Raw genomic sequence first — 41,581 nt, forward strand, 5'->3', positions numbered from 1 at the left:
TGTTACGGGTGGCGTTGATGTTGATCGCCGCCTGCGTGGTGGTGCTGCAACCCTCCGCCGGGGCTCAGGTCGGGGTCATGGTGGTCGCAGGCGTGGCTGGCCTGCTGTTGTTCAAGCCCGAGAGCAGTGCCGAGCCCGACGCCCTGCCCATCGCCATCAGCCGCCGCGCCGGAGCCCTGTGGTTGATGCTGTTTTTGTTGTTGCTGGTGGGTTTGCCACTCCTCGCCACATGGGCGCTCAACCCCACACTGGCGCTGGTGGACGCCTTCTACCGCACCGGTGCGCTGGTATTCGGCGGCGGCCACGTGGTGCTGCCGTTGCTGCAAGCCGAAGTGGTGCCCAGCCAATGGGTCAGCAACGATGTGTTCCTTGCTGGCTACGGCGCCACCCAGGCCGTGCCCGGCCCGCTGTTCACCTTCGCCGCCTTCCTCGGCGCCTCCATGACCCACGCCCCGAGCGGTTGGCTTGGCGGGGTGATCGCGCTGCTGGCGATCTTCGCCCCGTCGTTCCTGCTGATCTTCGGCGCCTTGCCCTTCTGGGCCAACCTGCGCAGGAGCCCGCGCACCCAGGCCGCGCTCGTCGGGGTGAACGCGGCAGTGGTTGGCCTGTTATTGGCGGCGCTGTACCAGCCGGTGTGGACCAGCGCGATTTTCAACGGCTACGACCTCGCCCTGGCGTTGCTGGCACTGGTCGCGTTGATGGTGTGGAAACTGCCGCCATGGCTGGTAGTGATAAGTTGCGGCCTACTCGGCACGTTACTGTAGAAGCGAGCTTGCTCGCGAAAAACTCACAGGCGCCGCGTTTAATCTGAAGGCACGCGTTATCGTTAACGATTTTCGCGAGCAAGCTCGCTCCTACAGCATTGGGGCTCAGCCCGGCTCGACTATCTTGAGCCACGGCCAACGCGCCTGATAACTCCTGGCCTTGTGCAAAAACAGCTCCGGCTCCGGATGCAAAGGGTTGATACGCAACACCCCCTGCTCCACATCTTCCAATCCATAAGGCGCATACACCTCACCGCAAGCGATATCCAGCGCAATGCACGTGCCCGCCACCAGGTAACGGTTAACGCCCTGCCGAGCCGAATGCAACTGCGGGTAAGGCCGGCCAAACCGCTGACCATACCAAAGGTGCACCCGCGCCTGATTCCTGACCTCCACATTCACCCCCAGGTCTTGGAACAGCCCCTGCGCCGCACGAATTACCGCGTCTTCCGCCTCGTAGGACAGGTCCTCGTCAAAGTAAAAAACGTCGTAGTCCTTCACGCCCTGAGCCGCCGGCAGATTCGCCTGATGGTTCCACACGGCCTGGAACAAACAGCCCGCCGTGAGCATGCACTGCTGCACACCAAGATCCGGCAAGCGCGCGGTGAGTTGCGCATTGATAGGGTTGGCCATGGCCAATTCGAGCAGGGTGTCGACCGTCAATGTCATGTTCAGTCCTCCATAATCTGGCGCAACAATACCACCCCAACATGTCACTTCTGTAGGCGCGGGCTTTAACACCGAAACGAATCAGGAGTTTGACGAAATCACCTCGCGCCCTGCGTACAACTCAACGCGAAGCCGAACAAATGAAACCAACATGAAGAATGCCCCCACTTGCTTGTAAAGCAACTTTACGCAGCACTACCCTTACACGCCTTATCTCAGCTGCCCCCGCTGAAATTGATCAGGACACCGGCTAAATGGAGTTCGCCCCTTGCACGCTCCCAAAGGTGCGTATCGCGATACCTGCAACGCCTTCTCACGCCAAAAGTATGAAGGCCGAGAGCGCTGCATAAATGTGTCTAACTTTAACGCCGAGCATCTAAACCCACACCGTTGATGACACCGGCGTAGTGCCGTCATCGTTTTCGGCGCAGATAGAGCGTAAAGGTCAATTCAAGGAGAATGACAGTGAAGTGGATGGATGATGTGCTGGACACGATCGACAATGCCCGAACCGAAGCTGAATTGTTGGCTCGGATCGTCAGCACGGCAAAACACCTGGGGTTCGACTATTGCGCATATGGAATCCGAATCCCTATCCCCGTCACCCGCCCTAAAATCGTGATGAGCAATAATTTTTTGCCTTCATGGCGACAACGCTACGCCCACTGCAAATACATCGCCGTGGACCCGACGGTACAGCACTGCACGAAATCGACGATACCGATTGTCTGGGACGAGCAAATGACCCGGCAAAACCCGCAGATGTGGGAAGAAGCCCGCGGCGCCGGGTTGGCCCATGGTTGGGCGCAATCCTGCCTGGACGGCCGCGGCAGCGGCGGCATGCTGACACTGGCGCGCTCCAATGACCCTATTACGGCCCAAGAGCTTGCCGCCAATCAAAAATACATGCGGTTTTTGGTGCACGTCGCTCATCAGGGGTTCTTGCGCGTGCTGACGCCGCACTGGCAGTTACCGCAGGAAAAAACCCTGTCGCAGCGTGAATGTGAAGTGCTCAAGTGGGCAGCCGACGGCAAGACCGCCCACGAGATCGGTTTGATCCTCTCGCTATCGCGGGAAACCATCAAATTTCACCTGCGCAATGCAGGCTCGAAACTGGGCGTGCATAACTGCACCGCTACCGTCGTGCGCGCCACTTCACTGGGCTTGCTCGTCTGACACATACCTGATTGGCGCACCCCTGATGCGTTAATGTCGCTCAGTGTGAACAACAACAATAATACGCGCACCCTCACGACACACCTGCCCAAAAGAGCAGTACCTAAGTGCTCGATTATTCTGCCGAATGGCCCCTCGTTTTTTTGCCGAGGGTTCCTCATGTATATAACCACGGGTACGCGCCTGACATTACCGACCGAACTGTGGCAGGCCCTGTTGCTGTATCGCTATCGCGTATTTGTCGAAAAACTTGGGTGGCATCTGGACTGTGCGGTCGGTGAGGAACTGGATCAATTTGACCGCGACGACACGGTGTACGTAATCGCCCGTCAAGGCCCGCACATCGTCGGTGTGGCGCGGCTGCTGCCCACGCACAAGCCCTATCTGCTCAAGGAAGTGTTCCCCCAGGTGCTGGGTGGCCAGGCACTCCCTCATTCTGCGCACATCTGGGAAATCTCCCGGTTTGCCGCCGTCGACCTGCAACAACAGACCTTCACGGGCCACTCCCTGTCATCGCCCAACGCCGTGGCGCTGCTGCATGAAGTGCTCAAGGTCGCCGCTTGCCACAAGGTTCGCCAATTGATCACGGTATCGCCGCCGGGAATTACCCGCTTGTTGCGCAACGCGGGTTTCGACGCTCATTGCGAGGGCAAGCTGACCGTGATCGACGGGCACAAGATCATGGCCAACTGGATCAGTGTGCCGCCCTGCCTGGCTGATCGAGAAGTGGCCTGAAGCAGCGCAAATGGCCTGCCGCTGCGGGCAAGTCGGCCGAGCCGACTCCCCAAAAGGTTAGGTTACAACCTCAGGCGCCTGCTCTTAAATAACGCTGCATCGGCATTCCAACCGACTATAAATGGGACACACGATCTACATGAAAAAAGTCATTGTCATTTCTGGCCATCCTGATCTTTCGGTTTCCCGCGTCAATACCGCGATCATGGGCGAGATCAGCCAGCGTGGCGTCAAGGTCCATAGTCTGGCCAGCGCGGTGACGCCCACCGGGTTCGATATGGGTGCAGAGCAGGCATTGCTCAATGCCCATGACCGCATCGTGTTGCTGTTTCCGTTGTACTGGTATTCCTGCCCGGCAATCATGAAACAGTGGATCGATGAAGTCTTCACCCCCGGCTATGCCTACGCACGCGGCGGCGACAAGCTCAAAGACAAGGAATTCATGATCATCACCACGGTGGGTGCGCCCTCCACCGGCTACCGCGCTGGCGGGTTCAACCGTTACACCCTGGATGAATTGCTCAGGCCTTTGCAGCAGACGGTGGCGTACGTCAAAGGCATCTACCTGCCTGTAGTCGGGATTTACGAATCGGTGTTCATCGATGACGAATCAATCGACGTCACTGCTCGGAATGTCGCCGCACAAGTGATTGAGGACCAGGCCAGCGCCGACCAACTCTACGAGAACATGCTGTTGCAGGCCGAGCAGGCACAAATCGCGCTGCTGCAATAAGGTGCCCTCACGCATGAAGACGTCAAATAACCAGATCCCACCGTGCGCCAGCCTGGTGGCCGCGCGCAACGAGCTGGGTTTTCTGCACTCTGCCAGCGCACTCATCGACACCCAAGCCACACCACTGGAACTGTACTGCCAGATGACCGCCGCGACGCCCGCCTGGCTCAAAGGCGCGTTCAGGTTGCGCGACAGCATCTCACAGCATTTTCACGTCGAGCGGATCGGCGGGTTCTCGGGTGTCACCCCCCAGTGCGCCCCGGGGGTCGGCGAAAAGCTCGATTTCTTTACCATCGAAGCCATCAGCGCACAGAAGCTGGTACTGACCTCACGCGATACCCACCTGGCGGTCATGGTCTCGATCGATACACCTCTCACGCAACCGCGTTGCCTGCATATCACCACCTCCGTCAAGACCTTCAACACGTTCGGCCGCCTGTACATGCTGCCGGTGGCGCCGGTGCATGGGCTCATCATCAAGCGTTTGCTGTCCCGTCTCCCCCTACATTCCCCAACTCGCTCACTTGGAGATCGCAACTCATGAACAGCGCAGACTCAATTGACCCTCATCTGTTGCACAAAGACACACCCAGGGATGTATTGATCGGTCGACCCAGGCTGATTCTGCCCAGCTTTCTCAATGCTTCGATCGGCGCCGACCTACTGGCTGGCAACCCCCAGGATCAGGACCTGTTCAAACAGCTGTACCGTGCCCAAGACGGCCGGTATGTGCTGCGCCATCTGCCCCTGACCCTCAGTGCGGAACAGGCCGGCACTCTCTCCACCTTCGAGATCCGCCTGGCTGACTTTTATACCGAGTGCGACGACCACTTCATCCTCACGGCTGAATTCATCCCCCACCAGGCCCAACGCTACCTGGCCCAGCATTTTCAAGGCGGTGATGCCCACATACCGCCCGACCAGGTAATGCGCATGATCGAATGCCTTGAGTCGCTCGCGCAGTGGGACAAGGCCAGGCAGGGCTCTTACCTGTTGATCAACGACACCAAGAATTACTACTTCTACAACAAACAGCACGAACATGTACCGGGCCTGATGTTGATCGAAGTGGCCAGGCAAGCCATGTACCACTACGTCTACAACTACTTGGGCCATCAGCGCGGTGCGGTTTCCATTTCCATCGAAGACTTGCGCATTTCCTTCAACGCCTACACCGAATCGGCTTACGAGGTCGAAGTCGTGGTGCAACAGACCCACGGCCTGAAGCGATCGCAACCCAAGTCCATCGACAAGTGCGCAAACTTCTATCAGAACGGCCGGCTGGTATCGCGTCTCTGGCTGCAAGGCGCAGTGATCAAATTACCGCTGTTCAAACGCATGCGTTCGTTGAACTACCCTCAGGATCACTGGTTCACCCCTTCCGATCGCTTGCCCAAGAACATCCTCGTGCATCACGCCGACAGTGCGCTGCAAGCCAGGCTGAGCCTGCTCTCGGTACTGGGCGTGCTGGTGACTCACCAGGCCGAAGGCATCAATTGGAGCACGGTCACGACCGTATCGCTGTATATCGAACGGGGCGGCTTCCTCAGCCTGCCCGTTGCTTCGACTTGCTCCACCGGCGAACCCGACCAGCGCGTGCTGGTGTTCGACAAGCTGTCCAAGAGCCAGGCCAGCGAACTGCGTGAAACGATCAAGTGCCACTGCTTCTTTGCCGGGCAGATGCAATGGAACGCTGGCTCTTCAACTGACCCTCTGGCCCCCGAGCAAATCGTGGCATGAGGATCCTGCGCCCATGAGCTATGAGTTATCACAACGCCCACTGATGATCGGTCAGGGCGTTTCGCTGAAAAACCGCGTGTACTTCGCGCCGATGGGCATCGACCTGGCCACCTCGGACGGTTCTCTGTCCGAGGAAATGCTCAGTTTCTATCACCATGTGATCGACGGTGGCTGCGCCATGGTGGTGCTGGGTAACTCCTCCATAGCGCCCTCCACGCGCCTGCATGCGCGTGGCCTGTGCCTGCACAGCCATGCCAACGTGGAAAAGCTCGCGCCGCTGGTGGAGTACGGTCGCCAGCGGGACTGTCCAGTGGTGGTGCAACTTCAGCATTACGGCGCCCAAGGTGGCACACAGATCAGCGGCCAACCGCTGCTTTGCCCGAGCCGCAGTGCGTTATCCGGCAGCCGTGGTGCCGAGGCATTGGAGATGAGTGTCGAGGACATCGACGTCGTTTGCGATCAGTTTGCTCAAGCGGCTCTGCGTGCCAGACAGGCCGGCGCCAGGATGGTCCAGCTTCAGGCCTCCAATGGCTACCTGCTGAGCAGTTTTCTATCGCCCTGGACCAACCATCGCCATGACGCTTACGGCGGCAGCCCGCTCAAGCGAGCGCGGTTTCTGTTGGAAGTCATCGACCGCATTCACAGGGTTACCGCAGGAGAGCTGGATGTTTCCGTGCGCCTGGGCATTGATGATTGCGTAGGCGCCAACGGGCAGCAACCGGAACTGCTCCAGGATGTGGTGGCTGCCCTGGAAAACGCCGGGACCTCGGCAATCATGTGCTCGATCACCATCAAGGAAACCTTCCGCTACATGCTGTCTGCCCATCCGACGATTCAGCAACAGTTCGTCGAAGGGGTACGCCTGATCAAGTCATTCACCTCGCTGCCGGTCGGCTATGCCGGTTTCATTGGCTCCCTGCAGGAAGCAGAAAATCAACTGCGGCTGGGTCACTGTGACCTGATCGGTATGAGCCGAGCCCTCTTCGCCGATAACGACCTGATCAGCAAGTCGCTCGCCGGCCATGAAGACAAGGTTCAGCAATGCCGGTTTGACGGTAACTGCTTTCGGGACAAGAGCAACCCGCAACTCGACCGGGTGTATTGCTGCGTGAATGAGCACTACAAGCGTCCCGCTCACATCCACTACGGGAATCAATAACATGGAATTTCAAGACAAGAACATCGTCATTACCGGCGGTGCCAGCGGCATCGGCCTGGCGGTGGCAAAACAACTGGCCAAAGCGGGCGCACGCCTGTTCCTGATGAGCAGGAACCAGCAAAAGGCCGACGCCGCTCTAGAGATACTGGGGGCTTCGGCGCAGTTCATCTTTTGCGATGTGGCGTCGCACACCTCGGTCGCCGAGGCATTCGCTACGGTGGCTGGCGAGGTGGATCAGTTGCACTTTGCAATCAACAACGCAGGCATTACCGCCCCCTACGCGCCGATCGCGACCAGCGCACCGCAGGATTGGGACAGGGTCATCCACACCAACCTGAACGGCCCTTTTTACTGCCTGCAAAGAGAACTGGAAGTGATCAGCCGGTACCCCGATGGTGCGATCGTCAATGTGTCTTCGTGCGCGGGCGTGATGCCTATGGCCAATCAGGCCGCCTACGTCGCCAGCAAGACCGCGCTCAATGCCTTGACGCAGGTCGCCGCGATGGAGAATGCCTGCGACAGCGAATCCGGTTTTGCCGTACGCGTCAACGCCGTAGCGCCCGGGCCGACACTGGGCGGTATGAACTCTGCGGAACGGCTGGCGGCCCATCCGGAGAACACCCAGCGCAAGCGTGACGTGACCGCCATGAAACGCTTTGCCCACCCAGAGGAAATCGCCGACGCGATCGTGTTTTTGTTGAGCCGCAGATCCAGCTACATCACCGGCTCGGTGCTCAGTGCCGATGGCGGCTATCACATCGGCAAATTCTAGGGGCAATCATGGCTAGCATATTGATCACCGGTGTGAGCACCGGTATCGGCAACGCTCTGGCGCGTTATCACTTGGCCAGGGGCGACGAGGTGCTCGCGGTATCACGCAATCCTGCGGCCAACATCCCGTCACAGGAGCGCTTTCACTTCCTCAGGTGCGATTTGACCGATATCGACCGCGCCCCGGCAATCTTGCAGGCGTTGCTGTCGCGCTCCCCTGCTCCGGTAGACACCGTCTACCTGAATGCGGGTCGGTTCGGCAGCCCTCCACAACTGGCCACGCAAACCTCGATGCAGGAGTTCAACAGCGTCCTGGCACTTAACCTGGGCGCGGTAAAAATGGTCCTGGATATCCTGTTGAGTACGACGCAGCCTCCCAGCACCGTGGTGTTTTCATCATCGATTTCGGCCGTGCGCCAACGTGCCGGGATGCTCTCATATTCGGTTTCCAAGGCGGCGTTGAACGCTCTGGCAAAGATCTATCACCTGGAAAACCCACACACATTCTTTGCCGTGCTGGGGCTCTGCAACGTCCAGACGGCGGTGGCGAAGACCATCATGGCGGCGGATGAACGCTTCAGTGATCTTGTCGCACTCCGCCAACGGGCGGCAGTGCCCGGCTACATCGTCGACGCAGAATCCCGCGCTGCGCATATCGTTCAGGTCTTGGCCGAGCGCCATCATCTTGGACTGAAATCGGGTGAGTTCCAGGAAATCCGCGACTTGTTGACCCAGCCACTCCAGGAGGAGACCCGCAATGACCCAATCCACCCATGAAAAAATCGTACGTGTCGGCGCTGCATACGACATTCTCGCGATGGCTCCCTTCGCCTTGCCGATCGTGTCCGTCTGGGCCTATGCACTGATCCAATGGGTTGATCTGCAACTGGGCTTCGACAGCCACTTCTCGGCGCTCGACCCCACCGCCATGTTCCTGCTCAACATCGGCGCCTGGGCATACCTCGTGTGGGGCGTTGTACGTTGGCGAGCCCCTACCCGCGAACATGCCCGTCTCAGCGCTCTGCTACGCGTGATTGTAGTGGTAGTGCAGGTAGTGGCCGTCAGCAGTGGCGCTTCACCTTTCCTGCTGGTGCTGGGTGCCGTTCAATTGTTGCTGGCGATGCTGGAGTTTTCGCATAGGTTATTCGAGCGCAACGCTGCCCCATCCAGCCGAGAAGAGGCACGCACTTACTGATGCCGCCGGGGGCCAACCTGGCGCTTGATTAAGGTCCCGCCTTTGTCTTCTCGACATCGCCCGAACCGTCCACCCACTGAGCGTTCCTGCTTACCCCTAGCTTTTTCGGGGGGTTCAAGCGCGACGGCTAACAACCCCACAATGCCGCGGTAGTGTGGGGTTGTTCTCTGTCGGCAAGTTGGCTTTGGATGATGTTGGACGCGTGGTTACCGTGCGGTTGCCGGCAGCTCCTGGCACCACTTGATAGAACGCAGCGCTTCCTCGGCAGGCACAAGCGCGTAGCGCGAGTAAAACATTGTTCCGCTGAAACGACGGCCGTCGACTTCACCCAAGGTCTGCCCATCCTTGTAGTCAGAAGTGCTGAGTTGATCGGCGATGTAATACACCTTGCCATTCTCGACGGTGATATCGAAACGCTGGTTAACCATACCGCTGATGATCGGTGGCGAGGTGGAGGCAACGCTGTGCTTGCCGGCGGGAATGCCGGCCTTGAAAAAACTACCGGAAGGCAAGCTGCCGATAGTGCGGCCATCGACCTGAATAGTCGGGGCGACCCCGCCACCGATGCTCGCCGCCGTGCGATAAAAGTAAACCGTCGCCTCATCCGCACGAGGTTCAGCCGGTGACGTGAAGAACGGTTGGCCTTTGAGGTCCGGACCGCTGATGCAACCGGTCAGTGAGACCATGCCTGCGAACAGGCTGGCCCAGAGTAGCGTAGAGCGCTTCATGTATGAATTCCTTGAACGTGGATCAATGGGCGTCGGGGTCGATGACTGTCACCGGTACCAGCTTCAAATCGTGCACAGCCCTTTACCGAAGTCAGTGGCATCAGAACTCGGCCAAGGCGCAAAACCACTCTTCGGCGTCAGATTCACGATGTTCCGGTCCTTGAGCATCGGGTACTTGCGCTTGAGCGCCTGCACCGTGTCATCGGCATTGTTCACGTTGGACAGGCAAAAGCGCAGGGCATCGACGCGCAGATCACCGATATAGAGAGTTTCCCCGGCCTTCACCGAGAAAACCGCAGGCACCGGCCGCGGCATCGACTTACCCGCGTAATACACGTAATGCCACTGCGTGTACTCATACTCACCAGGCGGCACTTCATACATGAAGTAATGGCCCAGCAAATGGAGTGACGGCTGATCATCTTCATTGCCCAACGTCGTCAGCCGTAATGCGGTGCCGGGTGCTCCCTGTTGGTCGATTTCAACCACCAGCCCATGGGGCTGCGTCAGATAGCTCTCACCAATCGAACCGACGATGATCGCCTTACTCGGGTCCGGTGCGTGCTTGCCGTCGTAGCGTGACGTAGCGCAGCCGGACAAAAGGGTCGCGCAAAGTGCGACCGCGGCCCAGACAAGATGTTTACTGCTGACTTTCCCTAGCATTGGTTTTTTTCCGATCAGTAATCTTGCAGTTCGTAGAACCCAGCGAGCGAACCAAACGTTCGCACATCTGTTGCTTCGTTGCTGGCTCGTCGGCCTCTATTGTCCAGCTACCCGCACCTTGATAACAACCCACTCCTGTAGGAGCGAGCTTGCTCGCGAAAAACCCAAACGATAACGCAGCGCTTGAAGGCAAAATCCGATTCCCCTTCCGCGCCTTGCGCCATTGTGCCGGCATGTGCCCTGGGGTGGCCGCCCCTAAGGTGGCTCGGGCGCTGAATTGTTCAGTGATCGGGTTTAGTAGCCTGAGGGTTTGTCCACACCATGTGCACGAGCGTCATCGACCAGCAGCTATCGGTCGACTGACTGGAGTGGGACGGTTACGCTGAAGTTGCTTTCAGTCTCAATTCAGTTAGTTACGGTAGGCAGCAAACGATACAGAGCGCTTTACACAGTCTCGACCAGCACAAGACGCTCATTAGCACTCAAGGCAAAATATCGATTTGTGTCGTTTCAAGGAAGGCAAGAGTGTCCATCATTAAAATGAAATCACGGGCCGATTGTCGGCTCATCTCCATGCTGCTGTTATTGGCAGGTTCAGTGCCCCTCTCTAGTTGCCATCGGTTGACACCCGAGCAGCGAGTGAATGCCTGGGTTGATAGCGGTGGTAAGTCCGCTCCAACTTATCTCACCTCAGAAGAAATCAAGCGCATAGAAGAGAGGCGTTACGGCAGGGTTTTAGGCACTACCTTGGCTCAAAATGTGTTCTGGGCGAATGGCGAGGGACTGCGAGGCAGCGTGAAGCTACGTATGAAGCTTGATCGACAGGGCGACGTATTGCGCTGCGAGGCGCAGCCAATGGACGCTGGAAGTCCACCAGGCTTTACGAATGTCGTCACGGATGTGTGCTGGAGCAGTATCTGGGAGAGCGTTCCGGAAGGACTTCAGAATCCAGTTGATGGCACCTTTGAGGTCACCGTGCCTTTGATAGCTTCTGGTAATACCTCACCCATTTCTGATTACGAACGCAGACACCAGAGGGCTGCTGTTGAAAGCCGTTTTTTCTGGGACAACGTGGTGGCCAAGCAATCAATAAATGCGTTCGGCCAAGCACGCTTTGAATTCACTGCCAACGCAAAGGGCCAAGTCGCACGTTGCGATGTGACGTTGAAAAAAAACTATCTGCGCCCTGAACATTTCCACCCGGATCCGGCGTTACAAAAGGCACTTGCAACTGAATGCTTGCAACTCGATCTGCAACAAATGTCAGGGTTTCGTGTAAAGGAAGATGGAGTAGCCCACCGCGTCGTTTTTGTGGAGTACTTGCCTTGGAAAAAACAGGTGGGGAGATATTCAGAGTAAGGCCCGCACTTTATGCGCGATCCTGCTTATCCATACCTTTAGTCGGATATTTCTGGAGGTTCAAGCGCAACGGCTAGCCTTCAGCCTAGCGTAAGGGATAACGCTGAACTATCGGTCCATGAAGGGCCAGTACGACTCGTCGTCCCGACGCTTTATCTGCTGAGGAGACGATAATGAAAATAACCTTGAAACGGTTGGCGTGCCTGGGTGCGAGCTTCACCAGCGTGCTCGCCATGGCCGATGCGGCCAGCCCGCCGCCGCTGTCACCTGCGATTCCCTTCGACGTCACCGCCAATGCCCCCTTCACCCTGGACAATCTGCAACACGATTTCGACGTGCTGTCGTGGCAGACCTTCGTCGCGCTGAACTGGCCCGCCAACGCCGACGGCAGCGCCAATACCTCGGCGCAGATCGGTGCGCCGGGGCAGACGGTGTGGGAGTCGTGGAAGGAGAGCTACGAGATTTTCCTGCCCCAAGGCCAGAAGCCTGTCGCCTGGAACCAGAAGGCGCCGCTACCCCCGGCCTGCCAAGGCAAGGGTGACCTGCCCGTGCTGCAGCAGATGGGTAAGGTTGCTGGTGTGCTCGACGAGACCATCCAGCCGTTCAAGACCGGCCCACTGGTGGACCAGAACGGCACTTACACGCGCAACGCGATCATGGTCAACCAGCCGATGTTCGACGACATCGTTAATAAGGGTCTCTACAGCAAGGAAGGCCAACAGGCTTTCTTCACCAAGGCCGACAACCGCATCGCCTTCTCCTGCGGCTCGCAGCAAGACAAGCATGTCGGCGCGATCATGGTCAAATCGGCCTGGAAGGTGCTCGGCGGCAACGACAACCCACAGGAATTCCATGCCATCAATGCCCTGGTCTATACCCCCGGCAACGCCGACACGAACAAGGGCGCGGTGATCCCCGAATCGTGCAACGTGCAGAAGGTCGGGCTGGTCGGCCTGCACATCGTGCACAAGACCAAAGATGCGCCGCAGTGGGTGTGGTCAAGCTTCGAGCACGTGCGCAACGTACCGGAAAAGACCACCCCCATGAACGAGCGCAAGGGCCCCTACCTGTTCTACAACGCCCAGGCCAGCGACCGCCCGGTGAACGAGCCGCCCGCGCAGCCGTGGGACCCGTCGAAGAAAGCCACACCCTCGCAGATCGTGCGGGAAATTCCGCTCACCGCCGCAACCCACCAGCTCAACGCGCAATGGCAAGGCGCGCTCAAGGGTACGGTGTGGGCCAACTACCAACTGATCAGCACCCAATGGCCAACCGCCCCCGCCGATGACTGCCAGGTGCCGTCGCCAACCAACCCGCTGGGCACGCCTGCGCCGAACTTCCTGGCCAACGCCACGCTGGAAACCTACAACCAGGGCACTACGCCGCAGGCTTCATCCAGTTGCATGGAATGCCACAACAACGCGACCACCCGGGTGACCCAGTCACCGCGCACCAGCTTCGCCGATTTCACCTTTCTGCTTGAACGTGCCCAATCCACCGGTGCCAAGGAGTGATGCCATGAACGACCCGAACCTGCAAGACTTCATCGACCTGTCTGCCGAGCTCACTGGCCTGTCAGCCAAGCTGCTGGCGCCTGCCGTCGACCCGATCAACCTGCCTCCGGTGTTCTTCGACACCGCCCAGCAAGGCATGGGCACCGAAGCGTTCAGCAAACTGCTGAACCTGTACGTCCCTATCAAAGGCCAACCCCATGAGCAGATCGCCAGCGCCATACTCGGCAGTTCGGACCCGCAGATCGCCAAAGGCGCCCGCTCGATCATGAAGCTGTGGCTGCTTGGCAGCTGGTACCAGCCTTATGACCAGGGCACCGCCAAAGAGCATGACATCCGCGTAGTCTCCGACCAGGCTTACAAGGAAAGCTGGGCGTGGAAAATCGCCCAATCCCACCCCATGGGCTACAGCGAGTACCACTTCGGCTACTGGGCCGAGCAGCCACCGACCCTCAAGCAATTCACCGGTGTCGACGCCAAGGAAGGGCAGCAGCCATGAGCACTCTAAACACCCAGAACATCGAAACCGCCGACGTGATCGTCGTGGGCGCCGGCATGGCCGGCAGCGTCATGGCCTACCAGCTGGGCCTGGCCGGCTTGAAAGTGCTGGTGCTCGAGTCGGGCCCGGCGATACCGCCTAACCGCAGCGAGTATCTGGAGCGTTTCTACACCGCCGTGCTCAAGGCGCCCGAGTCGCCCTACCCACCGGAGCAGACCGAGCAGACCCCGGCCAAACAGTTCGCCCCGCGAGCGACCATCCAGGATTTGATCACCGCCGGCAGCGACGACAAGGACAAGGTGCAGAAGAGCTACCTGGTACAGAACGGGCCGCGACTGTTCGCCAGCACCTACGAGCGGGTGGGCGGCGGTACCATGTGGCACTGGATGGGCACGGCCCTGCGCCTGTTGCCCAACGACTTTCGTATGCAGACCAAGTACAAGGTCGGGGTCGACTGGCCGATCAGCTACGACGACCTGCAAACCGCCTACTGCCGCGCCGAGGAAGAGATGTGCGTGTCCGCCGATGTGGCGTCGCAGAGCTACCTGGGCGTGACCTTCCCCCATGGCTACCAATACAGCATGCACGGCATTCCTCCATCGTTGGTCGACCAGGGCGTGGGCAAGGCCATCAATGGCACGCAGTACCAGGGCTTCACCCTCAACGTGCGGCAAACGCCAGCCGGGCGTAACTCGCAGAACGACAACGGCCGCCGGGTATGCGCCGGCAACACCAGCTGCACGCCGATCTGCCCGATCCAGGCCAAATACGACGCCACCGTGACCATGGCCAAGGCGCTGGATACCGGCAACGTGCGTATTCTTTACCAGTGTGTGGCGAGCAAGGTGCAGGTCGATGCCAATGGGGTCACGGGTATCGATTTCATCCAGTACCAGAACAACGGCACGCAACAGAACGGCACGGCCCAGGGCAAGCGCTACGTGATCGCCGCCCACGCGATCGAAACGCCCAAGCTGCTGCTCAACTCCATCGGCCCGCACAGCCTAAAAGGGGTCGCCAACAGCAGCGGCCAGGTCGGCAAGTCGTTGGCCGACCACCCGGTGTACCTGGCCTGGGGCCTGATGCCTGAAGGCAAGCCGTTGTTCCCGTTCCGTGGGCCACTGTCCACCTCGGGGATCGAAGACATGCGCGATGGCCCGTTCCGCAGCGAGCGTGCCGCGTGGCGTATCGAGATCGGCAACGAGGGCTGGAATTGGTCGGCGAATGATCCGTACGCCACGGTCTGCGATTTCATCGACGCCGACAACAATGGCGGCGCCAACCCCGAGAAAAAGGCGTTGTCCGGCGTGGCGCTGGTGCGGCAGCTCAACAGCGTGCTGACCCGTCAGTTCCGTCTGGCCTTCTTGATCGAGCAGGTGGAGGAAGACCCTGAGCATGCGCAGTGCCGGGTGGAGAGTAGCAAGCATTTCACCGACGGCTTGGGCCTGCCTCGGCCAGAGATCGCCTACGAACTGTCCGACTACACCAAGGAGGGCTTCAAGCAGGCGCGCCTGGCCGCCACGCATATCATCACCAAACTGATGGGCGCCACCGAGCTGACCGACCTGAAGCCCAAGCTCAAGCCCGGCTCGCAAACCGTGTTCGAGTACGACGGTCAGAACTACGCCTTCTACGGCGCTGGCCACCTGATGGGTACCTACCGCATGGGCTCGGACCGCAGATATTCGGTGGTGGACAAGGACCAGCGCAGTTGGGACCACCCCAACCTGTTCCTGGTCGGCGACGGCGTGTTCCCCTCCACCGGCACCGCCAACCCGACCTTGACCATCACCGCGCTGACCTTCCAGGCCGCCGACGTGGTCGCCAGCGACCTGCTCAAGCGTACCGTGCAGGTGCAGGCCAGAGCCCCCTGGCAGGGCACCGGCGTGCAGATCAACGGACAGAGCTGGCAACTGGCGGTGTGCACCGGTGGGCAGTGGACGGCCAACCCGGGCACCGGCATGGTTGGTGCGGCGGGCCACCCAGGCCTGACCGCCAAGCCCGGCTATACCTTGCCCGGTCAAGCGGAAGGCGCATTGATCGGGCGTATCGGCACCAGCGGCGCGCCGTTCCTGGTGGGCAACCAGGCGCAATTGCCGCGTGGCCAGCAGGGGGAGTTGCAGTTGTGCATCAATGACGACCTGGCCGGGCGTTACGGGGCTGGCCTGGGCGATAACCAGGGCAGTCTGTCAGTGGAGGTACGTTTCGGGTCGGTGTAGGCGTTGTCATAGCAACCCCACAGTGCTGCGGTGATGCTGCAGTGCTGTGGGGTTGCTCTCCCAATCCCGTCACTTACAAGCTATCGGCCACGCCCAACGCAGTGAGCCATTGCCATTGCAGCCATCGCCTCAAAAACCGCCAAGCCGCATGATATGAGTCGCCTGAGCCTCATCTGTCCGCTTGAAGCCACAGCGCTCATAAAAGGCGCTTCCTTCAACCGTATCCGTGAAAAGACGCACGACCTGAAACCTGAGAGCGGCGCGTTCAACAAGTGCCTTTACCAGCATCTGTCCGACGCGTTGCCCCCTTGACGAAGGTGCGATGTACACCCGTCGCAGTCTGGCCACATTATTGTCAGCATAGGGATCAACTGAAAGACCGCCGATGCCTATCAATTGCTGATTCAAATAGGCCGCCATCAGACACTCGCCGGGTGCATCAAAGCGGTTTGCCCCGGAGTGCCATTCGTTAATCAGACGAGTGAGGAACCTGAAACCCTCGCCAACGGCTTCCTTTTCCAGCGCCAGTATCTGGCGCGGAAGGTGGGTGATCCGTTGAACCTCATATCGTTTCATCCATCCCTGCCTCCAATATGAAACTCGTTCAATGCTAACAATTTCGTTTGAGGTGACGAACACGCCTGTAGGAGCGAGCTTGCTCGCGAAAACCCCAAACGATAACGCAGCGCCTGAAGGCAAAATCCGATTCCCCTGCTGCACCTTGCTCCATTGCCTACGCCTGCGTCAGAATCCGCCGGCTTGTGCGCTGAGGTGGCCGTCTCTAAGGTGGCTCGGTCGCTGAATTGTTCAGTGATCGGGTTTAGTAGCCTGAATTTGGGTATCTATAAGTGCATGAGCGTCACCAATCAGACAGTGCGTCTGTGCTCGATGGTGGCTGTGCGTAGGGCGTCTTCGGGCGCGCCGGCTTTAGATATCCACCGGTCTACTAACCTGCGTACAGCTGCCACCCACTGTTTAGTAGCGGAAAGGTGGTGGCATCACTCAGGATGTCTACTCATGTCAAAAGCAGATTCAACAACGCTCTTCACCGTCGCCCCCAACGCCAGCAACGAAACCCTCATCACCAACAGCTACGAAACCTTCACCAGCGTCAGCACCCTGCTGTTCGACCTGTCCGAAGACCTCAACGGCAAACACCGCGACATCGCCCTAGCCATCCACCAACTGAGCGAACTGGGCGTACTCCTCACCGCCAGACTCCTTGACCGCGAAGCGCCCTGCCCTGGCTGATGATCAGCTCTTCAACTCATTAGACCGATGACTCGCCGAGTCGTTGTAAGCCACATACAACGACTCGGCGATTTGGTGCTTGATGGCTTCGGTGGATTCAGCCGCGGCACAAAGCCCTCTGCGATGACGAGGGCGACGACTGCTTTCGGCCAAAAGCAGACACTCAAATCGTCTACTAAACTGGGACGATGCAAAACCTGCACGCCCTAATGGAAAACGGCCACTGGCTTGATGTATTTCGGAGATACAGCTTGCTATAGATTTCAAAAATCAGCGGAGGATTTTCGTGCATCTTCACTCGTATCGTCTCAGAAATTTTCGACGTTTAAAGGATGCTCATATTGAGCTGGCTGACGATATTTCAATATTCGTAGGATCGAATAACAGCGGCAAAACGTCGGCAACTCAGGCAATCCATGCATTCGTGACGGGTGGTAGGGACCGTTTCAGCCTCTATGATTTCAGCTCCTCATGCTGGAAGAGTTTCGATGAAGCTGGAAATATCGACTTAGCCGGCGCACTACCTCGGGGGTTCTCGCTTCCAAGTATAGATCTTGATCTTTGGTTCGAGGTTGCAGCGCCAGACCTCTATCTAGTGATTCCCTTGCTCCCTAGTACTGCGTGGGAAGGAACCAAAGTTGGTATACGAGTTTCCCTGACTGCTAGAAGCCCCATCAACCTCATTCAAAACTTCCAAGAAGCTAAGGCCAAAGGTGCTGCGCAGACAGCGGAACTGCCGCCCGAGTCGCAATATATTCCTTGGCCGCGTTCTATGACGGATTATCTCCAGCGTGAGCTCAAGAGCGAATACGAGCTGCGCTACTTCATCTTGGATCGCTCGCAATTTGATGAGAGCTTCCGCGAGGTCGGCGATTATGTTCCAGATGAACTAGGTGGAGAGCCAGGCGGCGGAACGATTCTAAAGTCTCTTATTCATATCGACAATCTGGGTGCTCAACGACACCTTGCTGATCCTAATCCGGAAGCTGGCGCAAGATCAGAAGACCTGTCAAAACGTCTGAGCCGTTTTTACAAGCGCAACCTTAATCAGAGGCAGGACGATCACATAGCCTTAAAAGCGCTGTTCGACTCTGAGCAAGCGCTCAACATTCACTTGGATGGAGTTTTCAAGCCGACGCTTGATCGGCTCGCCAAGCTTGGCTATCCGGGCGTCAATAACCCGCGACTGAAGATAATGTCAGCGCTAGACCCCGCGCACGTCATGAGCCAGGACGCACGGGTTCACTACCAGATAGGAGATGGCGAAGACACGGCCACCCTTCCTGATAGCTATAACGGGCTTGGGTTCAAGAATTTGATCTACATGGTTGTGGAGATTCTCGACTCCCAAGCTAGGTGGGCGACAATGGACAGTCGCCCTCCATTGCACCTACTTTTTGTGGAGGAACCAGAGGCCCATCTACACGCCCAACTCCAACAGGTATTCATACGCAATATTCTTGAACTTCTGAATATAGAGGGCGATGACGGAAGCATTTTTGGCAGTCAAATGGTCATCACGACCCACTCCCCGCACATCCTTTACGAGCGAGGCTTCAAGCCGATCCGCTACTTCCGACGCAAGAAAGTTGGCAAGGAACAGTTGACGGAAGTACTTAATCTATCGGCGTTTTACCAAACCCAGCCGGATGATCGTGATTTTCTAGAACGATATCTTAAACTGACACACTGTGATCTATTTTTCTCAGATGCAGCAATTCTGGTTGAAGGCAATGTTGAGAGATTGCTCCTTCCTGTCATGATCCGGAAGAGCGCAAAAACTCTCCGCTCAGCTTGTCTATGCATCTTGGAGGTGGGCGGTGCCTTTGGGCACCGCTTCCAGTCGCTCATCGAGTTTCTCGGTCTGACAACTCTGATCATCACCGATATTGATAGTGTTGCCCTCGTAGCACAGGCGGCTGACGATGCCGTGGATGACGAGGAAGTCGAAGAGTTTGAGGTTCCAGCAGACGCGGAAGACGATGCAGCAGGGCAGGCTCTGGACAATGCGCAAGATCCAGTCCAAGAGCCTATAGTCCCAGCGACTAAGAAGAAATATGGGAGAGCTTGTTTGCCCAGTGAACCGGACGCTGCAACTTCGAATCAAACACTCATTAAATGGCTTCCGGGGAAGCTCACAATCGAAGACTTGCGTAACGCATCGGAAGCGGACAAAACTCACGTGCTCGAAGACGATGCGAAGGTTCGCGTGGCCTATCAGACTGAACGGGCTATCACTTGGAACGGGGCCACCGAAACCCTCTGCGGGCGTACGCTAGAAGAAGACTTCGGCCTCGAAAACCCGGACTGGTCCCAGTCCATAGCGAGGAAGCCTTTAGGTCTGATTGTGAAGGGCGAAGCCGCTGGTCCTGCTGCTCTTGCCAAAGGCCTCCATCAGAAGGTTTCGCGGAAGAGTTTCGATAAAACGAAGTTCGCGCTCGCCGTTCTCACTGAAGACGAGAAAGCGTGGGATGTGCCGACTTACATCCGTGATGGGCTTGTCTGGCTGAAAGACGAAATACGGATCGAACTCGAGGCCGTGCTGCCTGACGCCATTCTCATCGCCGAAGAAGATGGTGCGATAGGAGGCGAGCATGAGTAGCCGGGCGAACAAGCCGGACACCCAGGCCGACATCGACCTGCGGAACTGCCTTGGGAATGTTCCACCGCGTAGCTTCATCATGAAGGCCGGTGCTGGTTCCGGAAAAACCACGTCGCTAATTAAGGGCCTGTCATCGGTCATCCAAATGCACGGCGATAAGCTGAAGAAAACTCGTCAGCGCGTTGCCTGCATTACCTACACCGAGATTGCGGCCGGAGAGATTTGGAGGGATGTCGGCAGTGACCCCCTAGTTCACGTCTCGACGATCCACAGCTTCATGTGGCTGTTGGCAAAGCCTTTTCAGAACGACATTCGCGTCTGGGTGTCGGGGCGCATCGTGGAAAAAATAGAGGCCCTTGAAGAAAAGCGGGCAACCTATGGCCCTAGGGTTCAACAGCGCACGAAGGATAAGGACACCCGAGATTTGGAACGCCTCCATCGGCAGTCGGGGCGGATCGCGGCAGTCAAAGGATTCCGATACGGTACAGGTAGCAATTACGCGAAGGGTATTTTGGGACATGACGACATTCTGAAACTCGTCCCCTATCTCATTGCCGAACGCCCCCTCTTCCGAACCCTTCTCGCGCGCCAGTTTCCGTTCGTATTTGTGGACGAGAGCCAAGACACGACCACAGAGGTTGTGGAATCTCTGAAGACCGTCGAGCGCGAACCCGGAGTCACATTTTGTCTTGGATTCTTTGGCGATCCGATGCAAAGAATCTACGCTACGGGGACTGGACAGGTTGAAGCAGAACCTACTTGGGCCGACATTCCGAAACCTGAAAATTTCCGGTGCTCAACTAAGGTTCTGAATCTCGCGAATGCCATCCGTCGTGACGGTGATGACCTCGTTCAAATCCCTGGAAACCGGCTAGGTCCTGAGGGCATCGTTCAAACCCCTGAAGGTTCGGCGCACCTTTTCATTTTGCCTGCAGACGAAACACGCGACGCGAATTTGATTCGAGTACGCGAATGGATGGCGGCACATACCGGTGATGATCATTGGCGACCAAGTGATGACGACCAAGCGTGGGTAAAGCTTCTCGTCATTGTTCATCAGATGGCTGCAAGGCGCTTAGGATTTGGAACTCTCTACGCTGCGCTCAACTCCAAAGCTCCCTCAGCGTTCAAAGATGGCTTTTTAGACGGATCTGCATGGCCTATTTCGCCGTGTGTAAAGTTTTTGATCCCGATCGCTATCGCTCATACCAATGGTCGACAGCTTGAGGTAATGCGATTGATCCGAGACTATTCACTTCTTCTTGATAAAGAGTCCCTTTTCGAGGTGAGTGTGGAGAAGCGCCTTAAAATACTCGGTGAACTTGTTGCTTCGATCGCAGCAGGCATAGCAGGGAATTCGGGTGCAACGATCGGCGACCTTTTGAAACAAGTACATGCCTCTGAGCTACTGATCCTCGACCCTAGGTTGGTATCGTATTTGGACCCAAGTGCAGTTGTGCCTGTTCAGCCCGAGCCCGAAGTAGGAGAGGACGATGACGACGACGTTCAAGAAGACGATGAGTCCGAAAAGGAAATGGTTTCCATGGATGCTTTTCTAGCGTGTCCCGCAAGCCAGCTTTTGCCTTACCATACCTACATCTCGGAACGCTCACCTTTTTGGACTCAGCAAGGCATAAAAGGTGCTGAGTTCGACAGGGTACTTGTGGTCTTAGATGACGCTGAAAGTAGCCACTTCCAATTCTCCTATGAAAAATACTTAGGCCTTAAAGAACTATCAGATAACGACAAAAAACATATAGATGCGGGTGAAGAAACAACAGTGGATAGAACGCGCCGTCTTTTTTATGTGAGCTGCACAAGGGCGCTTAAAGACTTGGCTGTAGTACTTTTCACGGTTGATCCTGAGCAGGCAGAGGCTCACATACGTCAGCTTGATCTTTTTGAAGATGAGGCGATCCACACTGGAGCAGTTTTCGAGGCAGCATAAGCGATTCTCGCTCGGAAGATCGGTCAAGAGAACTTCCACCACCTCATTCAGTAAGCGGACGGCAAACACACCTTGTGAATCTTTCGTCCTCTCCGGTTTCGATGGCAGCTTGCTTCGCTTATTCTTCCTGACTCACGCGTAAGGATCGGAGTAGGTTTGACGGCATGGAAGCAGATAAATCTTGTCCTGTAGTTCTGCGAGGCAGAGAAACGCTGGAAATCTTAGCGTTCGAGCATCCATTAGCAGGCTTTCAGCTGGTCAAAGGCAGTGTCGAGCCAGGTGAGTCAAGCGACCTGGCTGCGGTTCGAGAGCTGAAAGAAGAAGCAGGGATTCAGTCGACAGTTGGGCGACATCTGGGGCAGCGGCGATGCATCGTAACTGGATACACATGGGCATTTCATGAATGTCATGTTGCCCAAGACCTTCCAGATACTTGGATGCATTTTGCAGAAGATGATGGAGGCCATGAATTCAGATTCTTTTGGCATCCGCTCGTGAGCGAGCCCTCTGAGAATTGGCATCAGGTTTTCAAGGATGCTTTGAGCTTTCTTCGGAAAAAACTCACTGAAGCCTAAGTGCGCTTACAGCTTTTCTTGGGGTAGTCAGGACGGAACCCACTGATGCGGCAGCAATTGTGCGATCTCACGGGCCCGCTGCGTCGGCAGTCGCTTCAGCACATCCTTGAGATAGGCATACGGATCATGCCCGTTCATGCGCGCCGATTGGATCAAACTCATGATGGCCGCAGCCCGCTTACCGCTGCGCAGCGATCCAGCAAATAACCAGTTCGAGCGCCCGAGTGCCCATGGCCGTATCTGGTTCTCGACCTGGTTGTTGTCGATGGGCACAGCCCCATCGTCCAGGTAGCGCGTCAGCGCTACCCAGCGTTTCAGGCTGTAATCGAGGGCTTTGGCCGTGGCCGATCCGTTGGGTACCAGATCGCGCTGGGCCAGCATCCAATCATGCAGTGTTTTGCTGATCGGAACCGCCAACTCCTGACGTATTCGCCACCGATCTTCATCGCTCATGTCCCGCGCCTGGCGTTCAACCTCATACAAGCCGCTGATCGAGTGCAGTGCTTGTTCGGCCAGCTGACTTTTGTTCGCCACGTGCAGATCGAAAAACTTGCGACGGGCGTGAGCCATGCAGCCGATTTCAGTGATGCCTTGTTCAAACCCGGCTTTGTAGCCAGCGAAGTCGTCGCAGACCAGCTTGCCGTTCCAGTCGCCCAGGAAGTTGCGCGCATGTTCGCCAGCACGGCTTGGGCTGAATTCGTAAACCACCGATTTGAGCGCCGAAAACGGGGTCGTGCTGTAGGCCCAGACATAGGCCCGGTGGGTTTTCTTCTCGCCTGGCGCAAGCATTTGCACGGGTGTTTCATCTGCGTGGATCACGTCCTTGTTAAGCACGGCTTCACGCAGCGCATCGACCAGTGGCTGAAGCCGCACGCCGGTTTGTCCGACCCACTGCGCCAGGGTCGAGCGGGCAATTGACAGCCCGGCGCGGCCAAAAATCTTCTCCTGCCGGTACAGCGGCAAATGATCGGCAAACTTGGCCACCATCACGTGGGCCAGCAAGCCTGCGGTCGGAATACCTTTGTCGATAACCTGGGCCGGTACCGGCGCCTGGATCAGAGTTTCGCACTGACGGCAGGCCCATTTTCCCCGGACATGTTGCTCGACGGTAAACACGCCCGGCGTGTAATCCAGCTTCTCGCTGACGTCTTCGCCGATGCGTTGAAGTTGGCAGCCGCAGGCGCACTGGGTATTTTCAGGCTCGTGGCGAATCACGGTGCGCGGGAACTGCGGCGGCAATGGCGAACGTTTCGGAGATTGCCGTGGCTCGGCTAGTGGCGGAACCGGAAGGAGCTGCTTCAGCTCGGCCTCGATAGCTTCAAGGTCGGCATCGAGCAGGTCATCTAGCAAGCTGCCTTGCGCCGGGCTGATTTGCTCACTGTGCCTTGCAAACTTGTGGCGTTTGAGCAGGGCGATCTCGTAAGTCAGATGGTCGATGATGGTTTCATCGTTCTGGATTTTCTTGCTCATCGCCTCAACCTGGGATTGCAACTGCAACGCCTGTGCCGCCAAGGCACGAAGCTGTTCCGGGGTCATCTGGTCGAGGTTGGGCGAGAAAGTCATGCCGCCGATTGTGCCAGAGCAGACGCGGGACGACGACAAGTAGACCGGCCAAATGGCCGGCGTTTACAGCATGCTAATCACACCGCCGGCGCCAACGCGCTGCCACGGCAGGCCCAGTACCAACGCCTGGAGTTGCTCGCTGTCGAGTTCGACCTCGCAGCCATGGCGAATGCCGGGCCAGTGGAACTTGCCTTGGTTCAGTCGACGCGCTGCAAGCCAGACGCCGACGCCATCGTGCACCAGCACTTTCATCCGGTTAGCCCGGCGATTGGCGAACAGATAAGCGCAGTGCGGCTTCGCCGCACCGAACACCGCGATCACTCGGGCTAATGCGGTTTCGGTACCGGCGCGCATGTCCATCGGCTCGGTGGCCAGCCAGATGGCATCGATGCGGATCATCGAGTGACAGCCCGAATAAACTGCGCGCAGCCTTCAGGATCTGAGGTTGGCCATTTCACCGTGATCACTTGCCCGGCCATGGGCAACTCGATGATCACTGGTGCTTCGGCTGGCCGTTTAGGTGCGGCTTTTAGCGGGACGAATGCCGGTAGTGAAGCCGCTGCGGGCTGATCTCGATAGAGCGGCATCCATTTGCGGATAACGTTGGCATTGATGCCGTGGCTGATGGCGACACTGGACACGGTTGCGCCAGGTTGCAGGCATTCTCGAACGACTTGAGCTTTGAATGGTTTCGGATAAGAGCTTCGTTGGCGCATGGAGATCCTGGCGATAAGGGTGATCGCGTCCGCTTAAAAATACGCGGACACCATCGCCCTTAATGCTGGAGTTCGGAAGGTGAGTTCGCCGGACGCTTACCTCATTCAGACGCTTTACCGCGAGCACGCCGTGAACTCTGAGGCAGCCATGGGCTGAGGTATTAACCGCACATGTCGCTCGTCAATGGATATCGCTTTACCGTGATCAATAGGCCCTCGCACTCTGAGTCGCCTCTAGGCTCACAGACAACTTCGAGTAACCGCTTCTGACCGGTTGCTGCCTCTCGCGACAGGCGGCAATTGCCCAGTTTCAGCCGGTCACGTCTAACGACTTTCGGCCAGTAGTTGACCTAGCGTTTCACTGGGTCCGTATCCCCGAATTGGTGCCGTACTGTGTCACAGGCCGGCATCTCCAGAGTGAGTCAGAACGCTGTAGTGAGGCGTTCAGCCTGCAAGTCAATGACCGACGTGCTGCCAGCCCGTAAAGAATAGTGAATTAACGGCCTTCGCTAGCATGTATGCGCAATCGGGGAACGCACACAACGAGGTTCCGACTAGCGTCAGCATTGTTGCAACGATCATTGTCCCGACCTGACCTGCCAGTGCGTAGGGAAGTGTAATTTCCTCATGGTAGCGAATGTTATCGAAGCATAGGCGCATATGCGTTTTCAGCGTGGCAAGCTCAAATGCGGCGCTATCATGCTTATCTTGGAGCGTTCTTAGGTCCTGGCGTAGCGAAGCCAATTCACGGTGCTCCTCGCTAGGGTAATTCTGTATTGCCGTGGTGTTGCTGAAGGAGAACGACTTGTTCTCAACGACCGCGGGTGTGGGCACAAAGATCGCGCGTACAGCTTGAATCTTCGCCGTGGCAGCTAAGGCGATGGTGACTAAGCCTGAGAGCACGGCCAGAAACAGGCCAAAACTCAGCATGTAGTTATTTTCGGCGAAGCCGAGCGCCGTAAAGATCGCCGCGACCAGCATTACTATCAGTGCCATCCTTAGAACTGTTTTCATTGACCTCGCCTACGCTTTTTTCGGGACGCCAGTATGAGCGGGTCCAAGCGAGGAATCCAGACGACTGAGGCGGAGCATGAACCTATTGCGCCGTGGCGCACTCCCCAGCCTACTCAGTCGATGCGGGTTGTCGCCCGATCGAGTCCGGAACGTCCTTATTAAGGCGAAAAGGGGACGGCGAAAAGGGGACAGATTTATTATCCTAGAAATAAATCCGTCCCCCTTCCGCTTAAAAGACTTCACGATTCGGAGAACTAATACTAAAGCTATATGACAAAACGTCAAATCATAAAATAGCGCGCGCTAAGATTCTTGAAATTCCGGACCAATCATTTGGGCTCAAAGAGATTAGGGATGAGATCCTCAAGACGGGTGCATCTGACTGGATTTCTTGGGCCGCTGCCATGGGAACACGTACGTTAAATAAAGCAGAGCGGAATTATGCATTGAGTTATTTCTCAAAAGGCTCACCTCTTAATCACCTAATATCAGAATGCGTCAAAAAGCTGTGAAAAGAAATGTGTGGAGTTATTTTCCAGAACAAGAAAAAATCTGCCGCTCTTTTATTGAGATCAGGTGATCTTCAAGGAGGAACTCCACCATTTGCAAACACATTCAATGGATCCGAAACTAGCAGTAGGGCTTCGTCCCCACCTGTTTATAGATTTAGTCCAAGGGGAAAATCTGAGCAAGTTTTTTCCAAATCCCAATTAAATGCTCATCAATTTTTGCTTTGTTATCGCTGTCATTAAATATTTCCGTGAAGGACATATATGGGTGAAAGTCGTCATGAAATGTGGTTATGTGTTCACCGTCTTTGACATACATATCAGCTGAAGCACCGATCCACCCAATCGGGATAGGATTTAGCGCTTTAGGATTATGAAAAAATACAGTCCCTTGGTTCCATGTCTCTTTTTTAGCTTGATAGCTCCCAACTTCGTACATAAAGGGAGCGGGAAGGACGGCGTTTGGGTCATGCCGATAGCATGTTCCATATCGAAAGATTCTTAAATTCGGATCCTTTCCCTTGCCTGCGTGACTAATACGGTTAAAGGTGGCAATGGTTCCGGTATTGCAAAATAGCACCCCAGATATATTCTCTGCACCGGGTGAATCAAAGAAGCCAGATGGAATTGTTTTTTGTCCTTTTGTATGTTCTTGAATAGAATTATGGTGAATAACTAAATTTCCGAATTTGTCCCGTAGCGCGTCATACTCAACGCCGTAAAGATATTGAGAAAGAGCAGATGATGAAGAAGTTAATGACCCTGGGCGACTGAAATCTTGAATAGCAATGGCTAAGGGCTTTCCTTGAACTTGCGGTAGTGTCCAATATTCTTTTTTGAGTTTTGAGAACAAAGGACTACCAAGACGTATAGGAATTTCATGGCGATAAAGATCACTTAACTCACTATCTGTGCTGGCAAGGTCAGGATATATGGAGTACGGAATAATTCCGCTGTTATTTGAGGGGTTTGCTGTTACCGCTTCTAATGCAATTGTTAGTTCGCCTCTACTCAAAAGAAAATCGGGGCGATCATAGCTTCTATCAACTGTAATGTTTTGCGATTTAAATAGCTCATTTAAAAATAATTCAAATGTCCTTTGATCAAAGCCCGTGGTCTGAAATTGCTCGGAAAAATTTCCGTCCGGGTCGACAAAAGTCTTTTGAATGGACCTCAAAATGGTTCGAGCGGGTTTAAAGCCCGGGCTATTTCTTAGCTCTATATATTGAGGATGCAATTTTTTCTTATTGCTACTCGGGTCTTTAAATAGGTCTACTTTCATCGTTCGCATCTATTGGGAAGCTTAGTTAGGTAGTGTAATCGACACCTGCGGACCATATCTGATCGACTTGAACCTAACATATTTTATGTCGATCAGTTTATTGCCGGTTTCCGGCTGAATACAGTCAGTCGAGGAAATACTATTTTAACTGGAGGATAATCAGATAATCCTTCGCTGGAGCTCTCTTGGTATAGTGTTGATATCACTGTCGCTCGGCATTTGACGTTACCAATTTCATTCGTACGAGTTCACTATCGACTTTTTTCATAAAGCCCCTCACGCTTTTTATTGCGGCTTCCGCATTAGGGAATACGGTGGGAACCTTTTCTCCTGCTTTGATTTTTAATGCTGCACCATATTTAACTTCAAACTCAGCATCAATTTTTCCGTTATTATGGATTATCAAATGACGCATCTCTAAGTAGGGCAAAACTGACATTTTGTCGGCTTCGCTAAGATTTACACCTGTGCCGCTTAAGATTTTGTCTATGAGTTTTATAGTGCTTCGCTCATTCTCAAGACTTCTAAATACATCCTCTACCATTTTTCCATGGAGATCGCCGAGAGTGTTAATTTTTGCCAAATCCGCGAAAGTCATATTCAGAAGTTTCTGTGACTTCCCGACGACTTGCATAGGATCTTTTTTGTATATTTCCTTGAGGATATCTCTCATATACTCAGAAAAATATCCATAAATTTCGACAATGGCTGAGTGAGAATTTTTGGCGCGACAATAGTTGTAAATTCTCGCCCGATTTCTGGCAGGGTGGTTTAAACGCGTATAATTTGAACAGTCGATTGGTAGAGCTTTATCGATGTCTTTTTTTATATTCTCGGCATGACCCAGGAGGTTTGAAGTAACCCTCGCCGCCGCATCCATCGCCTCGAGATACATTTCAAGGTCCTGAGCTCTGCTTCTGAATCTTTGATGCGTTTTGCTTTCAGCCATTGCGTATCTTCCGTGAGTTATGAGATGGGCGAGCTATCCAACCGCCTTCTGCATCTTGTCGCCTTAAGTCGCTTGAGGCTAACGCATATAAATCGTGATATCAATAAGCCTCTATTGTTGCTGGCTTTGCTTGCCCGTTCGCAGTGCAGATACACGCCCTTGCAATGAATCCAATGTGCTGCTGCTCCACAATTGTCTCGACACCAAAGCCGCAGCATACATAGCCATAGATCACCTCCTTACCTAGCTTTGTATCATGGTCCCCAATACTCCTTAAGGCACCAGCGCCACGATACGCATGCGTCGCCCCAGAGCCATCGCAAGCGCCCTTTTTGAATGGCTAATGTGGCTCAAATCGGCTCCTAAGGCCGAACGTCCGCATTTGGCCGATTTCTGCCGTTCGTGCAGGCCAGCAATCGCAAACCCGATGCCCAGAGCTAACCCCCCGGTATCTGATACACAACCGAATCATATTTCTCCGCCATCCGCCTTTCGATGACCACTCCCCCCAAAGCTTCGGCAATACGCCGACTCGCACCATTCTGCGTCGCAACAGGATAGATGAAGTACTTAGCCACCACCCACTGGCTAGCCCACTGAACAACCGCCCGCACCGCTTCACCACCAAACCCCAACCCATGTTTATCTTCACGAACCCAGATCCCCAACTCCGGCGTTTCACTGCCGGTATGGTGCAGCCCGACCAAGCCGGTAAAACGAGCACCTACCCGCTCCCTGACCGTGAACACGATGTCGCTGCCATCCGCTATCGCAGGCAGCCACTGCCCCCAGACTTGCGCGTACTCTTCCAGTGAGGCAGGCGGTTCCCAGGACATGTAGCGAGTCAGAGACGGTGAGATACAAGAGAAAGACTCAACAGCGTCCTGCTCGCAGAAGGGCTCAATGCTCAGGCGTTGCGAGAGAATGCGGATTGCGTGGGTGTCCACTGGCATGGCCATTTCCTTCCTGGGGTCCGTTACTCCATGTATGCCGTGAACATATCATGCGGGTCGCTTCATCAGTATCAGGCTCTCTATACTGAGCCCCCAGAATGGTAGTTGGAGCACCCAATATGCCCGTCGCACCCAACCAAAACTCCCCCATCATTTTGGTCCCGGTTCAACAAAGCGACTTGGATAATCTGGTAGCCATTCGAATTGAGGCCATGCGCGAAAGTCTGGAGCGTGTTGGGCGATTTGACCCTGTGCGTGCGCGGGAGCGGTTTCTTGGCGGCTTTGAAGCTCGCGACACACGCTATATCGAGGCGTCTGGAGAGAGGGTGGGTTTCGTAGTGGTCAAACATCACCCCAATGAACTCTTGCTCGACCACTTGTATGTCAGGCCGGGCGCGCAAGGTTCAGGGGTAGGGTCTGCTGTTCTCTCTCAGATTTTCAAAGAGGCGGATGCGGCTGCGCTGCCTATCAAAGTGGGGGCTCTCAAAGAAAGCGCTTCGAATCGCTTTTATACCCGCCATGGCTTCCAGTTCATCGAAAGCAGTGAATTCGACAATTATTATGTTCGTCAGCCTATTCCGGCGATTGGCGCTCATTCCGGAACCATGGGCTGACGAGCACTAGCCCTTCAGTTCACCCGCCCGATTGCTCGCCGCGTCGTCATACGCCACATACAGCGACTCTGCAATTTGGCTTTTGATCGCCTTGGTGGCCTCCAAACCCAGCACAAAACCCTCGGCTTTACCGCCAGCACGGTTGAGTTCTTCATGGGTGGAGGCGCCAGTAATAGCGTCAAGCAGCTTGGCGGCGTGAGGGCCGACGCCTTTGGGGAGGGAGATCTGGTCGATGGACATTATCGCTACCTTGAAAAATGGAGTTCGGGAGCGAGTGGAACCACTGCCGGGGCTGGCATGGTAGACCTGTTTGCCATGAAAGGGGTCGCTTTACGCGCAGCGGCGCTATTCTTTGCGGCTACGCAGTCAGATGGGGCCATTGATCAATCTGGAGGGGCTTATGGAGTATTGCGTTGAGGGCTACTGCCTTCGGCCATTGGCGTGCGACGATTTCGAGAGGATCAGCCGTTACGAACGCGTCAATCGCAGGCATCTGCAACCCTGGGAGCCGCTCAGGGAGGAGGAATATTTCACCACGGGCAACGCCAAGGCCAGGGTGGAGCAGCAGGTCAACAATATGCACGCTGGCAACGCTCTGTGTTTCCTCTTGCTTGAACCCGAGAGCGGAGAGGTCCTAGCGCGGTGTAACTACACGAACATTGTGAGAGACGTTTTTCAGGCCTGTCATCTTGGCTTCTCGCTGGCGGAATCAGCCCAAGGCCGTGGCCTGATGAAAAGAACGCTTCAGATCACTAACCAACACTGCTTTGAGCAGTTGGGTCTTCATCGGATCATGGCCAATCATTTACCCCGCAATGTGCGAAGTGAACGCCTTCTGGAGTCGCTGGGGTTTGAGAATGAAGGACATGCGCGAGCCTATCTGAAAATCGCTGGCATCTGGGAGGACCATACGTTGAGATCGTTGATCAACCCTGAACAATAAGCGCGGCCACTGCCGCCGACCGGTCCTCGACGACAGCCGCAGGCTGCGCCGATCAAGCCTGGGTGCTGAACCCCTGGGCGGCACGCCGCTCCAACATCGCCCGCTCAGTCTCTTGCGTCGCGCGCTCGCCGTTGGAAGACAATTGGTTTATGAAAAACTGGTTTCTGCCCGCTTTAATATCCGACGGGTCATGCGTTCTGAACAAGGGCGCCAGATCAATAGTGCTGGCGAAGTTTTCATTGGTCAGGCTGTAGTAGCCCAGGGTGCTTCCAGACCAGGGTGAACCTGCGTCTACCATGTCGATGGCGGCGTTGCGGTAGGCCACGGCTGTGGCTTTCAGCTCAACGGATTGATTGAGCAGAACCGTCAGCCTCTCGGTCGCCTCACGGCTGAGTTGGCCAGCCGTATCGAGCACTTTCAGCCGGCCGTCAGCCTCAACGGTAAAACCGTACCCGGTGCTGGCCAGGTCGGGCGCAGTGGCTGCCAGGTTCGCTTCGAATGTCTGGAAGGAAGCTTTCAGCGCACTTTGCGCGCCATTGAACAGGTCGACGAAACGAGGAAAGTGCGGCGATTCGGAGCGACCGACCCAGGTATCAACGGCCTCCGGGGCTTGTGCCGTGGTTGTCGCCGCTTCACTGGGATGGTAAATGGCCGCGGGGCCGGCGTTTGCCAGGGCTTGCTTGGCGGGGTCCGTCGACGCCTGGGGTACGAGCTTCTGCTCAGAAGGCGTGAGGTTGAGATTGGCCGGTGGAATATAGGCAGGGCTAACGGAAAGTGCCATTTAATCGGTCCTTGATTAGCGGGTTCATACGGGTTATCGACCATAAACGCGTCAGCTTTAGACCGTCACGGGAGCAAGCTCCCTCGCCACAGCTTTTGATCGTTCCACGCCCTGCGCAAGAACGAACACGCGCCCGAAGCATTCCTGATGCTCGAAGGCTCGCCACGGGGCATTTTGAATACCGGGCATGAAGGTGGGGAGCGTACGGCTGAAAATGCTCGGTGGATTTGAACAGGCTACGCCCATGCCGTTAGGCATCCAGATCACACCCTGAGGGATGCATGTTTTCTTGATGTTTCGACACGACCGCTGCCTGTGTCTCCTTGTATATGATCTGGTCACCGCCAGATTCATTCTGGCCGCTTATCATCTGTCGCCTCAATGCGCTTGAAAAAGAACGCAAGGCGACTCGCCAGAAGGATACGACAATGACGACTTGCGCACCCCCTGCTGGGTCACGTGAACACTACGACTCGGTAAGCCGAGCAGTGCATTGGCTGATGTTCCTGTTGTTTGCGTGGATCTATTGCTCAGCCATAACCCATTACCTGGCGTCAGACTCAGCGCTGGATAAATGGCTGTGGCCCTTTCACAAACCCGTAGGGTTGTTATTACTGGTGTTGCTGATCCTACGTGCCAGCTGGAGTCTGCTGAACCAACACCGGCGCCCACTCAGCATCAGCCGTTTCGCCGCCGCCGGGCACGGCATGCTGTATGCACTGATGTTCCTGATCCCGCTGATCGGGATGATCCGCCAGTACGGCTCCGGCCGGGCTTTTTCTGCGTTTGGCGTGCAGGTCATGGAGGGGTTCGAGGGGGAAAAAATCCAGTGGATGGTTGATCTGGGCAGCAACTTTCATAGCTTGCTGGGTTGGACAATGCTGGTGCTTATCCTCGGGCATGTCGGGGCGGTGGTCATGCACTATAGGCAGGGCGATAAGCAGGTACTGCGGCGTATGACAAGAGGGGTGCGCCAGCACTGAAGTGACGCGGCCCACAGGTAGGGCCGCGCTGTCAGGATTGCTCCAACACCACCGGCTTGATCGCCCGCCCATGCTGGCGCGCCGTGACCAGGCCGATGGTCGATGACACTTCGCTGCAATGACCAGGCCACTTGCATTGCGGTACCCTCTCCACCGCGTTGGCGATGGAACACAAACGGGGATACCCGGATATCGTTGCCGAGGATTGCTTGAATGAGTGGCAACGCTTGCGCCCCGCGCTTCAATAACGCCCGCTCTGATCAGCCTATCGCCTGATGCCCCAACCCACTCCCAGGATTCACGGATTTCCTTTATGCCGCCTGCCTCACGCGACCACGCCCGTATCGAACGCCGTCTCATCGCGGCGCTGACCGACGCCTGCGAGATCGCAAAGGTCGAAATTCCGGGCTTCGACTGGTTGACCCACACCGTCGACTACCACGCGTTTCCCCAAAGCCTGCGGGTGATCTGGGTGTTCGACAGCGTTGCGAGCAAGGCTCGCGCCCTTGCGACCGGCGGGGACGCCCGTATGCGCGAGCTGACTACCGCCGCGCTGGATGACGCCGACGTGCACGTCCCGAACATCGCCCGCTGCGTCAGTTTCGACTCCGAAGAGGAATGCCACCTTCGGCATGGCGGCGATTGGCGTCGGCGGCTGGCTACTCTCCGGGGGATCTGAATCGCGCCACGGCTCACTGAGCAACGGGAGACCTCGCTACCCCACCTTGCACGTCAACCAAGCCCCCCAGAAAAGGCTGCTGAAGAAACGCGTCGCGTCGCCGAAGCCAGCGTCATGCAACAGCTTCTGAACCGCGGCCTCGGAATGGGGCGGGTCAGCGCCTTGAAGGATTTTGCCGAGCTTGGCCTTCACTTCGTCCGGGGTGGCGCCATGCTGACGCCAGCGTTGGCCCCATGCCGCCAGCAGCAACGGCTGGCTGGCATACGCGTAATGATTGCCCGCGACGATCAGCGGTGCCCCCGGTTTCAGGTGCGCCCGAATCGATCGCAGCATCCGGTCCTTGGCGTCATCCCCCCCCAGATGGTGGAGCACACCGATCAAGGTGGCGGCGTCGTATGACGCGTCTGCTGCCAGGTCTTCAAGCGTCCCGAGATGCAGGGTTGTTCTATCAAGCAGGTGGTTGGCTTCCAACTGCTGCCTTGCCGCGTCCAGCATCGGCTGCGAGGGATCAACCGCCATGAAGCACCAGCCTGGTTCAAGGTTGGCCATGGCGATGATCTCCTGCGCCGTACCGCCGGCGCCGACCACCAGTATCTTGGCCGAAGGGGCATCGCCAAGGCTCGCCGCGAGCATGCAGGCTGCCAGATCCTGGCACGCGTCATAGCCCGCCAACGCGATACGGCTTTGTCGCGCGTACTCGTTGGCTCTTGAGGTATCGAATTTGTCAGCAGGGTTGGATGAGGATGAGTTCAAGGCGGTTCTCCGTGGCCTTGAAGGAAATTACGTTAACCGTGGCAGTAAGAAAAATGCATTAATTTTATGCGCTGCATTCCCGTGGGGAATGCGGGGGCGTAGGAGTGGAGGGGGTTGCAGGATCGTACAAGCCTATGACCTGTCGGCCCGGATAATCTGGCCTTCTCACCGACAGGAAGGCTCAGCATGACTCACCTACAGCAACCCGCCCAACCGATAAACCTCGCGCACAAAGCTTCGCTCATCGATCAGCAATGGAGCCCAAGAGTGGTTGCCGAAATGAACGACTACCAGTTCAAGGTGGTGCGTATCGAGGGTGAATTCATTTGGCATTCGCACCCCGAAACCGATGAAGCGTTCCTGGTGCTTGAAGGCACGCTGCGTATCGACCTGCCGGAGGGCCCGGTGTATGTGAAGCCGGGTGAGTTGTATGTGGTGCCGCGTGGCATTGAGCACAGGACGGCGGCCGAAGGTGAAGCCAGGCTGATGATGATCGAGCCTAGGGGCATTCTGAATACCGGGCATGAAGGCGGTGAGCGCACCGCGTTGAATGACCAGTGGATTTGAGCGCCGAGGCTTATTGCCTTCTGTAGGAGCGAGCTTGCTCGCGAAAAACGCCAACGATAACGCGTGCTTCCTGAATGAGCGCGGCGCCTGTGAGTTTTTCGCGAGCGAGCTCGCTCCTACTGGCATTCGGGAAAACCCCAAGCCCTATCGCCTTTGAATCTGCACCGTAGCAAACGTCGGCTCGTCGCGCGCCTGCTCCAGTGTATTCCTGGGCTGTTGCGGGGCCCGGGATTGCCCCTCTGGCCGTAACGCAGGCGGCGGATGCAGGCGCATGTCCGAGCGCTCATCGCTGGGCGCAACGCCGAAGAAATCCCGGTAGCACTTGGAAAAATGCGGCGTGGACACAAAGCCGCAAATCACCGCCAGCTCGACAATCGAAATGGGCGTCTGCATCAGCAACTGGCGCGCACGGGTCAGGCGCAGCTTGAGGTAATAGCGCGATGGCGTGCAGTACAGGTGCTTCTGGAACATGCGCTCCAACTGGCGGCGGGACACGTGCACGTAGGCGGCCAGTTCGTCGAGGTCGATGGGTTCTTCCAGGTTGGATTCCATCAGGGCAACCACTTCTTGCAGCTTGGGCTGTTGCGTGCCGAGCAGGTGTTTGAGCGGCACGCGTTGGTGGTCGCGCTCGTTGCGAATGCGCTCGTACACGAACATTTGGGAAATCGCCGCCGACAGCGTGTGCCCGTGATCGCGGCCGATCAGGTGCAGCATCATGTCCAGCGGCGCAGTGCCGCCAGAGCTGGTAAAGCGGTTGCCATCGAGCGTGAATACGCTGGAGCTGACTTTGACGCGGGTAAACGCCTCCTGCATCGACGCCATCAGCTCCCAATGCACGCTGCACTGGAAGCCATCGAGCAACCCCGCCTGGGCCAGTGCCCAACTGCCGGTGCACACCGCGCCGAGACGTTTACAGTACAGGCGCGCCTGGCTGCGCAACCAGGCGATGAGCGCAGGGCTGATAGCCTGTTGAATGCCCACGCCGCCGCACACGATCACCGCATCGAAGCCGCGCTGGTCCTGCGCGCACGCGTCCGGGGTCACCGACACCCCATCGCTGGCCCACACCGGCTGGCCGTCCAGGCTCAGGGTTTGCCAACGGTAGAGTTCTTCGCCCGCCAATTGGTTGGCCATGCGCAGCGGCTCGACCGCACATGACAGCGATATCAGCGTGAATTGGTCCAGCAGCAAAAAGCCGATGGTCTGGCAAACAGATGCCTCGGTTTCCATCACCGCTACCCCATAGGCGTGATCAGGAATGTTCCAGCGCCACCGGCTTGGGTGCCCGGTTGTGCTGGCGCGACGTGACCAGGCCGATGAAGGAAATCACCAACGCCAGGCCAATGGTCGAGGACACTTCGGTGCGGTGTTCCGGCGTCACCATCATCACCCCCAGGGCCAGGCAGATGAATACGATCACCAGGTAAGTCAGCCAGGGAAACAGCCACATGCGAAAGGTCAGTTCGACGTTCTGCCGAAGCAGCAAGCGACGCATACGCAGTTGCGAGATAGCGATGACCAGGTACACCAACAACGCGATGGCCCCGGAGCTGGCGAGCAGGAACTGGAACAGACCGGCCGGCATGAAGTAGCTCAGCAACGTAACGCCCGCACCGATGATGGTGCTGGCGATCACCGCCGCCCTGGGCACGCCCGCCTTCGAGGTGATTTTAAGCGCCGGCGGCGCATCGCCGCGTTTGCCCAGGGAAAACAGCATGCGCGAAGAAATGTAGATCGAGGAGTTCATGCAACTGGCTACCGCGATCAACACCACCACATCGACCATGAATTTGGCGTTGGGGATGTTCATAATTTCCAGTGCGCGCTGATAGGAACCCACGGAGGCCAACAGCGGATCGTTCCAGGGCACCACGGAAATCACGACGGAGATCGACAACAGGTAGAACACGCCAATGCGCCAGATCACCGAACGGGTGGCCTTGGCGATGTTCTGCGCCGGGTTGCTCGACTCGGCTGCGGCGATGGTCACCGCCTCAGTGCCGATGAAGCTGAACATGATGGTAATGAACGCGCCCACCACCGCCGACAGGCCGTTGGGAGCAAACCCGCCGTGTTCCTCCATCAAGCGGCTCAAGCCGCTGGCTTCGCGATCCGGGATCCAGCCCATGAGGACGCTGAAGCCCAGGCCGATAAAGCCGACGATGGCAATCACCTTGGCCATGGCGAACCAGAATTCGAATTCGCCGTATTTGGCCACGCTGAACAGATTGGTGATCACCAGCAGAACGATTGAAACCAAGGCAAAGAGCCACGCATCAACCTGAGGGAACCACTGATTGAGCACATGCCCGGCGGCCAAGGCTTCGATGGGAATGACCAGCACCCAGAACCACCAATACAACCAGCCGATGGTGAACCCCGCCCACGGGCCGATGGCCTGGTCGGCGTAGGTGGAAAACGAGCCAGTGTCCGGGCGTGCCACCGCCATTTCCCCCAGCATGCGCATGACCAGCACCACCAACAGGCCGGAAAACAGATAAGCCAGCAACACCGCTGGCCCGGCGGCGGCGATCGCGTGTCCGGAGCCGACAAACAACCCCGCGCCGATGATGCCGGCGATGGACAACATGGTCACATGGCGCGGCTTGAAGCCCTGCGCAAGCTGACCGTTGGAATCGTTGCAGTTGAGGCTAGTCATTGTTTTTGTTGTTCTCGGGCGGCCAATGACCTTCACCTTAAGTGCCCGAGGCCAGGCACAAGTAGCCTGGTTACGCCACCATCGTGCCTGATATCGACATGGGGAATAGTGGCATCCTGAAGTAACCGGCGGCGCGCCCTACTCTTGCGCGCTACGTATCAACGACCCGAACAGCTCGCCACGCGGCATCTTGCTCAGCTCGATATCGGCATTTTCAAACCATTCCCGCCCGGCTTCCGGGTGCGGCCCGCTCAGCACAACCACGCCACGTTCGTAGGTGTAGCGCGCCGCCGCCACGTCGCCATTGTGGTAGGTCGCGATGACCTTGTAGGACGCCGCGGCGCTGGCTTTGGGAAAATACGGGCCGTCCTGATAGAACACAGAGTCAGGCTGCCCGTCCCACGTCACCTGCACGGCGGCGTCCTCAATACCGGACACTTCAAAACCGGGACGGCCAGCTTCGGTATCAAGCGCCTGGGGGATCAGGCCGAGGTTGTTGTCGTCGGCCAGGTAGGCGCCCATGCACAGGCCCAGGTAGCGGCCGCCTTTGGCGACGTAATCGCGGATGGCTTCGGCACGCGCATCGCCCAGGCTGTCGAGGGCGGCCGGGATGTCCTGGCCACCGCCGGGTTGCACGTATAGATCGTAGCGCGCCAGGGTTTGCGGGGTGATGTCGATGGGTTCGTCGGCACCGACGAAGTCGATCTGGTAATTGGGGTCCAGGCGCTGCAGGGCGGTTTTCACGTTTTCCGAGCAGTCGGGGCAGCCTGCCGGGCCTCGGTAGATGGCGACATGGGTGACGGGGCCTGCGCCGTGTACGGGTAAAGGATGCAGCGTAGCAACGGCGAGAAACGTGGCAGCGATGGCAGGCAGTTTCATGGGCTAGGCTCAACGGTCAGTTGAATGGGTTTGATCCAGTGGTCGCAGCGCCAAGCCTATAACGGTGAGCCTTTTGAATTCGTGAAGAGTTGTAAATCCACGAGGGCCATTTATCCACTTCCCAGCATCTGCCATAACGACGCGCCTACGCCGGTAATGCTCTCACCGGCGATCAGGCCCGCCGCTGCCGTGATCGCAAAGCGCTGCGTCACACTTGGCCAGCGACAGCTCACGGCCCAGGTCATGATCGCGCCAAGGGCCATCATCAGCGACACCGACGCAGGCAAGACAAACGCCAGTCCCAAGGCTGCCGCACTTGGCAGATAGCGGGCGCGATGGGTGGGCAGCGTGCTATCGAGTATGCCCAGCAGTACGCCGCACAGGCTTGCAACAGCAATGGCCCAGCGGATGCTGGGTGACAACGAATCCAGCCCGTGGGTCAGGGTTTGGGCCACGGCTTTCCAAGTGGCGACGGCCGGGGCTGGCCACTGTTCGGTGAGCAGCATGGTTTGCGGGTCGGGGATCAACGCCAGGTACGCGAATACGCCGACGACGCTGCCGACAAAAATCCCGAGAATCTGGGCGATAACCTGTTTGTGCGGCGTCGCGCCAATCGCCTTGCCCACCTTGAAGTCATTCATCAGGTCTGTGCACTGCCCCGCCGAACCGCCGGCGGTGTTGGCGCTCATCAGGTTGATCGGCACCTGGCCCGGCGCAACGATGCCAAAACTCAGCTGAGACAGTTGCCCGATGGCGCCAATCGGCGGAATACCGGTCGCCCCCACCACCCGCGCCGCCACGGCGGCCAGGCAGATCGCCAGGGGAATGGTTAGCAGCGCCATCCCAAGGTTGATACCGAACAACAGCGCTTGCAGGCTCACCACCAACGCAATCGCCAAGGCAAACCCCACGGCAGGCCCAGGCTTGGGAACCGCCCAAGGCGTGCCGCCAGCCGCTCGGGTTGAGCGATGCAACGCCCACAGGCGAATCGCCAGGGACGCCAGGGTGGAACACACCATCAGGCTCACCCCAGGCCACAGCAGCCATTCCACCAGCGCGGCAAATTGCGGGCCGCTGCTGTCAGCGGGCAAGCTCACCAAGCCGTTGGCCAACAGCCACGGCCCCAGCCCGCCCCATGCCAGCAAGGCGCCGAGCAGCAGGGTCAGGCCCACGCGAATGCCGATGATGCCGCCGAACCCCAGCAACAGCAGAGAGGGGTCGGCGGTGAAGGTCAGGCGCTCCAACTGGGCGTTCGGCGACCAGCGCGGGAAGGCCCACATAAAGGTATCCACCCACTTGACCAACCCGGACAACAACGCTGCGCCGAGCAGCACTTTCAAGCGCGTGGCGGCTTCGCGACCATGGTTGTAGATGTGCAGCAGGGTCTCCAGGGTGGCCATGCCTTCGGGAAACTTCAGCGCCTTGTCATTGAGCAATGAAGGCCGCAGGTACCACGCGATCCAGATCCCCAGGAAACTTACCGAGAACACCCAGGCGATCATCGGCAGCGCTGCCAGTTGGTTGCCGGTGAGCAAGGTATAAGCCGGGATGGGCGCGACCAGCCCGCCGGAAATGATCGACGCCGCGGCAGAGGCCACGGTCTGGTTGATATTGCTCTCGTGCAGGGTCCACGGCAGGTGTTCAGCGGAACGCCGGGCCAGGCCTTGCCAGAGGCCATAACCGATCAGCAAGGCGATGATCGACATATTGAACGACCAGCCGATCTTCAAGCCTGCGTACACGTTGGAAGGGGTCAGCAGGATACCCAGCACGATCCCGGTAATGACTGCCCGCAGGCTCAGTTCGCGCTCTACGGGCGCGATTGACGAGGTGGAGTGCATGCAGATTCCTTTCGAGAAAAGCCAGTGCCACCTTTTAAGTGAGCGCTGGGAGACTCGAAGGTTCACCTGCCGAAACGGGTTCTGTAGGAGCGAGCTTGCTCGCGAAAAACCCAAAGGCGCCGCGTTCATCCAGGAAACACGCGTTATCGTTGACGTTTTTCGCGAGCAAGCTCGCTCCTACAGGAGGCGGTGTCGGTGGGCCCGCTATTTGGCGAACGCGTATTCCCCGCCCCGCTCCACCGCCTTGCGGTATGCCGGGCGCGCCTGGAGCTTTTGCAGCCATGCGGCCAAGTTCGGGTAGGCCTGCAATTTGCCCTGGGCCTGGGCGACTTCGCCGATAAAGCTCATCTGGATATCCGCGCCGCTGAGTGCGTCGCCCACCAGGTACGGCGTGTGGCCCAGCACGTCATTCAGGTAGCCCAGGTAATTGGCCAGCTCCGATTCGATCCGCGGATGCAGCGGTGCGCCCGCTTCACCCAGGCGTCCGACGTAGAGGTTGAGCATCAACGGCAACATCGCCGAGCCTTCAGCAAAATGCAGCCATTGCACATAGCTGTCATAGGCGTCGGTAGCCGGGTCGGGTTGCAGTTGGCCGTTGCCGTGGCGGCGGATGAGGTAGTCGATGATCGCGGCGGACTCGATCAGCACACGAGAGCCGTCTTCGATCACCGGGGATTTGCCCAGGGGGTGAATGGCCTTGAGTTCAGGCGGCGCCAGGTTGGTCTTGGCGTCGCGCTGGTAGCGCTTGATGTCGTAGGGCAGGCCCAGTTCTTCAAGCGCCCACAGGATACGTTGCGAGCGGGAGTTGTTGAGGTGGTGAACAGTGATCATCGAGGCAACACCTTGGGGGGGATTTAAGAGAAGACTACAGCGTAGCGGTGAAGTGCCGCGAATGTCGCCAGGCAGCACCGGCCGGCGCGATCAAATGTGGGAGATGTGGAGCCTTAGCGAGGCTTCGAAGGCTGCGGCATTCACGACATGGATGTTGCCTGATACACCGCTCGAAGCCTCGCTAAGGCTCCACATCTCCCACACTGGACCGGTGGCGGTCAGGCAAGCAATTGAACGATCCACTTCACCTGCTGCACGATCTCCTGCACTTTCTGCTCGGGTACCACCTGCCGCGCCTGTTCGAGACTGGCCAACGTCTTGCGTTTCTCGCGCAATATACGTTGCCACTTCGCCAGGAATTCCGGGCTACGCGCCTGCATTTGCAACGGACCGAAGTACAGCTGCTCGGCGGTATAGGTCATCGCCTCGGTGCGTTCGGCGACGATGATTTCGTAGTAGAAGCGGTTTTCCCGCAGCAACTCTTCATGGAGGATCTGGTAGCCGTTCTCCATCAACCATTGACGCAGCGGCTGCTCGCCGCCATTGGGTTGCAGGATCAGGCGTTCCCGGCCATTGAGGTGCGCCTTGCCGCTGTCGAGAATGTCGCGGATCGTCTCGCCACCCATGCCGCACAGGCTGACAGCGGTAATGTCATCGCCCGCTTCAATCGCCGCCAAACCATCGGCCAGACGCACGGTGATGTGCTGCGTCAGGCCGTTGTCGGCCACGGTACGGTTGGCCGCATAAAACGGTGTCGCGGCCACTTCC

General features: G+C 57.2%; 44 protein-coding genes. 23 read left to right on the forward strand and 21 right to left on the reverse strand.

Annotated elements, in window-relative coordinates; genetic code table 11:
- Nucleotides 1-764, forward strand: a 764-nt coding sequence (locus GIW79_RS23495) for a chromate transporter (protein WP_236477419.1), incomplete at its 5' end; no start/stop codon positions are given.
- Between the two features lie 105 nt (nt 765-869).
- On the opposite strand, the gene GIW79_RS23500 is transcribed toward GIW79_RS23495, so the two are convergent.
- Entirely contained in the window at nt 870-1,433 is a 564-nt protein-coding gene (locus tag GIW79_RS23500; RefSeq protein ID WP_236453758.1) for a nucleotidyltransferase family protein, read from the reverse strand.
- A 474-nt stretch (nt 1,434-1,907) separates the two neighbouring features.
- Here GIW79_RS23500 and GIW79_RS23505 point away from each other — a divergent pair, with 474 nt between their 5' ends.
- The 9 genes from GIW79_RS23505 (at nt 1,908) to GIW79_RS23545 (ending at nt 8,942) form a co-directional block, all read left to right on the forward strand.
- On the forward strand, nt 1,908-2,609 hold the full coding sequence (locus tag GIW79_RS23505) for a LuxR family transcriptional regulator (RefSeq protein ID WP_230960017.1): 702 nt from the start codon (nt 1,908-1,910) through the stop codon (nt 2,607-2,609).
- Nucleotides 2,610-2,768: 159 nt separating this feature from the next.
- Nucleotides 2,769-3,344 carry an acyl-homoserine-lactone synthase gene (locus GIW79_RS23510; RefSeq protein ID WP_034126215.1) on the forward strand — a complete coding sequence of 192 codons (576 nt, stop codon included), beginning with the start codon at nt 2,769-2,771 and terminating at the stop codon, nt 3,342-3,344.
- Nucleotides 3,345-3,483: 139 nt separating this feature from the next.
- Nucleotides 3,484-4,077 (forward strand): NAD(P)H-dependent oxidoreductase, encoded by a 594-nt coding sequence (locus GIW79_RS23515; protein WP_198862980.1) that lies wholly within the window; start codon nt 3,484-3,486, stop codon nt 4,075-4,077.
- 13 nt (nt 4,078-4,090) lie between these two features.
- The gene (locus GIW79_RS23520) at nt 4,091-4,621 is read left to right on the forward strand and encodes a DUF2867 domain-containing protein (protein WP_034126214.1); all 531 of its coding nucleotides are present in this window, start codon (nt 4,091-4,093) and stop codon (nt 4,619-4,621) included.
- Nucleotides 4,618-5,817: an AfsA-related hotdog domain-containing protein gene (locus GIW79_RS23525; protein WP_236453755.1), complete on the forward strand. Its 1,200-nt coding sequence runs from the start codon at nt 4,618-4,620 to the stop codon at nt 5,815-5,817. Before GIW79_RS23520 ends, GIW79_RS23525 begins: the two co-directional genes overlap by 4 nt.
- Nucleotides 5,818-5,830: 13 nt before the next feature.
- Nucleotides 5,831-6,976, forward strand: a complete 1,146-nt coding sequence (locus GIW79_RS23530) for an oxidoreductase (protein WP_197901062.1) — start codon at nt 5,831-5,833, stop codon at nt 6,974-6,976.
- Between the two features lies 1 nt (nt 6,977).
- Nucleotides 6,978-7,748, forward strand: a complete 771-nt coding sequence (locus tag GIW79_RS23535) for an SDR family NAD(P)-dependent oxidoreductase (protein ID WP_236453753.1) — start codon at nt 6,978-6,980, stop codon at nt 7,746-7,748.
- An 8-nt stretch (nt 7,749-7,756) separates the two neighbouring features.
- Nucleotides 7,757-8,524, forward strand: coding sequence for an SDR family NAD(P)-dependent oxidoreductase (locus tag GIW79_RS23540; RefSeq protein ID WP_198790786.1), 768 nt, complete (start codon nt 7,757-7,759; stop codon nt 8,522-8,524).
- The gene (locus GIW79_RS23545) at nt 8,505-8,942 is read left to right on the forward strand and encodes a hypothetical protein (RefSeq protein ID WP_236453750.1); all 438 of its coding nucleotides are present in this window, start codon (nt 8,505-8,507) and stop codon (nt 8,940-8,942) included. Before GIW79_RS23540 ends, GIW79_RS23545 begins: the two co-directional genes overlap by 20 nt.
- A gap of 206 nt (nt 8,943-9,148) precedes the next feature.
- Here the strand turns inward: GIW79_RS23545 and GIW79_RS23550 are convergent, their stop codons facing one another.
- Nucleotides 9,149-9,670: a DUF2846 domain-containing protein gene (locus GIW79_RS23550; protein ID WP_034126210.1), complete on the reverse strand. Its 522-nt coding sequence runs from the start codon at nt 9,668-9,670 to the stop codon at nt 9,149-9,151.
- Nucleotides 9,671-9,733: 63 nt separating this feature from the next.
- The gene (locus tag GIW79_RS23555) at nt 9,734-10,333 is read right to left on the reverse strand and encodes a hypothetical protein (RefSeq protein WP_236453747.1); all 600 of its coding nucleotides are present in this window, start codon (nt 10,331-10,333) and stop codon (nt 9,734-9,736) included.
- A 525-nt stretch (nt 10,334-10,858) separates the two neighbouring features.
- On the opposite strand from GIW79_RS23555, the gene GIW79_RS23560 reads away from it, so the two are divergent.
- The 4 genes from GIW79_RS23560 to GIW79_RS23575 all read left to right on the forward strand — a co-directional run bounded on the left by GIW79_RS23560 (nt 10,859) and on the right by GIW79_RS23575 (nt 15,921).
- Nucleotides 10,859-11,692, forward strand: coding sequence for a hypothetical protein (locus GIW79_RS23560; RefSeq protein ID WP_236453744.1), 834 nt, complete (start codon nt 10,859-10,861; stop codon nt 11,690-11,692).
- Nucleotides 11,693-11,865: 173 nt separating this feature from the next.
- On the forward strand, nt 11,866-13,206 hold the full coding sequence (locus GIW79_RS23565) for a cytochrome C (RefSeq protein ID WP_198790790.1): 1,341 nt from the start codon (nt 11,866-11,868) through the stop codon (nt 13,204-13,206).
- 4 nt (nt 13,207-13,210) lie between these two features.
- The gene (locus GIW79_RS23570) at nt 13,211-13,702 is read left to right on the forward strand and encodes a sorbitol dehydrogenase (RefSeq protein WP_054898595.1); all 492 of its coding nucleotides are present in this window, start codon (nt 13,211-13,213) and stop codon (nt 13,700-13,702) included.
- Entirely contained in the window at nt 13,699-15,921 is a 2,223-nt protein-coding gene (locus GIW79_RS23575) for a GMC oxidoreductase (protein ID WP_236453741.1), read from the forward strand. The genes GIW79_RS23570 and GIW79_RS23575 overlap by 4 nt, the downstream gene beginning before the upstream one ends.
- A gap of 129 nt (nt 15,922-16,050) precedes the next feature.
- On the opposite strand, the gene GIW79_RS23580 is transcribed toward GIW79_RS23575, so the two are convergent.
- Nucleotides 16,051-16,497 (reverse strand): GNAT family N-acetyltransferase, encoded by a 447-nt coding sequence (locus GIW79_RS23580; protein WP_089042012.1) that lies wholly within the window; start codon nt 16,495-16,497, stop codon nt 16,051-16,053.
- A gap of 441 nt (nt 16,498-16,938) precedes the next feature.
- Between GIW79_RS23580 and GIW79_RS23585 the strand changes: the two genes are divergently transcribed.
- The 4 genes from GIW79_RS23585 (at nt 16,939) to GIW79_RS23600 (ending at nt 22,297) form a co-directional block, all read left to right on the forward strand.
- Nucleotides 16,939-17,172: a DUF6124 family protein gene (locus GIW79_RS23585; RefSeq protein ID WP_236453737.1), complete on the forward strand. Its 234-nt coding sequence runs from the start codon at nt 16,939-16,941 to the stop codon at nt 17,170-17,172.
- Between the two features lie 286 nt (nt 17,173-17,458).
- Nucleotides 17,459-19,774 carry an ATP-dependent nuclease gene (locus tag GIW79_RS23590; protein ID WP_236453735.1) on the forward strand — a complete coding sequence of 772 codons (2,316 nt, stop codon included), beginning with the start codon at nt 17,459-17,461 and terminating at the stop codon, nt 19,772-19,774.
- The gene (locus GIW79_RS23595; protein ID WP_236453731.1) at nt 19,767-21,722 is read left to right on the forward strand and encodes a UvrD-helicase domain-containing protein; all 1,956 of its coding nucleotides are present in this window, start codon (nt 19,767-19,769) and stop codon (nt 21,720-21,722) included. Before GIW79_RS23590 ends, GIW79_RS23595 begins: the two co-directional genes overlap by 8 nt.
- Before the next feature lie 164 nt (nt 21,723-21,886).
- Complete coding sequence (locus GIW79_RS23600) at nt 21,887-22,297, forward strand: NUDIX hydrolase (protein WP_194438213.1); 411 nt, start codon at nt 21,887-21,889, stop codon at nt 22,295-22,297.
- Nucleotides 22,298-22,324: 27 nt separating this feature from the next.
- Here the strand turns inward: GIW79_RS23600 and tnpC are convergent, their stop codons facing one another.
- From tnpC to GIW79_RS23635, 7 genes are all read right to left on the reverse strand, one after another.
- Complete coding sequence (gene tnpC / locus GIW79_RS23605) at nt 22,325-23,860, reverse strand: IS66 family transposase (protein WP_236453728.1); 1,536 nt, start codon at nt 23,858-23,860, stop codon at nt 22,325-22,327.
- Nucleotides 23,861-23,923: 63 nt separating this feature from the next.
- Entirely contained in the window at nt 23,924-24,259 is a 336-nt protein-coding gene (gene tnpB, locus GIW79_RS23610) for an IS66 family insertion sequence element accessory protein TnpB (protein WP_004575513.1), read from the reverse strand.
- The gene (gene tnpA / locus GIW79_RS23615; protein WP_194438215.1) at nt 24,256-24,576 is read right to left on the reverse strand and encodes an IS66-like element accessory protein TnpA; all 321 of its coding nucleotides are present in this window, start codon (nt 24,574-24,576) and stop codon (nt 24,256-24,258) included. Before tnpA ends, tnpB begins: the two co-directional genes overlap by 4 nt.
- Before the next feature lie 456 nt (nt 24,577-25,032).
- Complete coding sequence (locus GIW79_RS23620) at nt 25,033-25,590, reverse strand: hypothetical protein (RefSeq protein WP_069558284.1); 558 nt, start codon at nt 25,588-25,590, stop codon at nt 25,033-25,035.
- 666 nt (nt 25,591-26,256) lie between these two features.
- Nucleotides 26,257-27,381 carry a glycosaminoglycan attachment protein gene (locus tag GIW79_RS23625; RefSeq protein ID WP_139129531.1) on the reverse strand — a complete coding sequence of 375 codons (1,125 nt, stop codon included), beginning with the start codon at nt 27,379-27,381 and terminating at the stop codon, nt 26,257-26,259.
- 202 nt (nt 27,382-27,583) lie between these two features.
- Nucleotides 27,584-28,330, reverse strand: coding sequence for a hypothetical protein (locus GIW79_RS23630; RefSeq protein ID WP_236453722.1), 747 nt, complete (start codon nt 28,328-28,330; stop codon nt 27,584-27,586).
- Between the two features lie 437 nt (nt 28,331-28,767).
- Nucleotides 28,768-29,283 (reverse strand): GNAT family N-acetyltransferase, encoded by a 516-nt coding sequence (locus tag GIW79_RS23635; protein ID WP_236453720.1) that lies wholly within the window; start codon nt 29,281-29,283, stop codon nt 28,768-28,770.
- Nucleotides 29,284-29,402: 119 nt separating this feature from the next.
- On the opposite strand from GIW79_RS23635, the gene GIW79_RS23640 reads away from it, so the two are divergent.
- Nucleotides 29,403-29,897, forward strand: coding sequence for a GNAT family N-acetyltransferase (locus tag GIW79_RS23640; RefSeq protein ID WP_236453718.1), 495 nt, complete (start codon nt 29,403-29,405; stop codon nt 29,895-29,897).
- A gap of 6 nt (nt 29,898-29,903) precedes the next feature.
- Here GIW79_RS23640 and GIW79_RS23645 read toward each other — a convergent pair whose 3' ends face one another.
- Entirely contained in the window at nt 29,904-30,137 is a 234-nt protein-coding gene (locus GIW79_RS23645) for a hypothetical protein (RefSeq protein ID WP_003192651.1), read from the reverse strand.
- 160 nt (nt 30,138-30,297) lie between these two features.
- Between GIW79_RS23645 and GIW79_RS23650 the strand changes: the two genes are divergently transcribed.
- Nucleotides 30,298-30,840 (forward strand): GNAT family N-acetyltransferase, encoded by a 543-nt coding sequence (locus GIW79_RS23650; protein WP_236453716.1) that lies wholly within the window; start codon nt 30,298-30,300, stop codon nt 30,838-30,840.
- Nucleotides 30,841-30,892: 52 nt separating this feature from the next.
- On the opposite strand, the gene GIW79_RS23655 is transcribed toward GIW79_RS23650, so the two are convergent.
- Complete coding sequence (locus tag GIW79_RS23655; protein ID WP_089042004.1) at nt 30,893-31,621, reverse strand: hypothetical protein; 729 nt, start codon at nt 31,619-31,621, stop codon at nt 30,893-30,895.
- A 329-nt stretch (nt 31,622-31,950) separates the two neighbouring features.
- Between GIW79_RS23655 and GIW79_RS23665 the strand changes: the two genes are divergently transcribed.
- Complete coding sequence (locus GIW79_RS23665) at nt 31,951-32,604, forward strand: cytochrome b (RefSeq protein ID WP_232458787.1); 654 nt, start codon at nt 31,951-31,953, stop codon at nt 32,602-32,604.
- 31 nt (nt 32,605-32,635) lie between these two features.
- Here GIW79_RS23665 and GIW79_RS23670 read toward each other — a convergent pair whose 3' ends face one another.
- Nucleotides 32,636-32,779, reverse strand: a complete 144-nt coding sequence (locus GIW79_RS23670) for a hypothetical protein (protein WP_157717990.1) — start codon at nt 32,777-32,779, stop codon at nt 32,636-32,638.
- Nucleotides 32,780-32,917: 138 nt separating this feature from the next.
- Between GIW79_RS23670 and GIW79_RS23675 the strand changes: the two genes are divergently transcribed.
- Nucleotides 32,918-33,283, forward strand: coding sequence for a hypothetical protein (locus GIW79_RS23675; RefSeq protein WP_054896287.1), 366 nt, complete (start codon nt 32,918-32,920; stop codon nt 33,281-33,283).
- A 36-nt stretch (nt 33,284-33,319) separates the two neighbouring features.
- Here the strand turns inward: GIW79_RS23675 and GIW79_RS23680 are convergent, their stop codons facing one another.
- The gene (locus GIW79_RS23680) at nt 33,320-34,036 is read right to left on the reverse strand and encodes a class I SAM-dependent methyltransferase (RefSeq protein WP_054896288.1); all 717 of its coding nucleotides are present in this window, start codon (nt 34,034-34,036) and stop codon (nt 33,320-33,322) included.
- A gap of 186 nt (nt 34,037-34,222) precedes the next feature.
- On the opposite strand from GIW79_RS23680, the gene GIW79_RS23685 reads away from it, so the two are divergent.
- The gene (locus GIW79_RS23685) at nt 34,223-34,603 is read left to right on the forward strand and encodes a cupin domain-containing protein (protein WP_034126192.1); all 381 of its coding nucleotides are present in this window, start codon (nt 34,223-34,225) and stop codon (nt 34,601-34,603) included.
- 144 nt (nt 34,604-34,747) lie between these two features.
- Here the strand turns inward: GIW79_RS23685 and GIW79_RS23690 are convergent, their stop codons facing one another.
- From GIW79_RS23690 to GIW79_RS23715, 6 genes are all read right to left on the reverse strand, one after another.
- Complete coding sequence (locus GIW79_RS23690) at nt 34,748-35,833, reverse strand: GlxA family transcriptional regulator (protein WP_057977549.1); 1,086 nt, start codon at nt 35,831-35,833, stop codon at nt 34,748-34,750.
- Between the two features lie 22 nt (nt 35,834-35,855).
- On the reverse strand, nt 35,856-37,262 hold the full coding sequence (locus GIW79_RS23695) for an amino acid permease (protein ID WP_057977547.1): 1,407 nt from the start codon (nt 37,260-37,262) through the stop codon (nt 35,856-35,858).
- A gap of 138 nt (nt 37,263-37,400) precedes the next feature.
- Entirely contained in the window at nt 37,401-38,141 is a 741-nt protein-coding gene (locus tag GIW79_RS23700; RefSeq protein WP_236453713.1) for a BPL-N domain-containing protein, read from the reverse strand.
- 110 nt (nt 38,142-38,251) lie between these two features.
- A complete protein-coding gene (locus tag GIW79_RS23705; protein ID WP_181125060.1) occupies nt 38,252-39,982 on the reverse strand; it encodes an OPT family oligopeptide transporter in 1,731 nt (576 codons plus the stop codon).
- A gap of 204 nt (nt 39,983-40,186) precedes the next feature.
- Entirely contained in the window at nt 40,187-40,813 is a 627-nt protein-coding gene (locus tag GIW79_RS23710; protein ID WP_034126187.1) for a glutathione S-transferase family protein, read from the reverse strand.
- Nucleotides 40,814-41,031: 218 nt separating this feature from the next.
- Nucleotides 41,032-41,581 (reverse strand): tRNA (adenine(22)-N(1))-methyltransferase (locus GIW79_RS23715; RefSeq protein WP_236477420.1); only part of this gene is annotated, 550 nt, incomplete at its 5' end.

Origin of the sequence: Pseudomonas sp. PA-7-1E, from assembly GCF_021605325.1 — a bacterium.
Lineage (GTDB): Bacteria > Pseudomonadota > Gammaproteobacteria > Pseudomonadales > Pseudomonadaceae > Aquipseudomonas > Aquipseudomonas fluorescens_BV.

Excerpts from the sequence above, each read along its gene's own strand:
- GIW79_RS23500 (WP_236453758.1), bottom strand. The coding sequence starts at position 1,433 with ATGACATTGACGGTCGACACCCTGCTCGAATTGGCCATGGCCAACCCT.
- GIW79_RS23505 (WP_230960017.1), top strand. The coding sequence starts at position 1,908 with ATGGATGATGTGCTGGACACGATCGACAATGCCCGAACCGAAGCTGAA.
- GIW79_RS23510 (WP_034126215.1), top strand. The coding sequence starts at position 2,769 with ATGTATATAACCACGGGTACGCGCCTGACATTACCGACCGAACTGTGG.
- GIW79_RS23515 (WP_198862980.1), top strand. The coding sequence starts at position 3,484 with ATGAAAAAAGTCATTGTCATTTCTGGCCATCCTGATCTTTCGGTTTCC.
- GIW79_RS23520 (WP_034126214.1), top strand. The coding sequence starts at position 4,091 with ATGAAGACGTCAAATAACCAGATCCCACCGTGCGCCAGCCTGGTGGCC.
- GIW79_RS23525 (WP_236453755.1), top strand. The coding sequence starts at position 4,618 with ATGAACAGCGCAGACTCAATTGACCCTCATCTGTTGCACAAAGACACA.
- GIW79_RS23530 (WP_197901062.1), top strand. The coding sequence starts at position 5,831 with ATGAGCTATGAGTTATCACAACGCCCACTGATGATCGGTCAGGGCGTT.
- GIW79_RS23535 (WP_236453753.1), top strand. The coding sequence starts at position 6,978 with ATGGAATTTCAAGACAAGAACATCGTCATTACCGGCGGTGCCAGCGGC.
- GIW79_RS23540 (WP_198790786.1), top strand. The coding sequence starts at position 7,757 with ATGGCTAGCATATTGATCACCGGTGTGAGCACCGGTATCGGCAACGCT.
- GIW79_RS23545 (WP_236453750.1), top strand. The coding sequence starts at position 8,505 with ATGACCCAATCCACCCATGAAAAAATCGTACGTGTCGGCGCTGCATAC.
- GIW79_RS23550 (WP_034126210.1), bottom strand. The coding sequence starts at position 9,670 with ATGAAGCGCTCTACGCTACTCTGGGCCAGCCTGTTCGCAGGCATGGTC.
- GIW79_RS23555 (WP_236453747.1), bottom strand. The coding sequence starts at position 10,333 with ATGCTAGGGAAAGTCAGCAGTAAACATCTTGTCTGGGCCGCGGTCGCA.
- GIW79_RS23565 (WP_198790790.1), top strand. The coding sequence starts at position 11,866 with ATGAAAATAACCTTGAAACGGTTGGCGTGCCTGGGTGCGAGCTTCACC.
- GIW79_RS23570 (WP_054898595.1), top strand. The coding sequence starts at position 13,211 with ATGAACGACCCGAACCTGCAAGACTTCATCGACCTGTCTGCCGAGCTC.
- GIW79_RS23575 (WP_236453741.1), top strand. The coding sequence starts at position 13,699 with ATGAGCACTCTAAACACCCAGAACATCGAAACCGCCGACGTGATCGTC.
- GIW79_RS23580 (WP_089042012.1), bottom strand. The coding sequence starts at position 16,497 with ATGAAACGATATGAGGTTCAACGGATCACCCACCTTCCGCGCCAGATA.
- GIW79_RS23585 (WP_236453737.1), top strand. The coding sequence starts at position 16,939 with ATGTCAAAAGCAGATTCAACAACGCTCTTCACCGTCGCCCCCAACGCC.
- GIW79_RS23595 (WP_236453731.1), top strand. The coding sequence starts at position 19,767 with ATGAGTAGCCGGGCGAACAAGCCGGACACCCAGGCCGACATCGACCTG.
- GIW79_RS23600 (WP_194438213.1), top strand. The coding sequence starts at position 21,887 with ATGGAAGCAGATAAATCTTGTCCTGTAGTTCTGCGAGGCAGAGAAACG.
- tnpC (WP_236453728.1), bottom strand. The coding sequence starts at position 23,860 with ATGACTTTCTCGCCCAACCTCGACCAGATGACCCCGGAACAGCTTCGT.
- tnpB (WP_004575513.1), bottom strand. The coding sequence starts at position 24,259 with ATGATCCGCATCGATGCCATCTGGCTGGCCACCGAGCCGATGGACATG.
- tnpA (WP_194438215.1), bottom strand. The coding sequence starts at position 24,576 with ATGCGCCAACGAAGCTCTTATCCGAAACCATTCAAAGCTCAAGTCGTT.
- GIW79_RS23620 (WP_069558284.1), bottom strand. The coding sequence starts at position 25,590 with ATGAAAACAGTTCTAAGGATGGCACTGATAGTAATGCTGGTCGCGGCG.
- GIW79_RS23625 (WP_139129531.1), bottom strand. The coding sequence starts at position 27,381 with ATGAAAGTAGACCTATTTAAAGACCCGAGTAGCAATAAGAAAAAATTG.
- GIW79_RS23630 (WP_236453722.1), bottom strand. The coding sequence starts at position 28,330 with ATGGCTGAAAGCAAAACGCATCAAAGATTCAGAAGCAGAGCTCAGGAC.
- GIW79_RS23635 (WP_236453720.1), bottom strand. The coding sequence starts at position 29,283 with ATGCCAGTGGACACCCACGCAATCCGCATTCTCTCGCAACGCCTGAGC.
- GIW79_RS23640 (WP_236453718.1), top strand. The coding sequence starts at position 29,403 with ATGCCCGTCGCACCCAACCAAAACTCCCCCATCATTTTGGTCCCGGTT.
- GIW79_RS23645 (WP_003192651.1), bottom strand. The coding sequence starts at position 30,137 with ATGTCCATCGACCAGATCTCCCTCCCCAAAGGCGTCGGCCCTCACGCC.
- GIW79_RS23650 (WP_236453716.1), top strand. The coding sequence starts at position 30,298 with ATGGAGTATTGCGTTGAGGGCTACTGCCTTCGGCCATTGGCGTGCGAC.
- GIW79_RS23655 (WP_089042004.1), bottom strand. The coding sequence starts at position 31,621 with ATGGCACTTTCCGTTAGCCCTGCCTATATTCCACCGGCCAATCTCAAC.
- GIW79_RS23665 (WP_232458787.1), top strand. The coding sequence starts at position 31,951 with ATGATCTGGTCACCGCCAGATTCATTCTGGCCGCTTATCATCTGTCGC.
- GIW79_RS23675 (WP_054896287.1), top strand. The coding sequence starts at position 32,918 with ATGCCGCCTGCCTCACGCGACCACGCCCGTATCGAACGCCGTCTCATC.
- GIW79_RS23685 (WP_034126192.1), top strand. The coding sequence starts at position 34,223 with ATGACTCACCTACAGCAACCCGCCCAACCGATAAACCTCGCGCACAAA.
- GIW79_RS23690 (WP_057977549.1), bottom strand. The coding sequence starts at position 35,833 with ATGGAAACCGAGGCATCTGTTTGCCAGACCATCGGCTTTTTGCTGCTG.
- GIW79_RS23695 (WP_057977547.1), bottom strand. The coding sequence starts at position 37,262 with ATGACTAGCCTCAACTGCAACGATTCCAACGGTCAGCTTGCGCAGGGC.
- GIW79_RS23700 (WP_236453713.1), bottom strand. The coding sequence starts at position 38,141 with ATGAAACTGCCTGCCATCGCTGCCACGTTTCTCGCCGTTGCTACGCTG.
- GIW79_RS23705 (WP_181125060.1), bottom strand. The coding sequence starts at position 39,982 with ATGCACTCCACCTCGTCAATCGCGCCCGTAGAGCGCGAACTGAGCCTG.
- GIW79_RS23710 (WP_034126187.1), bottom strand. The coding sequence starts at position 40,813 with ATGATCACTGTTCACCACCTCAACAACTCCCGCTCGCAACGTATCCTG.